The 56381-nt window shown below is 63.4% G+C and carries 48 protein-coding genes, 8 pseudogenes and 1 riboswitch (2 of these 57 running past the window's edge); of the genes and pseudogenes, 26 read left to right on the forward strand and 30 right to left on the reverse strand.

Annotation, left to right across the window (positions count from 1 at the left end; translation table 11 throughout):
* Window positions 1–1168, forward strand: the 3' end of a protein-coding gene (locus XANALMUS060_RS03860) for a TonB-dependent receptor (RefSeq protein WP_045737228.1). 1718 nt of this gene lie to the left of the window's left edge; the window shows 1168 of its 2886 coding nt (coding positions 1719–2886); its start codon lies beyond the left edge, outside the window; its stop codon occupies window positions 1166–1168.
* Window positions 1169–1244: 76 nt separating this feature from the next.
* Here the strand turns inward: XANALMUS060_RS03860 and XANALMUS060_RS03865 are convergent, their stop codons facing one another.
* The 4 genes from XANALMUS060_RS03865 to XANALMUS060_RS03880 form a co-directional block, all read right to left on the reverse strand.
* Window positions 1245–2012, reverse strand: coding sequence for an endonuclease/exonuclease/phosphatase family protein (locus XANALMUS060_RS03865; protein ID WP_045737229.1), 768 nt, complete (start codon window positions 2010–2012; stop codon window positions 1245–1247).
* Window positions 2013–2037: 25 nt separating this feature from the next.
* Window positions 2038–2871 (reverse strand): thiol:disulfide interchange protein DsbA/DsbL, encoded by an 834-nt coding sequence (locus tag XANALMUS060_RS03870; protein ID WP_045737364.1) that lies wholly within the window; start codon window positions 2869–2871, stop codon window positions 2038–2040.
* A gap of 104 nt (window positions 2872–2975) precedes the next feature.
* Entirely contained in the window at window positions 2976–3617 is a 642-nt protein-coding gene (locus XANALMUS060_RS03875; RefSeq protein WP_045737230.1) for a thiol:disulfide interchange protein DsbA/DsbL, read from the reverse strand.
* An 86-nt stretch (window positions 3618–3703) separates the two neighbouring features.
* A complete protein-coding gene (locus tag XANALMUS060_RS03880; RefSeq protein WP_045727069.1) occupies window positions 3704–4525 on the reverse strand; it encodes a c-type cytochrome in 822 nt (273 codons plus the stop codon).
* 129 nt (window positions 4526–4654) lie between these two features.
* Between XANALMUS060_RS03880 and yihA the strand changes: the two genes are divergently transcribed.
* Window positions 4655–5278, forward strand: coding sequence for a ribosome biogenesis GTP-binding protein YihA/YsxC (gene yihA, locus XANALMUS060_RS03885; protein WP_045737231.1), 624 nt, complete (start codon window positions 4655–4657; stop codon window positions 5276–5278).
* Between the two features lie 190 nt (window positions 5279–5468).
* On the opposite strand, the gene XANALMUS060_RS03890 is transcribed toward yihA, so the two are convergent.
* The gene (locus XANALMUS060_RS03890) at window positions 5469–6164 is read right to left on the reverse strand and encodes a VIT family protein (RefSeq protein WP_045737232.1); all 696 of its coding nucleotides are present in this window, start codon (window positions 6162–6164) and stop codon (window positions 5469–5471) included.
* A gap of 222 nt (window positions 6165–6386) precedes the next feature.
* Between XANALMUS060_RS03890 and XANALMUS060_RS03895 the strand changes: the two genes are divergently transcribed.
* Window positions 6387–7751, forward strand: a complete 1365-nt coding sequence (locus tag XANALMUS060_RS03895; protein ID WP_045737365.1) for a glutamate--cysteine ligase — start codon at window positions 6387–6389, stop codon at window positions 7749–7751.
* Window positions 7752–7769: 18 nt separating this feature from the next.
* Window positions 7770–8014, forward strand: a pseudogene (locus XANALMUS060_RS18230) (hypothetical protein); the annotation flags it as partial.
* Between the two features lie 43 nt (window positions 8015–8057).
* Here the strand turns inward: XANALMUS060_RS18230 and XANALMUS060_RS03900 are convergent.
* Window positions 8058–9539: an ATP-binding protein gene (locus XANALMUS060_RS03900; RefSeq protein WP_045737233.1), complete on the reverse strand. Its 1482-nt coding sequence runs from the start codon at window positions 9537–9539 to the stop codon at window positions 8058–8060.
* Window positions 9536–10252, reverse strand: a complete 717-nt coding sequence (locus tag XANALMUS060_RS03905; RefSeq protein WP_045737234.1) for a response regulator — start codon at window positions 10250–10252, stop codon at window positions 9536–9538. Before XANALMUS060_RS03905 ends, XANALMUS060_RS03900 begins: the two co-directional genes overlap by 4 nt.
* Here XANALMUS060_RS03905 and XANALMUS060_RS18235 point away from each other — a divergent pair.
* From XANALMUS060_RS18235 to fghA, 4 genes and pseudogenes are all read left to right on the forward strand, one after another.
* Window positions 10245–10817, forward strand: a complete 573-nt coding sequence (locus tag XANALMUS060_RS18235) for a metal-sensing transcriptional repressor (protein WP_082064897.1) — start codon at window positions 10245–10247, stop codon at window positions 10815–10817. The two genes, XANALMUS060_RS03905 and XANALMUS060_RS18235, sit on opposite strands and share 8 nt — an antisense overlap.
* A pseudogene (locus XANALMUS060_RS03910) lies at window positions 10814–11104 on the forward strand (alcohol dehydrogenase catalytic domain-containing protein); the annotation flags it as partial. The gene XANALMUS060_RS18235 and the pseudogene XANALMUS060_RS03910, both read left to right, overlap by 4 nt.
* Before the next feature lie 17 nt (window positions 11105–11121).
* Window positions 11122–12145 (forward strand): annotated as a pseudogene (locus XANALMUS060_RS03915) (S-(hydroxymethyl)glutathione dehydrogenase/class III alcohol dehydrogenase).
* 81 nt (window positions 12146–12226) lie between these two features.
* On the forward strand, window positions 12227–13057 hold the full coding sequence (fghA, locus tag XANALMUS060_RS03920; protein WP_045737236.1) for an S-formylglutathione hydrolase: 831 nt from the start codon (window positions 12227–12229) through the stop codon (window positions 13055–13057).
* A gap of 131 nt (window positions 13058–13188) precedes the next feature.
* Here fghA and XANALMUS060_RS03925 read toward each other — a convergent pair whose 3' ends face one another.
* Complete coding sequence (locus XANALMUS060_RS03925; protein WP_045737237.1) at window positions 13189–13527, reverse strand: hypothetical protein; 339 nt, start codon at window positions 13525–13527, stop codon at window positions 13189–13191.
* 426 nt (window positions 13528–13953) lie between these two features.
* Between XANALMUS060_RS03925 and XANALMUS060_RS22980 the strand changes: the two are divergent.
* Window positions 13954–14661, forward strand: a pseudogene (locus tag XANALMUS060_RS22980) (cellulase); the annotation flags it as partial.
* 294 nt (window positions 14662–14955) lie between these two features.
* Complete coding sequence (locus tag XANALMUS060_RS22985; protein ID WP_200894006.1) at window positions 14956–15186, forward strand: cellulose binding domain-containing protein; 231 nt, start codon at window positions 14956–14958, stop codon at window positions 15184–15186.
* A gap of 174 nt (window positions 15187–15360) precedes the next feature.
* On the opposite strand, the gene XANALMUS060_RS03935 is transcribed toward XANALMUS060_RS22985, so the two are convergent.
* Window positions 15361–16980, reverse strand: coding sequence for a rhamnogalacturonan lyase B N-terminal domain-containing protein (locus XANALMUS060_RS03935; protein WP_045737238.1), 1620 nt, complete (start codon window positions 16978–16980; stop codon window positions 15361–15363).
* 198 nt (window positions 16981–17178) lie between these two features.
* On the opposite strand from XANALMUS060_RS03935, the gene XANALMUS060_RS03940 reads away from it, so the two are divergent.
* The gene (locus tag XANALMUS060_RS03940; protein ID WP_045737239.1) at window positions 17179–17724 is read left to right on the forward strand and encodes a DUF924 family protein; all 546 of its coding nucleotides are present in this window, start codon (window positions 17179–17181) and stop codon (window positions 17722–17724) included.
* A 180-nt stretch (window positions 17725–17904) separates the two neighbouring features.
* Here XANALMUS060_RS03940 and grxD read toward each other — a convergent pair whose 3' ends face one another.
* A complete protein-coding gene (gene grxD / locus XANALMUS060_RS03945) occupies window positions 17905–18831 on the reverse strand; it encodes a Grx4 family monothiol glutaredoxin (protein ID WP_045737240.1) in 927 nt (308 codons plus the stop codon).
* A gap of 44 nt (window positions 18832–18875) precedes the next feature.
* On the opposite strand from grxD, the pseudogene XANALMUS060_RS03950 reads away from it, so the two are divergent.
* Window positions 18876–19646, forward strand: a pseudogene (locus XANALMUS060_RS03950) (polysaccharide deacetylase family protein); the annotation flags it as partial.
* A 171-nt stretch (window positions 19647–19817) separates the two neighbouring features.
* Here XANALMUS060_RS03950 and XANALMUS060_RS03955 read toward each other — a convergent pair.
* Window positions 19818–20462, reverse strand: coding sequence for an SGNH/GDSL hydrolase family protein (locus XANALMUS060_RS03955; RefSeq protein ID WP_045737241.1), 645 nt, complete (start codon window positions 20460–20462; stop codon window positions 19818–19820).
* Entirely contained in the window at window positions 20462–21736 is a 1275-nt protein-coding gene (locus XANALMUS060_RS03960) for a pyridoxal phosphate-dependent aminotransferase (protein WP_045737242.1), read from the reverse strand. Before XANALMUS060_RS03960 ends, XANALMUS060_RS03955 begins: the two co-directional genes overlap by 1 nt.
* 89 nt (window positions 21737–21825) lie before the next feature.
* Here XANALMUS060_RS03960 and rsgA point away from each other — a divergent pair, with 89 nt between their 5' ends.
* Both rsgA and XANALMUS060_RS03970 read left to right on the forward strand, forming a co-directional pair.
* Window positions 21826–22938, forward strand: a complete 1113-nt coding sequence (gene rsgA / locus XANALMUS060_RS03965) for a ribosome small subunit-dependent GTPase A (protein WP_045737243.1) — start codon at window positions 21826–21828, stop codon at window positions 22936–22938.
* Window positions 22939–22956: 18 nt separating this feature from the next.
* Window positions 22957–24195: a flavohemoglobin expression-modulating QEGLA motif protein gene (locus XANALMUS060_RS03970; RefSeq protein WP_045737244.1), complete on the forward strand. Its 1239-nt coding sequence runs from the start codon at window positions 22957–22959 to the stop codon at window positions 24193–24195.
* 139 nt (window positions 24196–24334) lie between these two features.
* Here XANALMUS060_RS03970 and XANALMUS060_RS21145 read toward each other — a convergent pair whose 3' ends face one another.
* The 5 genes and pseudogenes from XANALMUS060_RS21145 to XANALMUS060_RS03990 form a co-directional block, all read right to left on the reverse strand.
* Window positions 24335–24865 (reverse strand): cellulose binding domain-containing protein, encoded by a 531-nt coding sequence (locus tag XANALMUS060_RS21145; protein WP_235430353.1) that lies wholly within the window; start codon window positions 24863–24865, stop codon window positions 24335–24337.
* Window positions 24857–26441: pseudogene (locus XANALMUS060_RS21790) on the reverse strand (choice-of-anchor Q domain-containing protein); the annotation flags it as partial. The gene XANALMUS060_RS21145 and the pseudogene XANALMUS060_RS21790, both read right to left, overlap by 9 nt.
* A gap of 366 nt (window positions 26442–26807) precedes the next feature.
* Window positions 26808–27338, reverse strand: coding sequence for a GNAT family N-acetyltransferase (locus XANALMUS060_RS03980; protein ID WP_045737245.1), 531 nt, complete (start codon window positions 27336–27338; stop codon window positions 26808–26810).
* A 4-nt stretch (window positions 27339–27342) separates the two neighbouring features.
* The gene (locus XANALMUS060_RS03985) at window positions 27343–27759 is read right to left on the reverse strand and encodes a hypothetical protein (protein WP_045727086.1); all 417 of its coding nucleotides are present in this window, start codon (window positions 27757–27759) and stop codon (window positions 27343–27345) included.
* 53 nt (window positions 27760–27812) lie between these two features.
* Window positions 27813–29060 carry a multidrug effflux MFS transporter gene (locus XANALMUS060_RS03990; RefSeq protein WP_045737246.1) on the reverse strand — a complete coding sequence of 416 codons (1248 nt, stop codon included), beginning with the start codon at window positions 29058–29060 and terminating at the stop codon, window positions 27813–27815.
* 264 nt (window positions 29061–29324) lie between these two features.
* Window positions 29325–29432, forward strand: a riboswitch (glycine riboswitch).
* Window positions 29433–29530: 98 nt separating this feature from the next.
* On the opposite strand from XANALMUS060_RS03990, the gene gcvP reads away from it, so the two are divergent.
* The 3 genes from gcvP (at window position 29531) to XANALMUS060_RS04005 (ending at window position 34050) form a co-directional block, all read left to right on the forward strand.
* Window positions 29531–32434 carry an aminomethyl-transferring glycine dehydrogenase gene (gcvP, locus tag XANALMUS060_RS03995; protein WP_045737247.1) on the forward strand — a complete coding sequence of 968 codons (2904 nt, stop codon included), beginning with the start codon at window positions 29531–29533 and terminating at the stop codon, window positions 32432–32434.
* Window positions 32435–33230: 796 nt separating this feature from the next.
* Complete coding sequence (locus XANALMUS060_RS04000; protein ID WP_045727089.1) at window positions 33231–33581, forward strand: nucleotide pyrophosphohydrolase; 351 nt, start codon at window positions 33231–33233, stop codon at window positions 33579–33581.
* Between the two features lie 220 nt (window positions 33582–33801).
* Window positions 33802–34050 carry a hypothetical protein gene (locus XANALMUS060_RS04005; RefSeq protein WP_045737248.1) on the forward strand — a complete coding sequence of 83 codons (249 nt, stop codon included), beginning with the start codon at window positions 33802–33804 and terminating at the stop codon, window positions 34048–34050.
* 127 nt (window positions 34051–34177) lie between these two features.
* Here the strand turns inward: XANALMUS060_RS04005 and XANALMUS060_RS04010 are convergent, their stop codons facing one another.
* From XANALMUS060_RS04010 to XANALMUS060_RS04020, 3 genes and pseudogenes are all read right to left on the reverse strand, one after another.
* Complete coding sequence (locus XANALMUS060_RS04010) at window positions 34178–36142, reverse strand: M2 family metallopeptidase (RefSeq protein WP_045737368.1); 1965 nt, start codon at window positions 36140–36142, stop codon at window positions 34178–34180.
* A 146-nt stretch (window positions 36143–36288) separates the two neighbouring features.
* Window positions 36289–37948: pseudogene (locus tag XANALMUS060_RS04015) on the reverse strand (phosphoethanolamine--lipid A transferase).
* A complete protein-coding gene (locus tag XANALMUS060_RS04020; RefSeq protein WP_235430343.1) occupies window positions 37945–38634 on the reverse strand; it encodes a phosphatase PAP2 family protein in 690 nt (229 codons plus the stop codon). The pseudogene XANALMUS060_RS04015 and the gene XANALMUS060_RS04020 overlap by 4 nt, the downstream one beginning before the upstream one ends.
* 389 nt (window positions 38635–39023) lie before the next feature.
* Here XANALMUS060_RS04020 and XANALMUS060_RS04025 point away from each other — a divergent pair, with 389 nt between their 5' ends.
* From XANALMUS060_RS04025 to XANALMUS060_RS04035, 3 genes are all read left to right on the forward strand, one after another.
* Complete coding sequence (locus tag XANALMUS060_RS04025; RefSeq protein ID WP_045737250.1) at window positions 39024–39725, forward strand: response regulator transcription factor; 702 nt, start codon at window positions 39024–39026, stop codon at window positions 39723–39725.
* Complete coding sequence (locus tag XANALMUS060_RS04030; protein WP_045737251.1) at window positions 39715–41025, forward strand: HAMP domain-containing sensor histidine kinase; 1311 nt, start codon at window positions 39715–39717, stop codon at window positions 41023–41025. Before XANALMUS060_RS04025 ends, XANALMUS060_RS04030 begins: the two co-directional genes overlap by 11 nt.
* A 403-nt stretch (window positions 41026–41428) precedes the next feature.
* The gene (locus XANALMUS060_RS04035; protein WP_235430344.1) at window positions 41429–42844 is read left to right on the forward strand and encodes a neprosin family prolyl endopeptidase; all 1416 of its coding nucleotides are present in this window, start codon (window positions 41429–41431) and stop codon (window positions 42842–42844) included.
* A gap of 130 nt (window positions 42845–42974) precedes the next feature.
* Here XANALMUS060_RS04035 and XANALMUS060_RS04040 read toward each other — a convergent pair whose 3' ends face one another.
* Together XANALMUS060_RS04040 and minE (XANALMUS060_RS04045) are read right to left on the reverse strand one after the other, a co-directional pair.
* The gene (locus XANALMUS060_RS04040; RefSeq protein WP_045737252.1) at window positions 42975–43466 is read right to left on the reverse strand and encodes a hypothetical protein; all 492 of its coding nucleotides are present in this window, start codon (window positions 43464–43466) and stop codon (window positions 42975–42977) included.
* A 106-nt stretch (window positions 43467–43572) separates the two neighbouring features.
* Complete coding sequence (minE, locus tag XANALMUS060_RS04045; protein ID WP_045737370.1) at window positions 43573–43830, reverse strand: cell division topological specificity factor MinE; 258 nt, start codon at window positions 43828–43830, stop codon at window positions 43573–43575.
* A 57-nt stretch (window positions 43831–43887) separates the two neighbouring features.
* Between minE (XANALMUS060_RS04045) and XANALMUS060_RS04050 the strand changes: the two genes are divergently transcribed.
* Window positions 43888–44583, forward strand: coding sequence for a neprosin family prolyl endopeptidase (locus XANALMUS060_RS04050; protein WP_235430345.1), 696 nt, complete (start codon window positions 43888–43890; stop codon window positions 44581–44583).
* Between the two features lie 130 nt (window positions 44584–44713).
* Here the strand turns inward: XANALMUS060_RS04050 and XANALMUS060_RS04055 are convergent, their stop codons facing one another.
* The 5 genes from XANALMUS060_RS04055 to XANALMUS060_RS04075 all read right to left on the reverse strand — a co-directional run bounded on the left by XANALMUS060_RS04055 (window position 44714) and on the right by XANALMUS060_RS04075 (window position 47766).
* The gene (locus XANALMUS060_RS04055) at window positions 44714–45205 is read right to left on the reverse strand and encodes a hypothetical protein (protein WP_045737252.1); all 492 of its coding nucleotides are present in this window, start codon (window positions 45203–45205) and stop codon (window positions 44714–44716) included.
* A 106-nt stretch (window positions 45206–45311) separates the two neighbouring features.
* Window positions 45312–45569, reverse strand: a complete 258-nt coding sequence (minE, locus tag XANALMUS060_RS04060; RefSeq protein WP_045727096.1) for a cell division topological specificity factor MinE — start codon at window positions 45567–45569, stop codon at window positions 45312–45314.
* A gap of 2 nt (window positions 45570–45571) precedes the next feature.
* Window positions 45572–46381 (reverse strand): septum site-determining protein MinD, encoded by an 810-nt coding sequence (gene minD / locus XANALMUS060_RS04065; protein ID WP_045737253.1) that lies wholly within the window; start codon window positions 46379–46381, stop codon window positions 45572–45574.
* A 36-nt stretch (window positions 46382–46417) separates the two neighbouring features.
* The gene (gene minC, locus XANALMUS060_RS04070) at window positions 46418–47170 is read right to left on the reverse strand and encodes a septum site-determining protein MinC (protein WP_045737254.1); all 753 of its coding nucleotides are present in this window, start codon (window positions 47168–47170) and stop codon (window positions 46418–46420) included.
* A 2-nt stretch (window positions 47171–47172) separates the two neighbouring features.
* A complete protein-coding gene (locus tag XANALMUS060_RS04075) occupies window positions 47173–47766 on the reverse strand; it encodes a GNAT family N-acetyltransferase (protein ID WP_045727099.1) in 594 nt (197 codons plus the stop codon).
* Window positions 47767–47907: 141 nt separating this feature from the next.
* Between XANALMUS060_RS04075 and XANALMUS060_RS04080 the strand changes: the two genes are divergently transcribed.
* The 4 genes from XANALMUS060_RS04080 to XANALMUS060_RS04095 all read left to right on the forward strand — a co-directional run bounded on the left by XANALMUS060_RS04080 (window position 47908) and on the right by XANALMUS060_RS04095 (window position 51787).
* Window positions 47908–49107, forward strand: coding sequence for a sensor histidine kinase (locus tag XANALMUS060_RS04080; protein WP_045737255.1), 1200 nt, complete (start codon window positions 47908–47910; stop codon window positions 49105–49107).
* Window positions 49107–49748, forward strand: a complete 642-nt coding sequence (locus XANALMUS060_RS04085) for a response regulator transcription factor (RefSeq protein ID WP_045737256.1) — start codon at window positions 49107–49109, stop codon at window positions 49746–49748. Before XANALMUS060_RS04080 ends, XANALMUS060_RS04085 begins: the two co-directional genes overlap by 1 nt.
* 392 nt (window positions 49749–50140) lie before the next feature.
* The gene (locus XANALMUS060_RS04090) at window positions 50141–51310 is read left to right on the forward strand and encodes a polyketide cyclase (RefSeq protein WP_045737257.1); all 1170 of its coding nucleotides are present in this window, start codon (window positions 50141–50143) and stop codon (window positions 51308–51310) included.
* 105 nt (window positions 51311–51415) lie between these two features.
* Window positions 51416–51787 carry a DUF423 domain-containing protein gene (locus XANALMUS060_RS04095; RefSeq protein WP_045737258.1) on the forward strand — a complete coding sequence of 124 codons (372 nt, stop codon included), beginning with the start codon at window positions 51416–51418 and terminating at the stop codon, window positions 51785–51787.
* A 397-nt stretch (window positions 51788–52184) separates the two neighbouring features.
* Here XANALMUS060_RS04095 and XANALMUS060_RS04100 read toward each other — a convergent pair whose 3' ends face one another.
* A complete protein-coding gene (locus tag XANALMUS060_RS04100) occupies window positions 52185–52997 on the reverse strand; it encodes a M15 family metallopeptidase (RefSeq protein ID WP_045737259.1) in 813 nt (270 codons plus the stop codon).
* Between the two features lie 333 nt (window positions 52998–53330).
* On the opposite strand from XANALMUS060_RS04100, the pseudogene XANALMUS060_RS18250 reads away from it, so the two are divergent.
* A pseudogene (locus XANALMUS060_RS18250) lies at window positions 53331–54037 on the forward strand (IS3 family transposase); the annotation flags it as partial.
* 403 nt (window positions 54038–54440) lie between these two features.
* On the opposite strand, the gene XANALMUS060_RS04115 reads toward XANALMUS060_RS18250, so the two are convergent.
* Both XANALMUS060_RS04115 and recQ read right to left on the reverse strand, forming a co-directional pair.
* Window positions 54441–54944, reverse strand: a complete 504-nt coding sequence (locus tag XANALMUS060_RS04115) for a hypothetical protein (protein WP_045737260.1) — start codon at window positions 54942–54944, stop codon at window positions 54441–54443.
* A gap of 180 nt (window positions 54945–55124) precedes the next feature.
* Window positions 55125–56381, reverse strand: partial view of a DNA helicase RecQ gene (gene recQ / locus XANALMUS060_RS04120; RefSeq protein WP_045737261.1) — the 3' portion only. 552 nt of this gene lie beyond the right edge of the window; the window shows 1257 of its 1809 coding nt (coding positions 553–1809); its start codon lies beyond the right edge, outside the window — the gene reads right to left on this strand; its stop codon occupies window positions 55125–55127.

Genomic DNA, 56381 nt, shown 5'->3' on the forward strand with positions numbered 1-56381 from the left:
AGAGGCTTACCTCGAACTGAGCGTGCCGATCTTCGCCGACTCGCCGCTGGGCGATAAACTGGATCTCAGCCTGGCAGGGCGTTATTCGGATTATTCCACCTTCGGTAGCGAATTCACGCCGAAGTACGGCCTGCGCTGGCAGGTGTCGCCGGATTTCGTGCTGCGTACCGGCTATGCCGAAGGCTTCCGTGCCCCTAGCATTGGCGAGTTGTATGGCTCGGCCGCGCGTGCGGACCTGACGCTCTCCGACCCGTGTTCGGTTGGCCTGGGCGGTACCGCGCCGCGCGGCAGTGCGTCCCACTGCGCCGCGCTCGGTGCGCCGGCCGGTTATCAGCAGGCCAATGCGCAGATCTCGGTGACCACCGGCGGCAACCGGGCGCTGAAGCCGGAGAAGGCGCGCAGCTTCAGTGCGGGCTTCGTGTGGAGCCCATGGTTCGCCAGCAGCGTGCCGTGGTCGGACCACTTCGATGTCGATGTCACCTTCTACCGTCATGACATCGATGGCGCGATCCAGGCGATCAATGCGCAATCCCAGCTCGATGCGTGCGTGCAGACGCTCTCGCCAATCTACTGTCAAGGTATCACCCGCGCCGCCACGGGCGTCATCAACGGCTTCAATAACCGTTTGACCAATCTTGGGGCGATCAAGACCGACGGCTGGGATGTGGGCATGTTCTGGAGCTCGCCGGAAACGGCGCGCGGACGCTTCAAGCTGCGCTGGCGGAATACGTTCGTCACCCGCTACGTTGCCACGGGGGCGGCTGGCCAAGTGCAACCGCAACGCCCCGGCGTGGAGGTGGTGGACAGCGCCATCCCGGAGTGGACCAGCACCATGACGCTGGATTGGACGCGTGGACGCTGGAATGCGTCATGGACGCTGCGGCATCTGTCCGCACTGACCGAGCAGTGCGGCGACGCGGTCGCATTTGCAGTGTGCAGTAATCAAGTTGCCGGGACCAACACGCTGGCGGCGATGACCTATCACGACGCGCAGGTGGGCTACCGCTTCGATTGGCTCAAGGGGATGACTGTCAGCGGCGGCGTCAACAATGTGTTCGACAAGAATCCGCCGATCTGTTTGTCGTGTTCGCTCAATGGCTACGACGCCTCGACCTATGCGATTCCCGGCGGTCGTTATCTGTATGCGCGCGTGGATGTGAAGTTTTAGGGCCGTGTCGTGTGCGCAGGCCAGTGCATGATGCAATGGCCTCGATGACGGCACGACGTGCGTGCTGCGTGAGCGGTCAACGCAGCAGCGCTTGCGGCACTTCGACTTCGGTGGTCAGTGCCAGGTGGTCTGAGAAGGCGGCGGGTACGGCGCGATGGGCATTGCAGCGCAGGCCGTCGCTGACCAGGATGTGGTCGATGGCCCGCTGCGGGCGCCAACTGGGGAAGGTGGGCACCACGCAAGTCGGTGGTTGCAGCCGGGTGCGCTGGTACAACAACTGCATTTCCGGGCGGTCGGCGAGGCAGTTGAAATCGCCCATCAAGATGGCGTTGGGATGATCGGCGAGCAGGTCCGCAATGAATGCCAATTGCACCGTGCGCGAGGTTGCGCCCAGCGACAGGTGTGCCACCGCGATCGCCAGGCCCTCGTTGCCGTCGCCGAACTTGGCCAGCAGCACGCCGCGGCCACCGAGGCGGCCTGGCAGGGCATGGCTCTGCACCTCCAGCGGCTCCAGCCGGCTAAGCAGGCCGTTGGCGCTGGACGCCACGCCGCCCACGCGCCGGTTCGGTTGGTGGCTCCAGTAATGGAAACCGGCGCGCTCGGCCAGGTAGTGGGTCTGGTTGGTGAAGCCCGAGCGCAGACTGCCAGGATCGCTTTCCTGCAAGCCGACGATGTCGTGGGCGCTGGCCAATTGCGCGATCGTATCCAGACTGCTGCGCTTGCTCCCGGCCGGCAGCGCATGCGACCAACTGCGAGTCACATAGTCGCTGTAGCGGCGCGTGCTGGAACCGGCCTGGATATTGGCGGTCAGCACGCGCAGGGTGCGAGTGGCGGGAGCGGTCACGTCGCTGTGGCTCGACGCAGTGTGTCTACTTGGACAGCGCCGCACGTTCGCGCGCGATCAATTGATCGGCGATGTGCAGCATGTCGTTGTAGTTTTTGCCTTTGATCAAATATTTGCCATCCACGATCAGCGACGGCGTGCCGGTGATGCCGCTGCGGGTCGCGAATTGCTTGGCGCGATTGGTCTTTGTTGCCACCGCGAAGCTGCTCATGGTGTCGGCGAATTGCTTCGGATCCACGCCGTACTTGGCGTAGAAATTGGCGATGTCCTGCACCGAGTCGCGGCCGCGCTCGCCCTTGAGCGTCGCGTCGACGTGGATGGCCTTGTACAAGGCGTCGTGGGTCTTTTCCTGCACGCCCAACGCTTCGGCGGCGTAGAACGCACGCGCGTAGTCGTCCCAGGTGCCGCCGAACATCGCCGGGACGTAGATGAAGTGCACGTCCGACGGCAGGCCGGCTTTCCATGGGTCGATCAACGGCTGGAAGCCTGCGCAGGCAGGGCACACATAGCCGAAGACTTCGGCGACTTCGACCTTGCCGTTGGTCGGCTGGAACGGTTGGCCGCCCGGGATGTCGATGTAGTCGGTGCCGGCGACCGGCTCCGGACCGTTGGGCTTCTTCGCCGCCGCGGTTGGCGCGGCGGAGGGGGAGGGGGCGCTTTCGGCCGCTGGCGGCGCGCTCGCCTCGGCCGTTGCTGGCGTTGGCGCGGTTTCGGTGGGCGCGGCGGTGGCGGTGCTGTTGTCGCTGGCCGCTGCCGTTGCGGTAGTGGGGGCGACGGTGTCGGTGGTGCCGTCCTTGGCCTTGCAGGCCACCAGAATCGGCAGCAGGGCCATCAGGATCAGGGCGAAGCGGGTCTTCATCGGCGACATCTCCAGCAGGATAGGGGGCATGCGCCGGACCCGCAGCAAACGCGGGCCGGCAGTGCCGCCATGATGCCATGCCGGGGATCGAGGACTGTGGCTGGTTACTTGCCGGCGCGCGCGCCCGCGACAAGGGCGTCGGTGATACGCAGCATGTCTTCGAAGTTCTTGCCCTTGACCAGATACTTGCCGTTGACCACCAGTGCGGGGGTGCCGGCGATGTCGCTGTGGATGGCGAAGTCGCGCGCGGCCTTTACTTGCGCGGCCACTTGCGGGCTTTCGTAGGCGGCGATGAAGTCGTGCGGCTTCACGCCGTAGGCGGCATAGAACGTGGCCAGTTCCTGCGGTGCGACGTTCTGCGTCGGCACGCTGTGCTTGTCGTGGATCGCCTCGAACATGGCGTGGTGGCTGCGGCTCTGCACGCCCAATTGCTGCGCGGCATAGAAGGCGCTGGCGAAGTTGTCCCAGAAACCGCCGAACGCGGCCGGGACCAGGGTCACACGCACATCCTTGCCCTGCTTGGCGCTCCACTCCTCGAACATTGGTTCGAAATGCGCGCAATGCGGGCAGGTGTAGCCGAACAGTTCCACGACTTCGATTTTGCCAGCCAGTGGTGCGAACGGCTTGGGGTCGGCGATCACGGTGTAGTCCTGGCCTTCCACCAGCGCTGCCGGCTTGGGTTGCGCGAAGGCGCTAAGCGGCAGCAGGGCGAGCAGGCACAACAGCAGGTGGAACAGTCGTTTCATGCGATCTCCAATGGGCAAAAACGAACGCCGGTCATCGGGACCGGCGCGAGGCTGGGACGGGGTGGGTGCCGCCAATGGCGGCGCGGTCAGGATTGTTGCGCAGGTGCTCCCTGTTGGGGCATGGACGGTGCAGGTTTGGCCGGCGTGGCGGCGGCATCGTCGGCATGGTCGTGCAGGCCCTGCAGATAGCTGCCGAGCGCTTTGATCTCCTGGTCGGTCAGCGGTTTGGCGACCTGCGCCATGATCTTGAACAGCGTTGGGTCGCGTTCCTGGGTGGTACCGGCCTGGTATTCCTGCAGACGTCGCGCCACGTAGTCGGCGCGTTGACCGGCCAGATGCGGATACGCCGGGCCGGGATTGCCGGCGCCGGTCGGGCCATGGCAAGCCATGCACGCGGGAATGCCGCGTGTGGGGTCGCCACCACGGTACAACTGCTGGCCGACCTCGTAGAACTTCATGCCCGCGTAAGGCCCTTCGGCGATCACCGCATCGTCGGCGATGCCGGCACCGGCCTTTTGCGTGGCGAAGTAGGCACCGATGTCGCGCATATCCTGCGGGCTGAGTGCCTGCACGAACGGCACCATCGCCGCGACTGCGCCACTGGTGCGTTCGCCGTGGGCGATCAGCGCCATTTGCCGCGCGCTGTAGCGTTCCATCTGGCCGGCGATGCGTGGATACATGGCCAGCGAGGGGTTGCCGTCGGGCCCGTGGCAGGCGGCACAGTTGGCGGCCTTGGCCTGGCCAGCCTTGGCATCGCCCCAGGCGACCTTGCCGACGTCGCTTTCCAGCGGCATGGTGCGCACCGGCGCGTTGTCGGGGATAGGCACCACGGCGGTCTGCGCGAACGCGACAGCGGCGGCGATGGAAACGGCTAGACCGGCAAAGGCAAGAACGCGAGCGTGGCGCATTGCTGAAGCTCCGTATGACCCGACCTCGCGGCTGCCGAAGCGGCGACCGCATTCGCGCGATTATCCTCGCGCCCCTGCCCAGTGGTCAACGCAGCCCGCCTTGGCGGGCAGACGTGCGATCCTAGCGGCATGTCGCTGATCCTCGAACGTGCTCACTATCTGCTTTCCGCCCACAACGCCCGCCAGTTGCCCGACGATGATGGCTGGGAAGTGGCATTCGCCGGTCGTTCCAACGCTGGGAAATCCAGCGCGTTGAACGCGCTCACCCGGCAGAACGCGTTGGCCCGTGTCTCCAAGACGCCTGGACGCACCCAGCAACTGGTGTTCTTCCAGGTGCAGCCGGAGCGTTATCTGGTCGATCTTCCTGGCTACGGCTATGCCAAGGTGCCGCAGGAACTGCAGGCGCACTGGCAGTCGTTCATCGATGCGTATTTCCGCACGCGTCAGGCTTTGCGTGGATTGGTGGTGGTGATGGACATCCGGCATCCGCTCAAGGATTACGACCGGCAAATGCTGCGCTATGCCGTGCAACGCGGGTTGCCGGCGCATGCGCTGCTGACCAAGGCCGACAAGCTCGGCCGTGGTCAGCAGGCGCAAGCGTTGCAGCAGGTGCGCAAGGAGCTGCTCATGGCGTTCGGCGATACGGTCGGTGTGCAGACTTTTTCCGGCGCGAGCCGTCAGGGCGTGGACGAGGCGCGTGCCATCGTCGGCGATTGGTTGGGGCTGGAGGCTGCGCCGTCCGTCGCGCCTTGAGCTGCGCGCTCGACCTGCGCGGGCGCTCTGCCCATTGCCGTCTTCAGGTGGTGGATGGCGGGCGAGGTGTCAGGCGATCACCGATAACCTTGCGTATGCCACCGCTGTGCGAGTCGCTGCCCATGCAGTGTGATCGTTGTCGGGCATGGTCAGCGGTGCGGGCATGGCCGAGTGCGCGCGCTAGCCGCGTTCAGACATGTACGCCGAACAGGTGCCCGATCGCGCCAGTGGTCAGCATTGCCAGTGTTCCCCAGAACAGCACGCGTGCCGCGCCGCGCGCGCCTGACGCGCCACCGGCACGAGCGGCCAGCGCGCCGGTCAGCGACAGCCCGGCCAGGGTTGCCGCGCCGGTGACCCAGAGTTGCTGCCCGGTCGGTGCCAGCCAGGCCGCGACGACCGGCAGCGCCGCGCCAGCGCAAAATGCCGCCGCCGAGGCGGCCGAGGCCTGCAATGGGCGGGCGCGCAGGCTTTCGGTGATGCCGAGTTCGTCGCGCGCATGCGCGCCCAGCGCATCGTGTGCGGTCAATTGTTCGGCAACCTGGCGCGCCAGCGCCGGGTCCAGTCCGCGCTGGCGGTAGATCGCGGTGAGCTCTTCCAGTTCGCTTTGCGGATCTTCGTGCAGTTCGCGGCGTTCCTGCGCCAGGTCCGCGTGTTCGGTATCCGCCTGCGACTGCACTGAGACGTACTCGCCAGCGGCCATCGACATCGCGCCAGCGACCAGACCGGCGATGCCGGTGGTCAGCACGGTGGTGGTGGTGGCGCCGCTGCTGGCGACGCCAACCACCAGGCCGGCCACGGAGAGAATGCCGTCGTTGGCACCGAGCACGGCTGCGCGCAGCCAGCCGGCGCGGTCGGAGCGGTGTCGTTCTGAGTGGGCGGGGCGCATTGCGACACCTGTTGCGAAATAGGCAAAGATGGCAGCTTAGCCGAGTCGGTGGCGGGGCTTGTGGCTGCGTCTCACTCTCGACGTCGCCAGCGTGGCGGCCATGGAATACTGCGTTACCGCCCGTCGTGATGTGCGCGATGTCGTCGGCGGTCTACAGTGCCGGCCTTGCGATGGCGGCGGATGACCCCCACATTGCTCCTTCTTTTCGTGCGAGTGCTGCCCTTGTCGAGCCCCAGTCACGTTGCCGAGACACCGATCACCGACCGCGCCGAACTGGTTCAGGTGTTGGCCTCCGGAGAAAAGCACCAGGCGCAGTGGCGCATCGGCACCGAGCATGAGAAATTCGGTTTCCGCCTGGACGATCTACGGCCGCCGACGTTCGACGGCGAGCGCGGGATCGAAGCCTTGCTGCTCGGTCTCACCCGATTCGGCTGGGAGCCGGTGCGCGAAGCCGGACGTACCATCGCCCTGTTGCGCGATGGGGCTTCGGTGACGCTGGAGCCGGCCGGGCAGTTGGAACTGTCCGGCGCGCCGCTGCAGACCATCCACGAGACCTGCGTGGAAGTGGGCAGCCACCTCAACGAGGTCAAGCAGGTGGCCGATCAATTGGGCCTGGGCTTTCTCGGCATGGGCTTCCAGCCGAAATGGCGCCGCGACGACATGCCATGGATGCCCAAGGGCCGCTACAAGATCATGCAGGCGTACATGCCCAAGGTCGGCGGGCTCGGTTTGGACATGATGACCCGCACCTGCACCGTCCAGGTCAACCTGGACTATGCCAGCGAAGCGGACATGATCAAGAAATTCCGTGTTTCGCTCGCGCTGCAGCCGATTGCCACCGCGCTGTTCGCCGATTCGCCATTTACCGAAGGCAAGCCCAACGGCTACCTCAGCTACCGCTCGCACATCTGGACCGATACCGACGCCGGCCGCACCGGCATGCTCGATTTCGTCTTCGAGGATGGCTTCGGTTACGAGCGCTATGTCGATTACCTGCTGGACGTGCCGATGTATTTCTCTTATCGCGACGGCACCTATATCGATGCCAGCGGGCAGAGCTTTCGCGATTTCATGCGCGGCGCGTTGCCGGCGCTACCCGGTGCGTTGCCGACCCTGCGCGATTGGTCCGATCACATGACCACGGCGTTTCCGGAAGTGCGATTGAAGAAATATCTGGAAATGCGCGGCGCCGACGCCGGGCCATGGGGGCGGCTGTGCGCACTGTCGGCGTTCTGGGTCGGACTGCTGTACGACGACGCGGCGCTGGATGCGGCCTGGGACTTGGTCAAGGATTTCAGCCTGAGCGAACGCCACGCCCTGCGCGACGGCGTGCCGCGCCACGCCCTGAAGTTGCCGTTCCGTCATGGCAGCGTGCAGGACCTCGCCACCGAAGCGGTGAAAATCGCCCTGGCTGGATTGCGTCGCCGTGCATGCTTGAATCGCGATGGCCAGGACGAATCACGTTTCCTCGAACCGCTGGTGGAGATCCTGCACGATGGCGAGACCGCCGCCGAGCGCAAGCTGGCGCTGTACCACGGTGCCTGGCAGGGCGATATCGATAGGGTATTCGACGAGTTCGCTTACTGAGGTGGACGCGTCGCCGAGCCAGGCCCTAGCCCTTCCATCGACGGCATCGCGCAATGGAATCGCCACCAGCCCATGCTGCCGATGCACCTGATGTATCGGCGCAGCGACTGGGCCTTCCTGCACAGCATCGCTACGCCGACGTTCTATCTGGTGCGTGGCAGCACCATCCTCGAGACGTTCGCGGGCTGGCCCATCCCGATGGACTGGCCAGGATGAAGGCGGCGTTGCAGCGGGAAAGCGCGGTAGAACACGGCAGTCGGCAAAACGACGTTAGGCGGGTCAGCCGCGTCCGTCTTGTTTGCGGATTCATGTGCTCGCTTGGCAAGGCAGTGTCACGCACACCCGCAAGCCGCCTTCGGGACGATTGTTCAGCTCGATTACACCACCGTGCGCGAGCACCGTGCTGTGCGCCACCGATAGGCCAAGGCCGATGCCGCCGGTGTCGCGGTTGCGCGAGTTTTCACCACGGAAGAACGGCAGAAACAGTTTTTCGCGTTGCGTTGGATCGATGCCGGGACCATCGTCGTCGATCCACAGCACGCACTCGTTGGCTTCGCGCCGCAGGTGCACGCGTGCGCGCTTGCCGTACTTCAAGGCGTTTTGCACCAGGTTCATCACCATGCGCCGCAGTGATAGCGGGTCGCCGTCGAGGGTGATGGCCTGGCCGGCGTGCAGGCTGACGTCGGCGCCGGTGTCGCTGGCATCGTCCACCACGCTTTCTACGAGAAGGCGGAAATCCAGCGGAGAGCGGGGAGTGCGATGGTTATCGTTGTGGATGAAGTTCAGTGCGGCGGAAATCATTGCTTTCATCTCGTCGATGTCGGCCATGGTTTTGTCGCGCAACGGTGGCTGCAGGCTCTCCAGACGGAACGCCAGGCGCGCCAGTGGTGTGCGCAGGTCGTGAGCGATCGCGGCGACCATGTGCGTGCGTTCGTTGATCAGGCGGTTCAGGCGGGCTTGCATCGCGTTGAACGAGTCGGCGGCTTGCACGATCTCGCTGGGACCGCTGCGCTGTAGTGGCTGTGCGTTGGGATTGCGGCCCAGACGGTCGGCGGCTTCGGCAAAGCGTCGGATCGGCGCCGACAGCGCCCGCGAGAACCACCAGGCCAGCGGGAGCATCGCCAACATGCCGGCCAAGAGCAGCATCACCACCTTGGTCTTGAATTCGCTGGAAAAGCGCTGCGGCGGTGACATCACGCTGCGCCAACTGCCATCGGGTTGGTGTAGCGCGGCGGTGAAGCCATCCAGCAGCGGCACCTCTGGGGCGAAGCCATGTTCGCGCCAGCCCACACCACCGCGCATCGTTGCGTCGAAGGCGTTGTTGCGGGTCGTATCCCTGAGCACGGTGCGCGGTGGTGTGGGATCGACCACAACGTGCGAGGAGGGCGTGTCTGCGCTTTGGGCCGATGCTGCAGAGGCGAGTTGCGGTGGTGGCTCCCCCAGCCGGAAGCGCAGGCGGTCGAGGCGACCGTCGCTATTGCGGTAGAACCGTACTTCTTCCTGCTCCACTGCCAGCCAATGCGCTATCAGGCGTTCGGCCATGCGATCGCGGACTTGATCCGGGGCCGGCAATGGCGCGCGCGCAGAGTCCTGGACTTTCAGCGTCTGCGTGCGTGCGGGCATCCGGGTGCTGAGCAGCGCGATCACTTCCGGTGGATGCACCGGCATCTCGTAGACCGGTGTGCGCAAAACCAGGGCGATGCCGATCAGTTGTGCCGCCAGCAACGCCACGATGAGCAACAGAAAGGTGCGTGCGAAAATCGGCAAGCCGCGCTTGGACGCGCTCACAGGCGGGCGACGCTCGGCAACAGCATGTAGCCTTCGTTGCGCACGGTGCGGATCAATTCGGTCTGCACGCGCTCGTTGATCTTGCGGCGTAGACGGCTGATCTGGCTGTCGATGGCGCGATCGTAGACCTCGGTGTCGCGCCCGCGCGCGTAGTCGAGCAATTGATCGCGGCTGAGGACACGTTGCGGGTGTTCGACGAAGGTGCGCAGCAGGGCGAACTCGCCGTCGGAGAGATTGATGAAGATGCCAGTGGGGTCACGCAGATCGCGACGGATCACGTCCAGCCGCCAGCCAGCGAATTCGTAGACGTTGCCGCGCGCTTCCGGCGCCAGCATCGTCGCTTGACTGCGGCGCAGTAGGGCGCGCACGCGCGCCAGCAGTTCGCGTGGATTGCAGGGTTTGGCCAGGTAATCGTCGGCGCCCACTTCCAGGCCGATGATGCGGTCGGTGTCGCTACCCAGTGCGCTGAGCATGATGACGGCGGGTGCGCCGCGCTCGCTGGCGAGTTGGCGCGCTGCGCTGAGCCCGTCTTCGCCGGGCATCATCACGTCCAGAACGATCAGGTCGGGTTGCCGTTCGGCCATCAATTGGCGCATTTGCGCCACTGTCTCGGCGGCCTCTACCTGATAGCCGTGTTCGCTCAGGAACTCGCTGATGAGTCGGCGCAGGTCCGGGTCGTCGTCGACGACCAGGATGAAGGATTTCATGTCCACGATCTTGAGGGAGGGTCATAAGGTATTCGGTCAGTCTAGACGTGGTGACGGCTGTCTGGAACTGGTGCGGCCAGCGTCTGTTCACCGATCTCCGGCCAGGGTATGGTCGTCGGATCATCATAGGTTGCGGCTTCATGGCGGTTTTTGTCTGCTGCCCGCGCGATGCAGGGCAGGCCGGTCGGCACGGTGTGGACAGGGTTCGCCGTTCCTTTTTGCCGATCGTACAGATACTATCTTTAGTATATGTTTCAACGTCCAATCGCATGCCACACACCTGCACGAAAGGACGTGTGTTCTGTTTCCCATCCGCCGTGCGCGCGGGCAGAGCGAGGCAGTGGAGCGGGCGCTGCAAGGTAGTTCGGATTGCGCGCCCTTGCCTCAGCAGATCGCGGCGCTATGCGCTGCGGTTGGCAGTCTGATGGCATCGGTGATGCAGGCGCATGTGCGTGAAGCATTGGGCCATTGGCGTTTACGCAAGCTGTGTCTGTTGGTCCGCTCGTATCTTGCGTCATCCCGTGTCACCGGTCGCATTGCCTCGGTTTTTCAGTCAGGAGAACGCCCATGAAATCCCGTGCCGCCGTTGCCTTCGCAGCAGGTCAGCCGCTGCAGGTCGTGGAGATCGATGTCGCGCCGCCGCGTCAGGGCGAAGTGCTGGTCAGGATCACCCACACCGGCGTTTGTCATACCGATGCGTTCACCCTGTCCGGCGACGATCCGGAAGGGATCTTTCCGGCGGTGCTCGGCCACGAAGGCGGGGGCATCGTCGAAGCGGTGGGCGAGGGAGTGACCAGCGTGAAGGTGGGCGATCACGTGATTCCGCTGTACACGGCCGAGTGTCGCGCGTGCAAGTTTCAGTCAGGAGAACGCCCATGAAATCCCGTGCCGCCGTTGCCTTCGCAGCAGGTCAGCCGCTGCAGGTCGTGGAGATCGATGTCGCGCCGCCGCGTCAGGGCGAAGTGCTGGTCAGGATCACCCACACCGGCGTTTGTCATACCGATGCGTTCACCCTGTCCGGCGACGATCCGGAAGGGATCTTTCCGGCGGTGCTCGGCCACGAAGGCGGGGGCATCGTCGAAGCGGTGGGCGAGGGAGTGACCAGCGTGAAGGTGGGCGATCACGTGANAAAGGCCTGATGCCCGACGGCACCACGCGCTTTTCCTATAACGGCCAGCCGATCCACCACTACATGGGCTGCAGCACTTTTAGCGAATACACGGTGGTGCCGGAGATTTCCCTGGCCGTGGTCGATCCGCAGGCACCGTTGGAGAAGGTGTGTCTGCTCGGATGCGGCGTCACCACCGGGATCGGCGCGGTACACAATACCGCCAAGGTCAAGCCGGGTGATTCGGTGGCGGTGTTCGGACTGGGCGGTATCGGTCTGGCGGTGATCCAGGGCGCGTTGCAGGCAAAGGCGGGGGGCGCATTCTCGCGATCGACACCAATCCGGACAAGTTCGTATTGGCACGGCGCATGGGTGCCACCGACTGCCTCAATCCCAAAGACCATGCCAGTCCGATCCAAGAAGTGATTGTCGCGATGACCGATGGCGGTGTGGATTTCAGTTTCGAGTGCATCGGTAATGTGCAGGTGATGCGCGCGGCCTTGGAGTGCTGTCACAAGGGATGGGGTGAGAGCGTCATCATTGGCGTGGCCGGTGCTGGTCAGGAAATCAGCACGCGTCCGTTTCAGTTGGTGACTGGCCGGGTGTGGCGCGGCAGCGCGTTCGGTGGAGTCAAGGGCCGCACGCAGTTGCCGGGCATGGTCGAGCAGGCAATGCGAGGCGAAATCGACCTGGATCCGTTCATTACCCACACCTTGCCGCTGGATGAGATCAACCAAGCGTTTCATCTGATGCATGCAGGCAAGTCGATCCGTACCGTCATCCATTTCTGATCGACGGTTCGTTGCGTTGCGCGGCGGTGTCGTGCACGCGCCATGTGGCACGCAGGTAGTTTCCAAACACAGGAGTCACTCATGGAGCGCATCGAACACCATGCCTGTCACGGTGGTTGGCAGGACGTCTATCGTCACAATTCCACGGCCCTCGGCTGCACGATGCACATCGCGGTGTATCTGCCGCCGCAGGCAGAGCACGCAGCGTTGCCGGTGTTGTACTGGCTCAGTGGATTGACCTGCACCGAGCAGAATTTCATCATCAAGTGCGGTGCGCAGCGTTATGCCGCCGAGCATGGGGTGATCCTGGTCGCACCCGATACCAGTCCGCGCGGCGATGACGTCGCCGATGCCGATGGCTATGACTTGGGCATCGGTGCAGGCTTCTATGTCAACGCCACGCGCGCGCCGTGGGCCACGCATTACCGCATGTACGACTACGTGGTGGAGGAATTGCCGGCGTTGGTCGAAGCGCAGTTTCCGCACAATGGTCGCCGTGCGATCAGCGGCCATTCGATGGGAGGGCATGGCGCACTGGTGGTCGCGCTGAAGAATCCAGGTCGCTTCCGCAGCGTGTCGGCGTTCGCGCCGATCGTTGCGCCGACGCAAGTGCCGTGGGGTGAGAAAGCCTTTACCGCATATTTGGGCGAGGATCGCACGCAGTGGTCGGCGTATGACGCCAGCGCACTGATCCGCACGGCCCGCGAGCATCTGCCGATGCTGATCGACCAGGGCGGTGACGATGCGTTCCTGGAGGCGCAACTGCGGCCGCAGTTACTGCAGGATGCGGCCGATGCCGCTGGCTATCCGTTGACCTTGCGCTTGCAGCCCGGTTACGACCACAGTTACTACTTCGTCGCCAGCTTCATCGGCGAGCACATCGCCTTCCACGCGCGCGCGCTGCGCGACTGAGCGCAGCGAGGGGTACGTCGGCTGGTTTTTGGTGTGTGGTCAGCCTTGGGTGGGTGCAGGCAAATCGCCATGCTCGGACATCGACTGTGCGGCTGCGTCACGCGCGTCGTGCGTGAGAGTGACGTGCTCTTTCAGCGCACGTCGTGCAGTTCCCAGAAGCTGCCGGCAAGCAAGCGCATGCGCTGCCTCAGGATGTCGCCGGGGATGCTGGTCGTGACGGACAGGTCGATGCGCAGGTCATTCTGCCTGCCGGTGACGCGTGCATTGGGATCGGTGATGGCCTGGGCTGGATCCACCTCGTCCGGATCTGGCTGCAATGCGTGCCAGCGCTCACACCAGCCTGGGTCGCGCAGCGCGGTTTGCAACTGTTCGGCGAAGGCATCGGCGCCATGTGCGTTGAAACTCAGCGACGGCTGGCTGCCGCGCGCACGGGAGGGATCGGGCAGGCTGATCGAATAGGTGACGGTCATAAATGTTTTTCCGTGATGCAAGGCGATGCAGCCTAGCAGAGCAAGACTACCATCCGGCACGCAGTGCGGCCGCCTCGTCGCTAGCGCAACCGTCGCGCTACAGCCCATCGACGATCTTATATCGACGCTGGATAGGCACATGGCAGTGGTCAGCCCGGTAGACAATGCGCGTTGTCGGATGTTGCTAATGGCCTGGAAGTGAGTGTTCGCGCACGCTTTATACTGTGCCGACCTAACACTATTGCCGTTCGTGCATGAGATCAGATGTTCTTTTCATAGCTCAATCTGCGGACATCTTGTTAGCGTCGTGTAAGACAGCGAATGGCTGTTTCCATAAGGAAAATTCCGATGCACAACATCAAGATGGTCGCGGGTGTCCCGCGGAAGACACGCCGTCCCTTGCAGACACTGCTCGCACTGGCGTGTATGGCCGCCGTGCCACTGGTTATGGCTGGACCGAACAAGGTCTATGGGAGCCATTACGCCTGGGTCAACGATTTCGGCGATCCGAACCACGGCATGCAAGGCACGTTTGGTAGCGGCACCACGCCGGAATTGAATGTGTCCTTCAACTACTCTAACAATAATCTGTACGGTTATCCGGCGATCCTGCGTGGCTACCACTACGGCTGGAATCCGGCCGGCGATAACTTGTTCCCGGCCCAGGTGTCCTCGTTGACATCGATCCCGGTCCAGTTTTCTTACACTGCTGGTGGCACTGACCTGCACGGCGACTTCGCCTACGACATGTTCTTCCGCCACGACGCAAACAAGGACGTGCCACAGCTGGAATTGATGATCTGGGCGGGGAATAACTCTTATCCGATAGGCCAGCCCACCGCCACCAACGTGATTACTGCTGGTGGCTATACCTTCGACTTGTGGGAAGGAGATAACAGCGCCGCCGGCTATTACGTGTACACCTTCATCCCGCACGGCACTGCCGGCCAAGCCAATCTGCCGACCAGCGGTAGCCTCAATGTTGACGTGAAGCAATTCCTAAATTGGTTGCAGGCTAATCGTAGTCAGGATGGTCGCTACAGCGATTCGCTGTATCTGCATGTGGTTGAAACTGGCTTCGAAGTGGTGCGCGGCAAAGGTTGGATCGATATCACGGCGAACATCGATGCGAAGACTGGCGGTTCCACTGGCGGCGGTGGCTCCACGGGTGGTGGCGGCTCGACTGGCGGTGGTGGCTCCACGGGTGGCGGCGGTTCCACTGGCGGCGGTGGCTCCACAGGTGGCGGCGGTTCCACTGGCGGTGGTGGCTCCACAGGTGGCGGCGGTTCCACTGGCGGTGGCGGTTCCACGGGTGGCGGCGGCTCGACTGGCGGTGGTGGCTCCACGGGTGGCGGCGGTTCCACTGGCGGTGGTGGCTCCACGGGTGGCGGTGGTTCCACCGGCGGCCCGAGCTTCAGCACGCGTACCATTGTCGACAGCGACTGGCATGTCGGCTATTGCGAGCGCGTGCAGGTGACCAATACCGGTACTAGCGCAGGCAACTGGGCAATCAGCCAGCCGATCAGCGGCAGGATCAACAACCTATGGAATGCGATTTGGACGCAGTCCGGCAGCACGCTCAACGCTGCGGGTATGGATTGGAACAAGACTCTGGCGCCTGGTGCCATGGCCGAGTTCGGCTTCTGCGCCAGCCGTTGAGATCAAGAGGTCTGAATAACCCAGCAAAGCACTATCGGGCTGGGTTGTTCAAACGATGAGGGTATGCCTGGATGACCGTTCTCGGTCGTCCAGGCATATTTCTTTGCAATCCGCTGCATCACCCAGGTTGCAAGGGCGTTCCCGCATCCGTGCAACCTTCAAGGCACGATCAGCTTATGGCACGATCAGTTGCACGCTGTCGAAGACGACAGCCGGGCCGAGAAAGCCATTGTCCGGCGAGCCGGAAACTGTATCGATGTCCAGCCAATTGAGGCCGGCCTGCAAGGCCGTGGCCGGGATGTCGACAAGGTACACGGTGTTGTTACCGCGATAGGTGCCGCGGGTAATGCCGCGGCTGTCTGGTTGATTGGGGCGCGCTGGCACCGGGCCAGTCCATTGGCTGTTCACGCTCACTTGCGGGCGCGCACCGGCTTGTGTCAGTGGGACGAACATCCGCAAGCGATAGTCGCGGACTTGGTCGGCGCCGAGGACGAACTCAATGCGCGTGGGCGTGTTGACGCCGTGCCATTGCACCGCCGGAAAATCCTCAAGCGCGCTGGTTCCCACGCGGTAGGTCAGCGGCCCCCAAGGCGCCATGGCCTGGTCGGAGGGATGCATCGTGGGCAACAGGCTGGCATTGCGGAAACCGCCGGGAGTGCCGTCGGGCACGCCGATCTGCCACTGTACCTGGCCCTGCAGCGGCACCGCTTGCAATGCGGTCTGCGTGGTGGTGCCGGCATCGACTTCGAGCGTGTCCTGCGCAACCTCGAGTTCGTTTTGGTAGAGCGTGATGCGATAGTGTCCAGGAAGCACGCTGGCGATCTGGAATTGTCCTGTCGAGTCCGCGCTTGCCCAGTACTGCGCCTGGTCGTTGCTCAGGCCGACGACGGCCGGTTGCCCGTTCGCTACGCCCGAGACCTGACCGGATACCGCGCCGCGGCCGGTGTTGTCCACGAAGCCTTTTAGTTTCAGCCTCGCATCGACGAAGCTGAGATCGGTCGCCGCGTCCGGCGCTGGGCCACCGTCGGTGAACAGCAGGGCATACACGCCATGCAGACCGCCGCGATAGGACTCGGTCTGGGTGTGATTGGAAAACATGTAGTTGTACAACTCGTGGGTGACCACGGTCTTTTGCGTGGCGATGTCTTTGAAGAATGGGCCGCCGGAGCTGTATTCGCGGTTCCCCATCCACATGCGAACGGCCACGTTCGTGCCGCTCACGCCATGGATGCTGTCGTCGATTGCACGCCGCGCAGAATAGAACTTGGAGCTGGTGCGGCCGTCGGGAAGCAAAAACACGTCCTTGGCTTCAATCGCGGTACCGACGTTGGAGTCCGGTTCGCGGTCGGCGTTCGGCAGCAGGTCGACATTGAGCCGTGTGACGAAGCGCAATTCGCCGATGGGCAGCAAGGTGGGCGCATAGGTAGCCATGTAAATCGCATTGCGGCCTTTGTGCGCCATGTAGTAATGGGTCAGATCGCCGGCCTGAGCCGAGATGACGATGGTGTCGCCCACGGTGCGCGCCACCACGGTCGCTGTGCCGAGTCCTGAGGCCATCTGCGAGCCTTTGGGCTCGGTACTCTGCAACTCGGTGCCGCGATAGCGCATCGACACCAAGTCGCCATTGCTGTCATCCACGCTGAACACCAGATTGGCGCCGCTATCGACGATGAAGCGCCCGCCGCTGTGGCTGAGGCCGAAGGTTCCATTCTGGGCCACAGCAGGCAGTGCGCCGCCCACTGCGAGACAAAACAAGATCAGGGAAAAAACGGTGCGCACGCAGGCATTTCTCATGGGATGTGGGTCTTTAATTAATCTACAAAATCAGGTGTGGATATCACCTTGACATCGATATGTTTCGCTTCAGGTACAAGTCGCCACGCGGTCCATGCTCTGTTTCCTGCCGTGTCGACGCTGACGCTGGCCGGCTCTGCACTGCATCGCGACGCGGGATCTGTTATGCAACTGTATTGAAGCCAGAGAGACGCCGCGATGAGCGAAATCACCCCGCAGGCTGTCGTGGATTTCTGGCGTAGTGCTGGCCGTGAGCGCTGGTTCGCCGTCAACGAATCCTTCGACGCCAATGTCCGCCAACACTTGCTGGACACCCACCATGCCGCCGCGCGCGGCGAATATGCGGGGTGGATGGGCGATGCCGAAGGTGCACTGGCGCTGTTGCTGTTGCTCGATCAAGTGCCGCGCAACGTGTTCCGTGGCAGTGCGCATGCTTACGCCACCGACGGACTGGCCTGCTATTACGCGCATCAGGCGTTGGTGGACGGGTTCGATCGGCAGACGGATGCGACGTTGCGGATGTTTTTTTATCTGCCTTACACGCATGCCGAGGATGTCGCGTTGCAACGCCAGGCGGTGGAATTGTTCAGCGCGCTTGCCGATGCCCAGGCGTTGCAATGGGCGGTGATGCACGAGGATGTGATCCAGCGTTTCGGTCGTTTTCCGCATCGCAATGCGGCGTTGGGACGGCAAGCCACGCAGGAGGAGAACGATTTTCTGCAGGTCGACGCGGGCATTGGCTGAGCGGCCAAATGCGTCTGCGCACCGAAGGCAATCATCGTGCGCCATCCCATCCACTGCGCCGTGGCGATGCACACGGTGCATCGGCGCGGCGCAGTGGATGGATCGGTGTATGCGTGGCTGCACGAGCGCATGATCTTGCGCCTGCCCGTTGCGCTGATGGTGGCCGTGGGCGTGAACGGCTCAATACTTCGGGACGCTGCCGTCCACTTGGTCTGTCCAGGCGTCGATGCCGCCGATCACGTTGTGTACCCGAGTGAAACCGAGCGCGCGGAAGTGTTCGGCTGCCTGTGCACTGCGCCCGCCGCGATGGCACAAGAACGCCAGCGCGGTGTCCTTCGGCAGGGCTTCCAATTGCGCGCGCTGCTCGCCGTCCAGTGAGCGGAATGCCACATTCACCGCGGCGACGGCGCGCTCCTCCGGTGGGCGCACGTCCACCAGGATCAGGTTGCCGGCGCGGACCTGGTCGTCGGCGTCGCGCGGGCTGATGTCCTGTACCGGCTTGGGTGCGTTGGGGTTGTCGATGGCCAGGCCGCGCCCGCGCAGGTCGTCCACCCAGTCGATGGTGATGCCGTCGGCGCGGCGTGCGCTGCCCGGGTCGAACTGCACCCGCAGGCCGTTGGATTCGGCGGCAATGGCGTTGGGGTCGGTCGGCGCAAGCTGGAAGTTCGGCTGGAACTGCGCATCGATCGCCAATGCCAGGCTGGCGCCTGGGGCGTCGGCCAGCGCGCCGCGCAGCATGTCGGCGGCGGCGTCGGTGATGGTGATCGTCGGCGGCGTGCGATCCGGGGCTGGCACGCCCAGCAACTCGCTCAGTTCGCCATTGCCGGCCATTTGCAGAATGATGTCGCTGCCGCCGATCAACTCCCCGTCCACGTACAACTGCGGGATCGTCGGCCAGTCGCCGTAGACCTTGATGCCCTCGCGGATGTCCTGGTCGGCCAGCACGTTGACGTGGGCGAAGTCGACGCCGAGGTCGTTCAGCGCGCCCACCGCTTTGGCGGAAAACCCGCACTGCGGCATGCCCGGCTGACCTTTCATGAACAGCACGACGCGGTTGGAGCTAAGCAGCGTTTCGATGCGCGAGCGCAGGGCGGGATCCAGGGACATGGCAGGTGTTCGGTGGCGAAGTCGGGCTGGTCATTCTACGCCGCATGGCATCATGGGGCATGACAGTTCCGGAAACGCTGCATCGTATCCCGCCTCATCCGCACCGCTGGCTGCTCTGGGCGCTGGCCTCGCAGGCACTGGTCGCGGCGCTCTGGTGGGCCTGCGGCTGGCGCATCGGCCTGCCGGTGTTGCTGCTGTCGCATGCGGCGTTTTTGCTGCCGGTCTTCCTGCCACGGGCGTGGCTGTACGCGCCGGTGCTCGACCGTCTGCCCGGCGGCGCCTCCCGGGTATGGCTGACGATCGACGATGGTCCGTCCGAGGACACCGTGGCGATCCTGGAGCTGCTCGACCGCTATCAGGCCAAGGCCACCTTCTTTTTGGTCGGCGCGCGCGCTGCCGCGCGCCCACAGCTGGTGCGCGAGATCGTGCGCCGTGGCCATGGCATCGGCAACCACAGTCATACTCATCCACATGCCTGGTTCTGGGCGTTGGGGCCGCAGCGCATGGCGCGCGAGATCGATCAGGCCCAGCAAACCTTGACCACCATCGCCGGTGTCGCGCCGTGCTGGTACCGCTCGGTGGTGGGCATGACCAACCCCTTTGTCGCCGCACCGCTGCGCCGTCATGGCCTGACCCGAGTGGCCTGGAACGTGCGCGGCTTCGACGGCGTGCGCTGCGACCCTGCGGCGACCGTGGCGCGCATCGTCCGCAAGCTGACTCCAGGGGCGATTGTGTTACTGCATGAAGGTGCGGCGCACGGGCACAACCCGGTGATCGTGGAGGGCGTGCTACAGGCGCTGCACGCACGCGGGCTTCGCGCCGAGGTGCCTGATGCCGGCACCGCGCAGGTGACAGCCCACCGCAGCGAAGAACCGCCTGCGGATCAGCCGTCATGCGCGATGCCGAACCATCGGAACCAGGAGTGACGTGGTGTTGCGCGGCTGTTGTTTGCCAGCAGGCGTCGCGTGCGGATCAGGGCGTGCCGGTCAGGCCAGGGCAGCGTATGCAGCAGGTAACACGCGCTCGGTCCAACGCGCATACATCGCCGCCGACGGATGCAGTCGGTCGGTGGCCAGCATCGGTGCGTCGCCGCCGCCATCGCGGCTGATCGGGGTGATATCGACGAAACCAATCGCATGCGCGGCGCAACAGTCTTGGGCGGTCGCGTTGAAGGCGTCGATCTGGATGCTGATCTGTACCGGGTCGTACTTGGGCGGTTGTGCGAGTGGGCTCAAGCCCCAGTCCGGGATCGAGACCATCAGCACTCGCCGCGATTGGTTGCCGGCAAAATCGATCGCACGTTGCAGCAGTGAGTTGAGCTGCGCACGGTACTCCTGCAGTGGGTGGCCGTGGTACTGATCGTTGACGCCGATCAGCAGCGTCACCAGCGCGAACGGCCCCTGTGGCGCGGCCTCGTCGATGGCGGTGGCGAGTTGGTTGGTGCTCCAGCCGGTGGTGGCGATGATCTGCGGATCGCTCAAGGCCACCCCGCGCGTGCGCAGCGCGGCGGCCAGTTGCATTGGCCAACTTTCTTCCACGGTCAGGCTCTGGCCGATGCTGTAGCAGTCGCCAAGCGCCAGGTAGCGTCGTGGGTCCGGCACCGGCGTGTTGGTCTTTGCTTTGCGTGGCATCAGCGCACCGCGCTGCGCGGTTTCAGCGGCACCACCTTGGTGGCGGCTTCGGCGCGCCGCGTCAGCACCCGGTCGATGCGTGCGAACACCTCGCGCATCGTCGCCGCTTCCGGCAACAGGGTGACGCGGAAGTGGTTGTGGTAGGGCACGTTGAAGCTGGAGCCCGGGACCACCAAGACGCCCTCTTCGTTCATCAATTCCAGTGCGAAGGCGTGGTCGTCGAATCCGCGTGCGGCTGTGCCGACCACGGCTGGAAACGCGTACAGCGCGCCGGCCGGTTGTACCAGCGACAAGTGTTCGCTGGCCGCGCAGGCGTCGATCACCGCGCGACGGGTTTCGTACAGGCGGCCGCCGGGTGTGCAGAGCGGGGAGATGGTATCCGGGCCGTTGACCGCGGCGTCGATGGCGAATTGGCCGGGCACGTTCGCGCACAGGCGCAGTGCGCCGAGCAGGTCCATGGCATTGCGGAACTCGCCGATGCGCTCGGCGGCACCGGAGAGCAGCGCCCAACCGACCCGCCAGCCGCAGGCGCGGTGCACCTTGCTCAGGCCGCCGAAACTAACGCAGGGATGCTCCCCGGCCAGGGGCGCGACGGGGACGAAATCGGTGCCGTCGTACAACACTTGGTCGTAGATTTCGTCGACCATCAACAGCAGGTTGTGCTTGACCGCGATGGCGACGATCTTCTCCAGCAGGGCGCGCGAATAACTGGCGCCACTGGGATTGTTCGGGTTGATCAGCACGATGGCGCGGGTGCGCGAGGACACCAGTGTTTCGATCTCCACCGGATCGGGCTGGAAGCCATTGTCAGGCGCGCAGCGGTAGTACACCGGGCGACCGTCGTTGAGGATGGTGGCCGCCGACCAGAGTGGATAGTCAGGCGATGGCACCAGCACTTCGTCGCCTGGGTTGAGCAAGGCGCGCAGGGAGAGGTCGATCAGTTCGCTGACCCCGTTGCCGATGAAAATGCGCTCCGGATGGGCGTCCGGATGTTGGCGTCGCGCGTAGGCCGCGGCGATCGCCTCGCGTGCCTCCGGCATGCCTTGTTGGTGAGTGTAGGGGTCGGTGCGGCCCATGTCGTCGGCGATCGCGCGCTGCAGATGATCCGGTGCGCGGAAACCGAATGCGCCGGGATTGCCGATATTGAGCTTGATCAGCTTGCGCCCCTGCGCCTCCAGATCACGGGCGCGCCGGGCCAGTTCTCCGCGGATTTCATAGCGGACTTCAGACAGACGTTCGCGAATCGCGAGCGGCTTGATCGGCGGTGTGGGCATCGCATTAGCCGGTGGAGCGTGGAACTGGCATGGTAGCGGAAATGCGATAGAACCACCGGGACCGCATCGGCAGCGTCTAGAATCCGCACATGAGCCTGCCCCAGATCGATTTCGCTGCGTTGCGCCCCATCGGCTGGCCCTGGCCTGGATCGCCTGAGGAGCCGGCCTGGCAGGCGCAGTTCGATGCCTATCCGCAAGCGCGGCCGGCGCGGGTGGTGGAGCAGCATCGCACCGGCTATGTGGTCGCCGATGCGGTGGACACCGCCTTCAAGGTGGAGTCGCTGCCGGATTGGCAACGGCCACGCTTCCCCAGCCACGAGCGCGCCGCGGTCGGCGACTGGGTTCTGCTGGATGGCACGCGCATCGTCGCGCTGCTGCCACGGCGCACCGCGATCAAGCGCGGCGCCGCTGGTGAGCATTACCATCAGCAGGTCATTGCGGCCAATATCGATACGGTGTTCATCGTCTGCGGCCTGGATGCGGATTTCAATCCGCGCCGCATCGAGCGCTATCTGCTGCTGGTCGGCGGTGGCGGTGCCGCGCCGGTGGTGGTGCTGACCAAGGCCGATCTCACCGAATACGCTGACGACGCCCTGGCGGTGCTGGAGGAGCTGGCCGCGCAGTCGATCCCGCTGCTGACGGTCAATGCGAAGCAAACTGAAAGCGTCGCCGCGCTGCGGCCCTGGTTGCGGCCGGGACAGACCGTGGTGCTGGTGGGGTCGTCTGGCGCTGGCAAGTCCACCTTGACCAATACCTTGCTCGGTGTGCAGAAGATGCGTACCGCTGCGGTGCGCGAGCGCGATTCGCGTGGCCGCCACACCACCACGCACCGCGCGTTGTTGCCACTGCCCTCTGGCGCCTGCCTGATCGATACGCCGGGCATGCGCGAGCTCAAGCCCACTGGCGAGGAAGACCTGGCCGAAGGCGCTTTCGCCGATATCGAGGCATTGGCGGCGCAATGCCGGTTCAACGATTGCGCACACCAGGCCGAGCCGGGCTGCGCGGTGCAGGCCGCGATCGAGCGCGGTGAGATCGACGCCGCGCGTCTGGCCAATTACCTCAAGCTGCGCGAGGAAGTCGCCGGTGCCGCAGGCAAGCTGGCGCAGCGGCAGGCGCAGAACGCGACGACCGGCCGCGCCGGCCAGTCGCCCTCCGGCAAGCCGGGCGGCAAGCGCCAGCCGCCACGCAGCCTGCGTCGCTGAGCGAGATCGGATTCTGCGATGGCGGTGGTACCTGCCGAGATCCGCCATCACACCAAGCTGGACGCGCGCATGGTCAAGGCGGTGCGCGGCATTCGTCTACTGGCACTGACGAGCTGGCCGTTGGCGCTGCAGGCGTCGTTTCTGCAAAGTGTGGCGCGCGGTCAGCCGCAACTGCCGCAGGTGCAGTATCCGCGCCTGGACTTGACCGACACACGTCGTGAGTTGGCCGCCATCGCACAGGCGTGCGATCCAACGCATCCGCTTGGTGTCTATCTGCAGGCATCGGTGCACAGTTGGGATCTGGCCGCGGCGTTGCTGGAGTCGCTGGGGACATCGGCGGTGGGGACGTATTCGGCTCAGTTGTTCGGTGTCCCGGAAGATCCGATGCCCGGACAAGGGTCGACCATGCGCGAGGCGGCCAGTCATTTCATTCATATCGCTCAGGAACTGGACTGTGAGCTGCTTTCGGCCGAGGAGCAGGTGCCGGTGTCGGCCACCGCGTTGCATTTGTTGTTGCAGCGCGACCTGGATGCCTTTTTCGGTACGCGGGTGATCTCGGTCGAATTGGATCCGGACCTGCCATCCAAGGCCGCAGCGGGAGCCCGCCGCATCCGCCTGCGCGCCGGTGCGACATTTAGCAATTACGACCGGGCGCAGTTGTTCCACCACGAGGCATTGGTGCATTCGCTGACCGCGCTCAATGGCCGCGCGCAGGTGCATCTGCGAAGTCTTGCGCTGTCCTCGCCACGAGTGACGGCGACCCAGGAAGGTCTGGCGACTTTCGCCGAGCAGATCACTGGCAGTATCGACATCGTGCGCATGAAGCGGATCAGTCTGCGTATCGAGGCGATCGCACTGGCGCGCGCCGGTGCGGACTTTATCGAGGTGTTTCGTTACTTCGATGCGGCCGGACAGTCGCCGATGGAGAGTTTTTCATCGACCCAGCGCGTGTTTCGTGGAGTGCCGACCAGCGGTGGCGTTGCGTTTACCAAGGACACGGTGTATCTGCGTGGGTTGGCGTCGGTGCACACGTTTTTCCGCCAAGCTTTGCAGCGTGACCGCCTGTCGCTTTGCCGTGGGTTGTTCGCTGGCAAGATGACGCTGGAAGATGCGGTCGGATTCGCACCGCTGTTCGAGTCCGGCATTGTGTTGCCGCCGCGTTGGTTGCCGCCGTGGATGGCGCGGGTCAGAGGACTGACTGGGATGTTGGCGTTTTCGCTGTTCGCCAACCGTATCCGCATGGATGGGCTGGATTGAGTGGCACCGCCCCGCGTTTGCCGATCGCCAATGGTTGGCGTGTGGTGATGCCTTGAAGCACGAACGGCAGCGTCAAGCGACACTGCCGTTCCTGGTCACCGCGCAGGGCGTGGTGACGGTGTTACATAACCCGACGAGATTAACGGCTGGCGCAGAAACCGAACTCGGCCATGGCGCCGGGTGCCAGGGTCTTGTTCCAATCCATGCCCGTGGCGCTGAGCGTGCCGCCGGACTGCGTCCAAACTGCATTCCACAGGTTATTGATCGTGCCGCTGATCGTCTGTGTGACTGCCCAATTGCCGGAGGTGGTTCCGGTATTGGTGACTTGCACGCGGTCGCAATGACCGGTTTGCCAACTGCTGTCGACGATGACATGGGTGCTGAAGCTGGGGCTGCCGGTGGAGCTACCACCACCGGTCGAGCCGCCACCACCCGTGGAGCCACCGCCACCCGTGGAGCCACCACCACCCGAGGAACCGCCACCACCCGTGGAGCCACCGCCACCCGTGGAGCCACCGCCACCCGTGGAGCCACCGCCACCCGTGGAGCCGCCACCACCCGAGGAGCCGCCACCACCCGTGGAGCCACCGCCACCCGTGGAGCCACCGCCACCCGTGGAGCCACCGCCACCCGTGGAGCCACCGCCGCTAGATTTTGCATCGATCTCCACTGCGCCGAGATCGCATAGCGAGGTATGTCGAGCGTAGCCGCGCTGATCGATTTCGCGGCAGTTAGTGCCGGAGGCGTATGCAGGGCTGTTTGCAGCAGGAAGCATGGTCAGGGTCGGACCACCATTGTTGTCAGGAGCAGACAGCAATGGGTCTGCTGATTTGACCGAGCCAGATTTCAGGCAACTGAAGGGCCAGACTGCACCTTTGTCTGAGTGTTCAATGATGTTGTCGCCGCTATTGTTCTGGCTGCTGCAGAACGAGCGTTCGGTTTTCGAGGTGAAGATGCTGTTGTAGATAGCGAACCTGTCGCCGAAAAGTGCCGGTCCCTGCGAATTTTCCGCGAAGGTGACGTTGTTGAAACGCACCGTGACATTGCCTTGATCGCCGACCGATGACGGCCACCCGGTATGCTGGATGACAGCACCGACGTTCGAGGCGTAATTGCCATAAAAGGTGCTGTTGCTGATGTCGCACGCGCCGTAGCAGTCCATATACAGTGCGCCGGCATTGCCATTGGCTGCCTTATTGGAAATAAAACTCGATTCGGCGACATTGATGATGCCCGGTGTCGTCATGGTCGAGCCCGAATGCGAAGCATCGGTGAACCCAAGGCTGATGCGGCCAGCGCCGCCAAGGCCGCTGGTCGCGACGTTATTGGCGAATGTTGAATATTTCACGTCAATCGTGTCTGGTGCGTATGCCCAGAGTGTCATTCCTCCGGAGCCATTAGCAGCAACATTGTTATTGATCACAGTGCCGCAGAGCGACAAGGTGCCGCCGCTCCCCACTCCCCCATGGATATACCCGTTAAGCGATGCGCCATCGGTGTCGATTGCACCGCTACCGCCAAACTCACCGGCATCGGGAAAGCCCTGCGGAGGGTTGATCGCCTGATTTCCCACGAAATCCGAATTGACGATCGTCAGGCGGCTGAGTTGGGTGTACAGCGCGCCGCCAAGCCATGAGGAGTTCTTGTAGAAGGAGCTTCCCACGATGGTGACATCCGCGTCGCTACCGGCAAAGAGGGCGCCGCCGCCGATGCTGCTGCGATTGGAGAGAAACTGGCTGTTGATGATTTCCAGCTTGCTCTGGTAGCCGATCTTGATCGCGCCGCCACCCCAGGTGCCTGGGTCATACGAGGTGTTTGACGGTGGTTGCACGGAACTGCCGTTTTGAAGCTGTAGGTTGCGCACCGAGAGTGCGCTCCATGAATTCACCAGAAAAATGCGTGTGGATTGCTGACCATCCAGGATGATTTGACCTTGTCCATCGATCACGGTGGGATTTCTTGAGCCGATCGTGATCGACTGGCTGGGTGACTGGAATGGTGACGGGTTGTGTGCCGCAATTGAAGGTGACGTAGCCGCCTTGTGCGACAGCATTGGAAAGCGCAGTCGCGGTGCAACTGGTTGGTGTGCCATTACCAACGACTTTTGTCGCGCTTGGGGTCGGCCATTGTTGCGGAATGGCGCATTGTGGCACCGAGGGCGCGGCGGCAATTGCAGTTGCTGTGGTCATAATGGCAAAAATGCCAACTGCATTTGCTTTCGCTTTAAGTCTTGGAGTCGTGATCATGATGATGTTCCGTGATGGCGGAGTGCAATTTGAAGAATTGCACCATTCGAATTCGTTTGATTTTTAAAGTACTTCCCATTTCAACAGGGAGTACACGTTTGCTGATAAGAGATATTAGGTTGACTTAATCCATGGCGACTTGAACGGAAGTCCCAAATCATGGATGTGAGCTAGTGGTTGGTATGCAGTGTCTACCGCTAACGATAGGCTTTCCGGCCTGAGGTGGCTGCTCCAGCAGGATCAAGAGTCCTTTCTGCCGCGTCCACTGGCCTTGCTGCAGATGCTCGGCCTTATCGAGTGTTAGCTTTTTCGGTTTCTTTGCGGTGGAGTTACGCTCGTCTCGTTAACCGGAAAATCTGCATGCGTTCAGTCGTCGGCCAATCGTGCCCAGCGCTCGTGGTCGCGCCAGATTCCGCCGATGCGCATGTAACGTGGCGAATAGCCTTCGCAACGAAAACCGGCTCGCTTTACCAGCGCCAGCGAGCGAGTGTTATCCGGCTGGATATTGGCCTCTACCCGGTGCAATCCCAGTTCGGTGAACGCATATGCCACGCACAGGCGCAGTGCATGGGTCATCAGCCCACGGCCTTCGCAACCGGTCATCGCGTGATAGCCCAGATAGGCACTCTGGAAACAGCCGCCGACGACCTGGCTGAAAGTGAAGAGCCCTGCCAGCGCGTCGCTACTGCGCTCGCGCGCGAGTAGCGCGATGTTGCTGCCGTCAAGGGTTTGGGCATACCAGGCCTCGAAACCAGGCACGTCGGTGAACGGATACGTCCAAGGATGATGCAGGGCGGTGCTGGTGCGATGCGCTTGGATCAGCGCGATGCTGTCGCGCCTGCGTACCCGTTTCAGCGACACGGTCTCATGCGCAGCCTGGCTCGCGCTCTGGCCCATGGAGTTAGGCCGGCGGGACCGCTGCGCCGCTATCGTCGCGACGCATGATCTGAGTGTGACGTGCTTTGAATTCCTCGAAGCTCAGACCCTGTGCCAGCGCATCGGCGTGCGCGGCGTCCTTCAGTGCATCCGAGTACATCAAGCGTACCGGTGTGCCGGTGCGCTCGTGCATTTCCGCCGCCTGCATGATCAGTGACAGCACCTGCGCCGCACTCTCGCTCTGTCCGGCGATGCGTCCGTCCATGCCCAGAACCCATTCGCCGTCGCGGCGCACGATTCCGGCCAGGAGCGTGCGTTGCTGATCGCGCAGTTCCGCGTGTGCCTCGATCTGCGGGCTCAGGGTGGCAACCTCGGCGCGGTGGCGCAGGCGTTCGGCCAATTTTTTGCGTAGGTCGCGGCGCTGCTTGGACTGGATGGACATGCGATTCCCTCAACGGTGACCCGAGGACGATAGCCGAACCACGCCTTCGTTGCTCATAGAGGGTCTGTCGGTTCCAGTGGAGGCATCTGCGCCTCTGGCTTCGGCAGGGGGGCGCTGCGCCGATCCCAATACCAGAATGCACAGCCGAGCAGGAAAAACCCGCCCGAGCCCAGCGCCAGATGCAGTGGGTGGCCACTGAGCAACGGTGCCAATACCCCCGCCACTGCCACACTCACCATGAGTTGCATGAATGCTTGTAGCGACGAGGCCAGTCCGCGCTGGCGTGGATACATGTCCAGCACGGCGAGCGCCAGGATTGGGAAGATCAACGCCATGCCCAAGCCACCGCCGAAAATTGGCAACACCGCCCATGGCAGTGTGATCTGTGGTGCCAGCGCGGTATAGGCGATGTTGCCAACCACCGAGACACCACAACAGATGAAACCGATGCGGACCTGGCGTAATGGCCCGAGTTGGCCGGCCATGCGTCCGGAGAGAAATGCACCCAGGGTCATGCCGCCGATGGTGGGCATGAACAGCCAGGCAAAATCCTGCGCGCTCATGCCGAGCAGGTCGATGACGAACGCTGGCGCCGAGGCGATGTACAGGAACACCCCGGCGGAGTTGAACGCACCGGCGGCGGCCAGGCGTTGGAAACGTGGGTTGAACCCGATGCTGAGGTAATCGCGCAGGAGTGTGCGCGGTGCCAATGGCGTGCGTATCTGCGGTGGATGGGTTTCCGGTAGCCAGCGCAGCGTGGCGAGCAACAACAGCGAAGAAAACCCGACCAGCCACCAGAAGATCATCGGCCAGTCGTGGCCACTGCTCAGAATCCAGCCGCCGATAATCGGTGCGATGGCCGGGGCGATGCCGAACAGCATCGACACGTGGCTCATGAGCCGTTGGGCATCGTCGCCCTGGAACAGATCGCGGATCACGGCACGGCCGACGATCATGCCGACGCCGGCGGAGATGCCCTGTAGCGCCCGGAATGTCAGCAGGGTCGGCAAGTCGCGCGACAGCGCACAACCGACCGAGGCCAGAATGAAGACCGCCAACCCACCGACGATGACCCGCCGGCGTCCCCAGGCATCGGACAGCGGTCCGTGCGCCAGGCCCATCAGCGCATAGGCCAGCAGGTACACGCTGACCGTCTGCTGGATCGCCACGGGATCCTCGTGCAGGCGCTGCGCCAATTGCGGGAACGCCGGGAAAATGGTGTCGATCGAGAACGGGCCGAACATCGTCAGCCCAGCCAGCAGCCAGGTCATGCGGCGGGTGGACACGTTCGTGAGGGACATTCGGACATCCTGATAAATCGGTCGCACACACGACCATCCAGTCCGGCAATGGACAGGCGTGGGGGAATAGGGTGTGGCTATGATACGCGCCAGCAGCGTCGCTGCACACTGACTGCGTTGCCTATTCAGCCTGATATCGCTCGATTCCAGCGGCCGTGGACGGTGCTGGCTGCGCTATAATCAATCAGCAATATGGTGGGAGAAGCGGGGCAACCCGCTGCCGAAGGCGCAACGCCCGTAATCGCTCAGGCCCGATACCACCCGCACCAAGACTCTGGAGAGACCGGTCAAACCCGGCGCCGAAGGGGCACGAAGCGCAGCGCGATCCACAGCGGCTTCCAAACTCTCAGGCAAAAGGACAGAGGGGCACATTTGGGAGGCGCGCGCTTCTCGTCGGCCAACCGTCTCTGCGGTCGGACCGCAGCATACGCGCGCCTGCTTCTCGTGCCTTCCTCTGCCGGACCATCTCCATGTCTCACACCTCTTCGCTGCGTGATCTCGAACACCACTCGGCCTTCATCGAGCGCCATATCGGCCCGAACGATGCCGAGATCGCGCAGATGCTGCGCACTGTCGGCCACGACTCGCTGGATGCGCTCACCGATGCCATCGTGCCTGGCAGCATCAAATCGCCGGCTGCGTTGGCGTTGCCCGAGGCGATCACCGAAGAGGAGGCACTGGCCAAGATCCGCGCCATTGCCGATAAAAACAGTGTGTTCCGCACCTTTATCGGCCAGGGCTATTACGGCACCCACACGCCGAAGGTGATTCTACGCAACATTCTCGAAAACCCGGCTTGGTACACCGCCTACACTCCGTATCAGGCGGAGATTTCGCAGGGCCGCATGGAAGCGCTGATCAACTTCCAGACCATGTGCGCCGACCTCACTGGCATGGAGATTGCCAATGCCTCGCTGCTGGACGAGGCTACCGCCGCCGCCGAGGCGATGACCCTGGCCAAGCGTTCGGCCAAGGCCAAGTCGGATATCTTCTTCGTCCACGATGCGGTGCATCCGCAGACCCTGGAACTGCTGCGCACCCGCGCCGAGCCGCTGGGGATCGTGCTGCGCGTGGGGACACCTGAGGAAGCCCTGCAGGCCGAATGCTTCGGCGTGCTGTTGCAGTATCCGGATAGCTTCGGTCGGCTCCATTTCGACTCGGTCGACGCGCATGCCGCACTGACCGCCGCCTTGCATGCGCGCGGCGGTCTGGTCGCCGTGGCCACCGACCTGCTCGCGCTGACGCTGATTGCCGCACCTGGCGAATGGGGCGCGGACATCGTGGTCGGCAATTCGCAGCGTTTCGGCGTGCCGTTCGGCTTCGGCGGTCCGCACGCGGCGTTCATGGCCTGCCGCGACGCATACAAGCGCTCGATGCCGGGGCGTTTGATCGGCGTGTCGATCGACGCGGCGGGCAACCCCGCCTATCGCCTCACCTTGCAGACCCGCGAACAGCACATCCGTCGCGAGAAGGCCACCTCCAACATCTGCACCGCGCAGGTGCTGCTGGCGGTGATGGCGTCGATGTACGCGGTTTACCATGGCCCCGAGGGTCTGGTCCGCATCGCGCGGCGCACCCACCGCCTGGCTGCGATCCTGGCTGCTGCGCTGCGCGGCGCCGGCGTTGCCGTTGGCGCGCGCTTCTTCGATACCCTGCACGTCACTGGCGTGGATGCGCAGACGCTGCATGCCAAGGCGTATGCGGCCGGGATCAACCTGCGTGCGATCGATCATGCCTCGTTGAGCATCAGCCTGGACGAGACCACGACGCGCGCCGATGTGGTCGCGCTGGCGCAGTTGTTCGGTGTGCAGGCCGACGTCGATGCGCTCGACGCGATCACTGCCGACGCGCTGCCGGCGCAATTGCAGCGTCGTAGCGCGTTTCTGCAGCATCCGGTGTTCAATACCCATCACAGCGAGCACGAGTTGCTGCGCTACATGCGCGCGCTGGCCGACAAGGATCTAGCGATGGATCGCACGATGATCCCGCTGGGCAGTTGCACGATGAAGCTCAACGCCACTGCCGAGATGATCCCGGTGACTTGGCCGCAGTTCGGCGCGATCCATCCGCTGGCACCAGCCGCACAGAGCGCCGGTTACGCACAGTTGATCGACGAACTGGAAGCGATGCTGGTCGAGTGTACGGGCTATGACGCGGTCAGTCTGCAGCCCAATTCCGGCGCGCAGGGCGAGTACGCCGGCCTGCTGGCGATCCGCGCCTATCACCGCGCACGCGGCGAAGGCCATCGCGATATCTGCCTGATTCCCGAATCGGCGCACGGCACCAACCCGGCGTCGGCGCAGATGTGCGGCATGAGCGTGGTGGTGACCAAGTGCGACGGTAACGGCAATGTCGATGTCGAAGACATCCGCGCCAAGGCGGCGACGTATTCCCAGCGACTGGCCGCGCTGATGATTACTTATCCCTCCACCCATGGCGTGTTCGAAGAAGACGTGGTGGCGATCTGCGACGCCGTGCATGCCCATGGCGGACAGGTCTACACCGATGGCGCCAACATGAACGCGCTGGTCGGCGTGGCCAAGCCAGGGAAGTGGGGCTCGGACGTGTCGCATCTGAACCTGCACAAGACCTTCTGCATTCCGCATGGCGGCGGTGGCCCGGGTGTCGGTCCCTGCGCGGTGAAAGCGCATCTGGCGCCTTACTTGCCCAAGACGTTGCCCAATGCCGGCGAAGAGCAAAACGTTGCCGAGGAGGGTGGCGTCGGCATGGTCAGCGCCGCCAGTTTCGGTAGCGCTTCGATTCTGCCGATCAGCTGGATGTACATCACCATGATGGGCCGCACCGGCTTGCGCAAGGCCACTCAGGTCGCGCTGCTCAACGCCAACTACATCGCCAGGCGTCTGGCGCCGTACTACAAGACGCTGTACACCGGCCGCAACGGGTTGGTCGCACATGAGTGCATTCTCGACGTGCGCCCGCTGGAGAAAACCAGCGGCATTGGCGCCGAGGACATCGCCAAGCGTTTGATCGATTTTGGCTTCCATGCCCCGACGCTGAGCTTTCCGGTTGCCGGCACGTTGATGGTGGAGCCGACCGAGAGCGAATCGCTGCACGAGTTGGACCGCTTCATCGAGGCGATGATCCAGATCCGCGAGGAGATCGCCGCGATCGAAGACGGCCGCCTGGACCGCGAAGACAACCCGCTCAAGCACGCCCCGCACACCGCCGCGCAGGTCACCGCCAGCGAATGGACCTATGCCTATCCGCGCGAGCTGGCAGCGTTCCCGCTGCCGAGCCTGAAGCAACAGAAGTATTGGCCGCCGGTGGCACGCGTGGACAACGTCTACGGCGATAAGAACGTGATGTGTGCCTGCATTCCGGTGGAGGCATACAAGGAAGACGTGTTGGTCTGAACCGCGAGCATCCTCCCACGCTCGCATCTCCCGGCCTCTTCTGCGAGGCCGGTGGGGAACCCGGGTGAAGTCGGCTTTCCAGCGCCTGCCCAGATGTGCCTGGATCCCCCATGCCGCCCAAAGGGCGGATGGGCTCGGGGCGGCCCCATGGAAATGAATTCTGGTGAAATTTTCATCACACCGTTTGACACTCTTGTTTCACAGGGCGGTATCGACCTTATCCACAACGTTATGCAAAAGTCATCCACATCCCCTGTGGACAACGTCTAATCGACCGAGTGGCATCGGAAACAACATCAAGTAATTGATATAAAAGGCAATTTTATGTTAACGACTTGGCAAGAGTGATGGCGTTTCCACGCCGTCGGTAGGCGGCGGCGGCAGCCGAGGAAAAACTTATCCCGTGCTGAGTTGGCACTCCCTACATCGGATGGGGGTGAAGGATGCGTGAATTCTTGACGTGTTCGTCACCTCTACTGGCATAAGGTCACTGGCTTGCATTGCGCTCTCGGGGTACAGCGACCATCGCGAGCGATGCTTTCCGCTTTCATGCTGCGCAGCTGCGTATCTGTCTCGGTCCAATGCGTCGCCTGGCCTGCGCAAGGCGACCGCGTGTGCCCGTTCGCAGTTGCGCCGGTCGCATGTGCTCCCGTGGGTAGATCCGAAGCGTAAGTGGCCATGGCGAGCCCTGCAGACGCGCGCGTCCAGTCGTGCGGTAAGCGCACAGTGTCATCCCCCATGTGCTGCCGCGGGCGCTGCTGCATTACCATGCCGCGTGACCACAGCGAGCCATGCCATGCCCGACAGCCTTCGCGATCTGCAGACCGCCCAGCGTGCTTTCGCCGACGCCCGCGATTGGGGCCAGTTCCACAGTCCGCGTAATCTGGCTGCGGCTCTGTCTGTGGAAGCGGCGGAGTTGCTCGAACATTTCCAGTGGCTGGACGACACGCAGAGCCGACATTTGTCCGACGACAAGAAAGCGCAGGTGGGCAGCGAGATCGCCGACGTGCTGCTTTATCTGCTGCAATTGTGCGACAAACTCGGCATCGATCCGATCGATGCGGCGCAGCGCAAGATGCAGGTGAACGCGGCTAAATATCCGGTGGAGCGGGCCAAGGGCCGCATCACCAAGTACACCGAGCTGTGAATATGGTGATGCCGTCATGCTGCAAAGAGATGTCCGCGTTGTCGAGGAGTCCGTCAATGGCCGTTGGGTCATGCGCTGACCATGCAGGTAGCGTGCAGGTACAAGATGACGTTTCGCCCGCATCGGGTTAACGTTGCGCTTGGCACAATGATGGCGTGACTCCACGCTTACCACAGCATCGACCCGACGCATGAACGCAACGCCCAAGACGACGCCTGACATGAACAAAATCCTCCGTCCCGTCCACGATGTCGATCGCACACCCACCAGCGCCAAGCCGACGACCCGCAGTCAGTCGGCAACGTCTCACGCGGTGTTTCAATCACCGCTTTCCGCAGGCGATACGGACAACGCGCACGTGCAGTTGAGCGCGCAGCGTGCGCGACGGATGGCACAACTGACCGCGATCGGCAGCGTTGCCGCGTTGGCGACGGTTGCTTTGATCGCATGGCGTCGTATGCGGCGCTAGCAGCGCGCGGGAAGGTTTGCAGGCAGGGGCGCGCGCGAGGGATCGGAATCGTCACGGTTTCCGAGCAATCTTGGGTGTTGGATGAAACGTTGTCTACGCGATGAATGGGGGAAGTAGCCGCTGTGTTTCAGCGAGCTGCCGCTGTCGATGTATCCCAGCCGCACAGATGTCCCTGGTTCTGCTGCTTGAGCCACTCCTGCATCGGCGCGAAGTATTCCAGTAGCGGGCCGGCATCGAGGCGTTCGTTGCCGGTGAGTTCCTTGAGCGTGGTCTGCCAGGGTTGGCTCGCGCCACGTTGCAGCATCGACCAGAATTTCTGTCCGGCTTCCTTGTTGCCGTAAAAGGTGCAGGCGTAAAGCGGGCCTTTGTAGCCGGCCGCATCGCACAGACTCTTGTAGAACTGGAATTGCAAAATGTGTGAGAGGAAGTAGCGTGTGTACGGCGTATTCGCTGCAACGTGGTATTTGGCGCCTGGGTCGAAGAACGCCTCGTCGCGCGGCGCAACCGGGGCCACGCCCTGGTATTTGGCCTTCAGTTCCCACCATGCCTGGTTGTAGCGCTCCGGTCTGATCGAACCGTCGAACACGCCCCAGCGCCAGCGGTCGATCATCAGACCGAACGGCAGGAACGCCACTTTGTTCAACGCCATACGCATCTGTGTATTGATCAGCGCCTCGCGGCTGACTTGCGGCGTCTCGGCCATGCCGATGGAATGCAGGTACTGCGGCGTCAGCGCCAGCACGATGGTGTCGCCGATGGCCTCGTGGAAGCCATCGTTGGCGCCGCTCTGGAACAGTGGCGGCAGCGTGTCGTAGGCCAGGTTGTAATAGATATGCCCCAGTTCGTGGTAGATGGTGGCGAAGTTTTCTTCGTCCGGTTTGACGCACATTTTGGCGCGCACGTCGCCGGCCATGTCCATGTTCCATGCACTGGCATGGCAGTCCACATCGCGATCCAGTGGCTTGATGAACTGGCTGCGGCTCCAGTAGCTATCGGGTAGCTTGGGCATCGCCAGAGAGGTGTAAAAGTCCTGTGCGCGCTCGGTCATCTGCTTGGCGCTGAGCAACTGCGCTTCACGTTGTGCCATGAACCGTGCTTCGGGCGAGGTGTCGCCGTTACGCCGTGCCAGTGCCGCGCTCAGGTCGCTCTGGTATTGCCGCTCCAGCGCATCGGTAATGTCGAGATTGCTCGCATCGGGGTAGGGCTGCAACAGATCCCAGCGATTGCTCCAGTCCTGCTGCCACATGTTGCCAAGCAGGTGGGCCGGCAGCAGTCCGCCTGCGACTTCGCCCTTGTCCTTGCCGTATTCGGCGTCGAGCTTGCTGCGCGCGTAGCAGTGCAATTGTTCGTACAGCGGTTTGACTTGAGCCCATAGCCTGTCTGTCTCGGCGATGAGTTGCGCTGGCGGCATGTCGTAGCCGCTGCGCCACATCGCGCCAGTGTCGGCATAGCCCATCTCGCGTGCGCCTTCGTTGACCAATTCGACCAAGCGCGGGTAGTCCTTGCGCAGCGGTTGTGCGGTGGCGTGCCAGCTTTGCCAGGCGTCCAGTTGCTGGTCGTAGTCGCGACTGCGACGCAGCACGTCCTCCAATTCGTCCAGGCGTCGGCAGTGGCGCGCATCGCCTTCGCCGCTGCAGGATGTGGCCACCGCATAGGCGCCTTCCATCTTTGCGGCCAGCGCGGTGAGTTCCGTCAGCTTGGCCGGGTCGCGCGGCGCTGGCATCGTGGTCATCTGCTTGAGCAGTCGCAGCGCACGTGCGCTATCGGCCGACATCGGTTGGCCTTGGTAGCGTTTGGCCTGAGCGATCCAGCCGTTGAGCGTGGTCAACCAGCGTGCGTTGGCTTCGGATGCCAGTCGCTGTGTATCGGCGTTGATGTAGGTGGCAGACAGCCATTGTGCCGTGGTCAGTTCCGGGAGCAGTTTGCTGCGGTACTCCTCGTTGATGCGGGCCACGAATTGGTCTGCACTTTCGCCGATGGCGTGTGGCGTGGCGGGCGCGACGCTCTCGGGTGCGGCATCCTTGTGGCACGCGGACAAGGACAGCAGGCTCGCGCCGATGCACAGCGCGAGCAGCGGGAGGCGGTGGTTCACGGCGAATCCTTGGGCGGTGTACAAGGAAGGCTAGTGGGCCGTCAGGTAGGCTGCAAGCGCGGCGTTGCGGTGGGCCGCGCGCGGTGCGCACGATGGCGACGTCGGGAATCGCGCGGTCGCGTGGTTGGTCACGATCGCGCTGGCGATTAGTGCGGTTTGGTGCAGGATGCGAATAGGTCGCGCGAGCGGTCGTAGACCGAGGTCTTGACTTGCATCAGGCCCAGCACCGAAGAGAACAGGTTGTCTTGATCGGCGTATTGACGCGACCGGGCTTGCAGGCAGGCCAGATCCAGGCCGCGCGCATTGGCGAAACCCGGCGAAAACCACATCACCATCGGCACATGGGTCTGCTCCTGCGGCGCGATCGCATAGGGTACCCCGTGCAGATACAGGCCTTTTTCGCCCAGCGACTCGCCGTGGTCGGAGAGATAGATCATCGCGGTGTCGTAGTCGGGCATCGCTTGTAGCGTATCCACGGTGCGTGCCAGTAGATGGTCGGTGTACAGCAGCGAGTTGTCGTAGGCGTTGGCGATCAGGTCGCGGCTGCAGTTGCCCAGATCGGCGGTGTCGCAGGTCGGGGTGAAGTGACGGAACGTTGCCGGGTAACGCTCGAAATAGCTGGGGCCGTGGCTGCCGAGCTGATGCAGTACCACCACGCGGTCGCCTGGTTTGGCACGCACCTGGGCGGCCAGGTCTTTCAGCATGATCTCGTCCATGCAGCGTCCGTCCTTGCAGAGCTGCGGATCCTTGGCGTCGTCCATGCTCTGTAATGCCAGGCCGTCGCACACGCCTTTGCAGCCGGATTGGTTGTCGCGCCACAAGGTGCCGATGCCGGCGTGTTCGAGCACGTGCAGCAACGATTGGTGCTTGCGAATCATGCTCTCGTTGTAGTCGTGGCGGCCGAACGGGGAGAACATGCACGGCACCGAGACTTCCGTACTCGTGCCGCACGAGTGCATGTCGGGGAAGTTGATCACTCCCAGCTTGGCTTGTTCGGGCGTGGTCTGGGCGGGCGTAGCTGTTGAGCCCCCAGTTTTGTGCACGCGCGGTTTCACCCAGCACCACCACCAGTAGCCGCGGCTTGCTGCCGGGTGCACGCGTGGTGGCCTTTGCATCGTGCTCCAGCGGCAGTTTGGCGGCCTTGTGAGTGGGGCCGTCGGATTTGAAGTTCTGCCGCAGTGCGACCAGGTAGTTGATCGGAGTGGCGAGGTAGCGGATTTCGCGATGGTTGCGCATCATCGCCGACAGGTCCTGAAACGACAGCATCGCGCCAATGCCGCCCAGCGCCAGCATGCCCAGCAGGAAGCCGGCGCGGATCGCCACTGCTTTGAGCGGTGAGCGCCGGATCAGGCGTACCCGCCACAGCACCAGGATCGGCAGCGCAGAGTAGAACAGCAGCGGCGCGATCAACGTCGGCGTCATCAGTTCGCGCGACTCTTTGTGGTCGGTGGCCAGGACGTTGCGCAGCATGTCCGCGTCCAGATAGACGCTGTAGCTGTTCATGTAATGCGCGGCGAATGCGGTACTGATCAGCAGGACGGTCAGTATCGGCTTGGCAATACCGCGCCATAGCAGCAAGCCCAGGAGCAGCCCATGCACCGACAGCAGCAGCAGGAACAGTGACACTGCCAGCTTCAGGTCGCCGGAGTGGCCATTCATCGCGCTGCGCCAGAACATGCCATTGCAGGCCAAGGCGAAGAACGCGCTGGCCGCCAGTGCCAGGACTTCGTTACTCAGTTGCGGGCGCCAGGCCCATCCGCGCTTGGAGCCGAGAGGAGGGTGTTGCCGGGGAAAGGACAGGCTCATGCAGTGGGCTTTTCCGCATCGTTTGAAGAGGTGGGGCAGGCTTGTTGCGGCGGCGATATACGCGGCCACAGCAACGCACGGTACAGCACCAGCGCCACGCCCCAGCACAGTGCCAGCGTCCACAGGTCATGCGACATGAAGTGCGCCCCGCGCAGTTGCTGGCCGATGCCAAACAGCAGCCCGGCGCCGAGTCCCAGGGCCAGCGCTGGCCAGCGCCAGGAGGGCTTCAGGGCCAACGCGGCGAAGTACAGTGCCACCCAGGCATAACCGGCGCTGGCGTGTCCTGCAGGAAAGCATACCCCGCGCGGCATGCCGGCAGGACGTGCTTCGAACAGGCCGATGAACATGTGTTCACCGCCGTAGCGGGTCAGGTCCCAGGGGCAATCCATGTCGGTCAGCGACTTCAGCAGGGAGACCACGCCGGTACCTAGCCCCACCGCCATTAGCAGGTACAGCAGCGGCCAGCGGTAACGTCGGCGGTCAGGATGGCGCCAGGCCCACAGCGTCAGCACGGCGGTCATCGCCCAGGCCACGCAACTGAGCAACTTGCCATCGTGATGGATCACGCTGCGGGTCAGCACCACATCGCGCAGCGCCCATTGGCCACCTTCCCTGCGGTAGATCAGGTCGGCGATCCAGAAATCGCCGCCCAACCCCATCAGCACGATGCTCATCAGTAGCACCATGGTCAGAGGTATCAGCGCATGCCACAGATAGAAGTGCCGAAGTGCACCGCAGCCGGTTACCGTTGCGGCGGACGAGTGCGGTGACGGGCTGGACATGAGCGGCAACCATGGCCGGTGATGGTGGAATGAAGGCATGTTCGTGTTGCAAATGTCGGATACATGTCGGAATGGTGTCGAAGAGGGCTTATCTTCGGTTGCACCAGTCCGGGCGTGCGAGCGTCGGGCCGAATCTTGCTGGGGCTTCGGGTCGATGGTGCGCTGACGTGGCGTAGTCCGGATATCGTGCCATGATGCTAGGGGTTTTCCATCGATACAGCGCCCTTTCTGACGGGATTCCGACATGGATCCGTTAGCATGGAGCGCTCTGTCCTCCGTAATGCGAGCGTCCCATGCGGCTGTTAGTGATAGAAGACAACCGAAATCTGGTTGCGAACCTGTTCGACTACTTCGAAGCGCGCGGCCATACCCTGGATGCGGCACCGGACGGCGTGACCGGGCTGCATCTGGCGACGACGCAACAGTATGACGCGCTAATTTTGGACTGGATGCTGCCGCGCCTGGATGGACAGCAAGTGTTGCGCGCGCTGCGCGAGGAGCACCAGACCAACTTGCCGGTGATCATGCTGACCGCACGCGACGAATTGCCGGACAAGATCGCCGGGTTCCGTGCTGGCGCCGACGACTACCTGACCAAGCCGTTCGCGTTGCCGGAACTAGAGGTTCGGCTTGAGGCGTTGCTGGTACGAGCCAGTGGCCGCGGTCGCAGCAAGGTGTTGCGTGTGGGCGACCTGCAACTGGATCTGGCGACGCTGGAGGTCACGCGTGGCGGGCGCATCCTGCATCTGTATCCGGCCTGCCGCAAGCTGCTGGAAGTGCTGATGCAGGCCAGTCCGGCGGCGGTTACCCGCGATCGCCTGGAGCATGCACTGTGGGGCGATGAGCCGCCGGACGGCGACATGCTGCGCTCGCATATCTACGACCTGCGCCGTAGCATCGACGGCCCGTTCGCAGTCAAGCTGATCCATACCCTGCCGCGCATCGGCTACCGCTTGGCGGTGGTGGAATCCAACGAAGACGAGCATGCCGCTTAGGGCGGGATTACGACAGCGCCTGACGTTGTGGTTGATCGGGTATGCGGCGCTGCTCTCGTTGACGGTGTTCGTGCATGGCTACATCGTCAACGCGCAGGCAGAGAAACTGACCTGGCGCTCGCTGCTGACGTTGGAGCTGGAATATTTCCTGGAGCGCAGTGCCAGCGATCCGCATTACCGCTGGATCGATACCCGTACCGTGAGCCTGTACGGCAATCCAGGCGGCGCGCCGTTGCCGCCGGCGGTGGCGGCGCTAGGACCGGGCTTGCACGACGAAGTGCCACTCGCTGGCAGCGAAAAGGTGGTGCTGGTGCGTGACGTGCGCGGTCGCCGCTTGGCACTGGTGCTGGATATCACCGAATTGCACGACCACGAGGACGATTTGGCGCTGTGGATGCTGGTGTCCAATGCGTTGGCGATCCTGCTGCTTGGTGGACTGGTGCTTTGGGGCATCGGCCGGGTGGTGCAGCCGCTGACCGACATGGCGCAACGCATCGGCCGTCTGCGTCCGGATCGTCCTGGTCAGCGCATCGCCGTGCATCCGCGCGCCAGCGCCGAGCAGGTGGTGATTGCCGATGCGTTGAACGACTATCTTGCGCGCAACGACCTGTTCGTCGGGCGCGAGCGCGCTTTCATCGACAGCACCAGCCACGAGTTACGCACGCCGATAGCCGTGATCGGAGGCGCCGCCGAACTGGCGCTGGAACAGCACGACGTCCCTCCAGGCGTGCGCAACCAGTTGCTGCGCATTCGCCGCACCGCCAGCGGCGTCGGTCAGTTGATCTCGCTGCTGCTGATGCTGGCCAAGGATCCGGCGCGGCTGGCAAGCGGCAACGATCTGGTGCGTTTGGATCAGTTGCTGCCGGACATTGTCGACGACCACCGTCACCTCTGCGCCGATAAGCGTCTGGAACTGGTGCTGGCGCCATTGCCGCCGTGCGAGGTGCTGATTCCGCTGGCCATCGTGCAGGTGGCGATCGGCAACCTGTTACGCAACGCAATCGAGAACAGCGATCAAGGCCAAATCCAGATCGGGATGCTGTCGCCCGGTGTTGTCTGTATCGACGACCCAGGCCATGGGATGAGCCCGGAAGAGATCAGCGCGATCTACACCCGCATGGCCCGTGGCGGTAGCCGCGATGGCAGCGGCATCGGCTTGGACTTGATCGCGCGCCTGTGCGAACACCTTGGCTGGGCGTTGCACTTGGATTCGCTGGCCGGTACCGGTACTCGCGCTACCCTGGATCTGAGCAGCGTGTTGAAATCCACTCGCCAGGGCGTGCCCCCCGTGTCCAAGTAGGTAGCGTTGGCCTTGTCGGACAGCAGGGCCGATACGACCATGCTGCATCGCGCATTCGTCAGCGCCGTGTTGAATGTGTCCGCGCACGCAACGGCGCGAGATTTGCTTGAATGATGCGCTGTGGTCGCAGGTGTAGCGCCTGTGTCATGCAGGTGAAAGCGCCCAGTGATATCACAGAATTTTTCTACATAATCGAGACGGATGCCGAGGGTGTGATTTTTCGCGTGAAATCCACGCGGTAAACGCCAATCGCCTGTTGCGTGCAACGTCGTATGCTATTTTCACATTGATCACTACAAGGCTATCGGGCATGAAAACAAATGCTTGTGCGCAAGTGCATGGGTGGGGAGTGCGTGTCGGCATGCAGGCCGTTGCTTTGCTTCTGATCGGAGCTGGTACTGCCGTGGCATCGCCGGCGGATGCGGCAGTGTCGACGCTGACCGATGCTGCCGCGCGCGAAGTCGATCAAGTGATGCCGCCGCTGCTGGCGACACCGGCACACGTGCAGGTGCGCCAAGCGCTCTCGGCCACGGCAACACAGGTGGACGGATTCGTCAGCCCAGCGTTTCCCCGAGTGACCAGTGAATTCGCGCGCTTTCGCGAACGCGACGCGGCGTTGACCCCTGAACAGGTTCCGGCGTCGCTCAGACGCGCCGATCCGGCTGCGTTCGCACAGATGCAGCGTTATCTCTACAACCGTTACAACGGCGTCACCGTGGTGCGCACCTTGTTCGTGGACGGGCATCTGTTCGATTGCATCGTGTTGTCGCAGCAACCGGGATTGCGCGGCGTCGCGCGGGTGGCGTCGCCGCCGTCGCGCGTTGGAGGGCTCGATGGCGCCTTGCGCAAGCTCCCGCCGACCGACGCGGCGACCCGCTGCAATGCTGGTACGGTGCCGCTGGAGCGCCTGGGCATTGAGGATCTGGCGAAGGCCAATAGTCTGCGCGAGTTCCTTGGTAAGCCGCCGACCCGTGGTGATCGCGCAGGCACGATCACCGCAGCGGCACCTTCCAACGGCCACCATTACGCCTCCATGTTTGCCGATACCGCAGGTAGCCCGATCAATGGCGCGGGGGCGGATCTCAATATCTGGACGCCGGTTTTCAGGTCGAGCAACGACTACATGTCGATCAGCCAAATATGGATCTATGGCCAAAGCGATGCGCAACAGCAGCAGACGTTGGAAGTGGGTTGGCAGTTGCGACCGTCGTATCGGGATTGGGGCAACAAGTCGATCACTTTCATTTATTCCACGCAGGACGGCTACGCCACGACCGGTTGCCACAATCTGGAGTGCGGCGATTTCGTGCAGGTGGTCTCGGACAATGTGCTGGGCACGCCATATGCGGAGGACCGGTACAGCATCAGTGGCGGCAAACAGGGGCTGATGAGCGTGCAGTACCAGCGCGATTCCGGCGGCAATTGGTGGCTGATGTTGGACGGGACCTGGATCGGCTACTACAAGGCCAGCCTATATTCCGGCGATCTGGCGCAGGGTAGTGCGGCGGTGGGTTTCTCGGCAGGTGGCGAAATCTACGCGAACGATCTGACTCCCAGCACTCCGATGGGCAGCGGCGCGTTCGCTGCTGCCGGCTATCGCAAAGCCGCTTTCCAGGCCAATCATTTTTACCTCGACGACAACTTGGACGCACATGCGGTCACCAATTTGTCCGCCTATTCGTTGGATTCTCCCACCTGCTATACGTTGGCGTTGGCGGGTATGAGCGGGCCGGTGATGAGGGGTGTGAGCAGCATCGGCCTGGCGCCGGAAATGCGCAGCGGCGGTTTCTATTTCGGCGGGCCAGGTTGCACGCGCTGATGCGTGTCCGGCCGAGTTGGAGTTGGCGCGTCGATGTAGACCCGCCGACTCAGCATGGGCGAAGTGTGTGGCCGATGCCGACAGCGGTGCCATCCTGGCATTCGCAAGCGTCGCAGTTTGTTGCAGGCACTTATTCCGGCAGTAGCCCGCGCTGCGCCAGCCAGATGCGTGCGTCCCCAGCATCGTGCTCGAACCAGGCTTCGGTGGAACCGAGCCGGTAGGTGTAGCCCCAGGCATCCATGTCGGCCATCAGCCGCGCACGGCCGACGCCCGGGAGTGTGTCGGCCAGCAGGATCTGCAGATAGCAGGTGGCGTCCTCTTCCTCCACCGAGTCGGTGGCGTCGGTATGCACTTGCGCGCGGCGTTGCGGTGGCAGCACGATCAGGTGGCAGGCCTCGTGCAGCAATGAATGCACCGGTGTGTCGTCGCGCACATACACGTTGCTGGCGATCACGCCGGCTTCCGGTTCGCCCCAGTAACTGCCGGGAATGCTGGCGCCGTCGGCGACATGGTGCAGTTCCAATGCGTAGCGGGCCAGCAGCGCGCGTGGCGCTTCCAAACCGATTGCGCCGACTGTCAGAATCGCGCTGATGGATGCGGTCATGGCGGTATCGGTCTGCATTGGCGGTGAAAGTGCAGAAAAGGGCGGATGCAGAGCAAGCGACTCTCGTCAGACGCGGACCGCAGACGGTGCCGCGCCCGTGCTCATGGCTGCGCCGCAGTGCCGATCAGGGCGCCGGCCCCTCCGGCAGAGCGACGGAAATATCCAGGACGTCGTGTTCGCCGTCCTTGACCAGATCCACCTTGACCGCGTCGGCGTCGATGTTCACGTATTTCTTGATCACTTCCAGCAACTCGCGTTGCAACAGCGGCAGATAGTCCGGGCCGCCGCGCTGGTTGCGTTCCTGGGCGATGATGATCTGCAGGCGGTTCTTCGCGGTCTCGGCGGTGTTCTTTTTGCCGATACCGCAGGTAGCCCGATCAATGGCGCGGGGGCGGATCTCAATATCTGGACGCCGGTTTTCAGGTCGAGCAACGACTACATGTCGATCAGCCAAATATGGATCTATGGCCAAAGCGATGCGCAACAGCAGCAGACGTTGGAAGTGGGTTGGCAGTTGCGACCGTCGTATCGGGATTGGGGCAACAAGTCGATCACTTTCATTTATTCCACGCAGGACGGCTACGCCACGACCGGTTGCCACAATCTGGAGTGCGGCGATTTCGTGCAGGTGGTCTCGGACAATGTGCTGGGCACGCCATATGCGGAGGACCGGTACAGCATCAGTGGCGGCAAACAGGGGCTGATGAGCGTGCAGTACCAGCGCGATTCCGGCGGCAATTGGTGGCTGATGTTGGACGGGACCTGGATCGGCTACTACAAGGCCAGCCTATATTCCGGCGATCTGGCGCAGGGTAGTGCGGCGGTGGGTTTCTCGGCAGGTGGCGAAATCTACGCGAACGATCTGACTCCCAGCACTCCGATGGGCAGCGGCGCGTTCGCTGCTGCCGGCTATCGCAAAGCCGCTTTCCAGGCCAATCATTTTTACCTCGACGACAACTTGGACGCACATGCGGTCACCAATTTGTCCGCCTATTCGTTGGATTCTCCCACCTGCTATACGTTGGCGTTGGCGGGTATGAGCGGGCCGGTGATGAGGGGTGTGAGCAGCATCGGCCTGGCGCCGGAAATGCGCAGCGGCGGTTTCTATTTCGGCGGGCCAGGTTGCACGCGCTGATGCGTGTCCGGCCGAGTTGGAGTTGGCGCGTCGATGTAGACCCGCCGACTCAGCATGGGCGAAGTGTGTGGCCGATGCCGACAGCGGTGCCATCCTGGCATTCGCAAGCGTCGCAGTTTGTTGCAGGCACTTATTCCGGCAGTAGCCCGCGCTGCGCCAGCCAGATGCGTGCGTCCCCAGCATCGTGCTCGAACCAGGCTTCGGTGGAACCGAGCCGGTAGGTGTAGCCCCAGGCATCCATGTCGGCCATCAGCCGCGCACGGCCGACGCCCGGGAGTGTGTCGGCCAGCAGGATCTGCAGATAGCAGGTGGCGTCCTCTTCCTCCACCGAGTCGGTGGCGTCGGTATGCACTTGCGCGCGGCGTTGCGGTGGCAGCACGATCAGGTGGCAGGCCTCGTGCAGCAATGAATGCACCGGTGTGTCGTCGCGCACATACACGTTGCTGGCGATCACGCCGGCTTCCGGTTCGCCCCAGTAACTGCCGGGAATGCTGGCGCCGTCGGCGACATGGTGCAGTTCCAATGCGTAGCGGGCCAGCAGCGCGCGTGGCGCTTCCAAACCGATTGCGCCGACTGTCAGAATCGCGCTGATGGATGCGGTCATGGCGGTATCGGTCTGCATTGGCGGTGAAAGTGCAGAAAAGGGCGGATGCAGAGCAAGCGACTCTCGTCAGACGCGGACCGCAGACGGTGCCGCGCCCGTGCTCATGGCTGCGCCGCAGTGCCGATCAGGGCGCCGGCCCCTCCGGCAGAGCGACGGAAATATCCAGGACGTCGTGTTCGCCGTCCTTGACCAGATCCACCTTGACCGCGTCGGCGTCGATGTTCACGTATTTCTTGATCACTTCCAGCAACTCGCGTTGCAACAGCGGCAGATAGTCCGGGCCGCCGCGCTGGTTGCGTTCCTGGGCGATGATGATCTGCAGGCGGTTCTTCGCGGTCTCGGCGGTGTTCTTTTTGGCCTTGAGGAAATCGAGTAGTCCCATGCTCACCCTCCGAACAGCTTGTTGAAGAAGCCCTTCTTCTCCACGGAGATGAAACGCATCGGACGTTCTTCGCCGAGAATCCGCGCGACCGCGTCGTCGTAGGCCTGTCCGGCCGGGGACTCGCCATCCAGGATCACCGGCTCGCCCTTGTTGGAGGCGTTGAGCACGTCGCCCGATTCGGGGATCACGCCGATCGCTTTCAACCCGAGAACCTCCTGCACATCGGTGATGCTGAGCATTTCCCCACCTTCCACCCGTGCCGGGCTGTAGCGGGTCAACAGCAGGAACGCAGGCAGGCTCTTGCCGCTCTCGGCCTTGTGGGTCTTGGAGTCGAGCAGGCCGAGGATACGGTCCGAGTCGCGCACCGACGACACTTCCGGATTGACCACCACCACCGCGCGGTCGGCGAAATACATCGCCAGGAACGCGCCTTTCTCGATCCCGGCGGGCGAGTCGCAGACGATGTAGTCGAAGCCGTCGGCGGCCAGATCCTTGAGCACCTTCTCCACGCCGTCCTGGGTCAGTGCGTCCTTGTCGCGGGTCTGCGAGGCGGCCAGCACGAACAAGTTGTCGAAGCGCTTGTCCTTGATCAGCGCCTGCTTCAACGTGGCCTCGTTGTGCACCACGTTGACGAAGTCGTACACCACGCGACGCTCGCAGCCCATGATCAGGTCGAGGTTGCGCAAGCCCACGTCGAAGTCGATCACGGCGACTTTCTTGCCGCGCCGCGCCAGGCCGCACGCCAGGCTCGCGCTGGTGGTGGTCTTGCCGACGCCGCCCTTGCCGGAGGTGACTACGATAATTTCAGCCAAAGGAATGTCTCCTGATATGTGCGTTGTAGGGCCGCGTCAATCTTGCGCGGCAATTTTGATTTCGTCCTGCTCCAGCCAGACCTGTACGGCTTTGCCGCGCAGTTCCTTGGGAACATCGTCCAGTACCTTGTAATTGCCCGCAATGGCGACCAGTTCGGCGCGGAAATCGCGGCAGAAGATCCGCGCCTCGGTGTTGCCTTGCGCGCCCGCAAGCGCGCGGCCGCGCAGGCTGCCATAGATGTGGATGCTGCCATCGGAGATCACCTCGGCGCCCGCACCGACCGTCGCCATCACGGTCAGGTCGCAATTCTCCGCATAGAGCTGCTGGCCCGAACGCACGGCTGTCTTCTGCATGCGCCCTGGTTGTGGTCGCGCCACCGGTGCGGGTGGTGGAGGCGGCGGTGAGACCGGCGCTGCGGCGACGGCAGGCGGGCCGCCGTCGATGCGCTCGTATTGCGCCCGGAATTTGGCCAGCAGCGGCAGGCTTAACGCCTCCGATAGCGCTTCGATCTCGCGGGTGCCGTAGGCGAGCGCTACCGGCAACACGCCGGCCTCGCGCAGCCCGTCCAGCAGCGCTTGCGCGGTGGCCACGTCTGGCGCTTGGGCCAGCCCGCCGAAATCGATGATGACGGCGGCGCGGCCGAACAGTTTGGGTGCGCGCTGCACCCGTTCGCGCATTTCCTGGCTCAGGCGCATCACGTCCAACGTGCGCACGCGCAGGTTGGCGATACCGACCTGGCCGATTTTGAGTTCGCCGGCCTGCTCGAAATCCGGATTCACCGACGACACGCTCAGCTTCCCGTCGGGCGTTGTGCCCGCTGCAGGCGGTGAGCGTGGCCGGCCCAGGGGAGTTCGGGCAGCGTTTCGCCATAGGTCTCGCGGACCCAGGTGTAGCTGCACAGGTCCTTCAATAGCATGCTTGTACGCACCTCCACTTCGTTCATGGTGTTTTGGCCGACTTCGCGAAAACCGAAGCTGCCATGGAATAGCAGCGCCGCATCGGCGCCGTGGTCGAGGAAAACCTCGCATGCCAATTGCGGGTAGCGCAATTCGGCGTAGCTCTGTACGTCGGCATAGAACGCCCGGCCGACGCCGCCGCCGCGGCGGCGGCTGGCCACCACGATGCGGTCGATATAGAAAAAGCGCTGGTGGCGTTCGCGGAACCAGGCGAAATTGCTGCTGTCGTGGTCGCTATCGCTGCCGAAGCCGACCAGAAAACCGGCCAGGTTGCCGTCGTGCTCGGCGATGCGGAAGTATTCGGCAGTATCGTAGAAGTGACGCAGTTTGGTCGAATCCAGGGGCAGAATCGCCAGTCCGGCGTTGTTGTTCAGGGCCAGGACGGAATCGAGCTCGTGCTCGCGCACGTCGCGGATGACGATCGACATTGGGACTCCGTTGCGGATACGCGGGCGGCCCGTGCAGGTCGCCAGCGCGTGAGTATCGCACGCGCGAACCGATGCGGCGAGCCGCGAGGGCATGACTTCCGTGGGAGTGCAATGCGTGCCGTTCATTCCTAAGATGCGTAGATGTTGGGAAACCTCAGTCATACCCGCGTCCTGCGCTATGCCGGCCTGTTCACCTGGGCCATCATCGCCATGCCGCTGGTCTATAGCTATCTGGTGCCGATCAAAGATGGGGTCCAGCCGGCCGTTCACGAGGCGCGCTGGGTGTTCGCGGCTTACCTCGGGTTCGGGGTCAGCTATTTCTGGCTCACCCGCGGGCTGAGCAGCGGCGGGTACAGTCGCTGGTACGACCGGTTGATCCTGCTGCTGTTGACCGGTTTCGCGCTCGCCGTCAGCTACTTCAACGGCTCCGGCCTGGGCAGCATCCTGATGATGGTCACCGCCGGGGTGATCCCGTGGATGTTGCCGGCGCGGATCGGTGTGGTCTGGCTGCTGTTGAGTCAGTTGGCGGTGTTGCCGGTGTACCACTTGATCATGCAGTTCCCGCTGTTCGACTCGCTGATGCAGTCGCTGTTGTACGGCGGTTTTTGTATGTTCATTTTTGTCACTGGCTTGGTCGCCCGGCAGCAGACCCAGGCGCGTGAGGAGCAGCGTCAGCTCAACGCCGAACTGCGTGCGACCCGCGCGCTGCTGGCCGAAAGCGCCCGTGTCAACGAGCGCACCCGCATCTCCCGCGAGCTGCACGACCTGCTCGGTCACCACTTGACCGCGCTGAGCCTGAACCTGGAGGTGGCCGGCCACATCACCGAGGGGCGTGCCCAGGAGCATGTGCAACAGGCGCACACCCTGGCCAAGCTGCTGTTGACCGACGTGCGCGAGGCGGTCAGTCAACTGCGCGACAGTGGTGCGATCGATCTGGCTGCAGCGTTGCGGCCTTTGGCGGAGCGGTTGCCGGCGCTACAGATTCAGCTGCAGGTGGAAGAGCCGTTAACGGTGGAGGATCCCGAGCGTGCGCACGTTCTGTTGCGTTGTACTCAGGAGATCATCACCAATGCGGTGCGCCACGCGCAGGCCCATAACCTGTGGATTCAGGTGCGTCGCGATGGCCCGCATGTGGTCATTCAGGCCCATGACGATGGACGTGGTTGCCCGACGTTGTTGCCCGGCAATGGCTTGCGCGGCATGCGCGAACGCTTGAGCCAGTACGGCGGTGACCTGGAGATCGAGGCCTCCTCGGGCGTGGGTTTCCGCTTGCGTGCCGTGGTTCCGGTGGGTGTCACGCTCGCGCTGCTGTTGCCCGTCGTTCTGCCAGGAGTGTTGTGATGATTCGTGTGTGTCTGGTCGATGACCAAACCCTCGTGCGGCAGGGGATCCGCTCGCTGCTCGCGCTCGATGGCGGCATTGAGGTTGTGGCCGAGGCCGGGGACGGTCGCCAGGCGGTGGATCTGATTCCGCAGGTCAGTCCCGATGTGGTGCTGATGGATATGCGGATGCCGGCGATGTCCGGGCTGGAGGCGCTGCAGTTGCTGTCGCGCGCCGCGGCGCTGCCGCCGACCATCATTTTGACCACCTTCGACGACGATCAGTTGGTGCTGGCCGGGCTGAAGGCCGGTGCCAAGGGCTATTTGCTCAAGGATGTCTCGCTGGAGCAACTGGTCGGCGCGATCCGCACCGTGGCCGCTGGCGGATCGTTGGTGCAGCCGGTGGTGACCCAGCGCCTGCTGTCTGGCTTGGAGCACATGCGCAATGACTTCGTGAGCCTGGATCGTCCGGACCCACTGACCGACCGTGAGACCGAGATCCTGCGGTTGATGGCCAGCGGATTCTCCAACAAGGAGATCGCCAATTCGTTGGGCGTGGCCGAAGGCACGATCAAAAACCATGTCTCCAACATTCTCTCCAAGCTCGGCGTGCGCGATCGCACCCGGGCCGTGCTGAAAGCGTTCGAGTTGCAGTTGGTCTGAGCGCTGCTAAGGCGGACAGGTGCCGATATGTCGGGTTCAGGTGTTCGGCGGGGCGTCCTCACGCTGCCGCTTTCAGTCCTTGCCCAGTGGATTGGTCTGTCGCGAGAGCGTTGATCTTGTCGCCACTTGGTCAGTCGGCCACATTGTCAGTGGCTGGCTTTACGTGCCGCTGCGCGGCACTGTCCGGTTCCGCGTCGGTTGCAATGGTCTGGTCGCGCGTGCCAGTGCCATGCGCGGCGCTGTGTGCGAGCGCCGGGGGCGACCGCGGCAGTGGATGGCGTGTCATTCCGTGATGGGCTGACCACGGGGAGAGCGAAGCCTGCTAGGATAAGAGCTTCGTTTCATCAACCCGCATCAACCTGGCCGTGGGATCGGCCCCGGAGACCTGCTGAATGACCCGTATTATCGAATTCTTGATCGCCCTGGGGATCGTGGCTGGCCTGTTCGTTATCCTTGGCTTGGTGCTGCCTTCGGAGCGTCACATGTCCGAAAGCGTCGAGACCAATCGGCGTATGACCATTGTCTATGACACCTTGAACAGTCTGCGTCGGTTCAAGGACTGGAATCCTCTGTTGCTGCGTGACCCGCACGTCGATCTGAAGCTGTCCGGCCCGGAATCGGGCGTCGGTGCGCGTCTGGATTACACCTCCAAGGAGGGATACATCGGCAAGGGAAGCTGGGTGATCACCTCGACCGAGAAGGATAAGGACGTCGTCATCGCGATCGATGACGAGAGCAAGGGCAAGGACAAGACCACGACCTTCAAGCTGGAATCGACCGGTAAGAACGGTCGTAACGTGAAGATTACCCAGGACTACTCGGTGCGGTACGGCTGGGACCTGCTGGGCCGTTACGCCGGTCTGTATGTGAGTCGTCACGTTGGCGACGATATCAAGCTGGGTCTGTCGCGCCTGACCAACGTGCTGGCCAGCGTGCCGAACGTGGACTATCGCTCTGAAGACACCCCGCTGACGGATCTGAAGGTCGTTGACGTTCCCGCCGAGGATCTGCTGGTGGTCAACGCCGGCAACATCGACCGCGACAACGACTCCATCAAGAAGTCCATCAAGGACAACCAGGAGTGGATCAAGCGCGTGATCGAGGCCAATGGCCTGGAAGCGGTGGGTCCGTTGCGCATCGTCACCACCGACTTCGGTTCCGAAAAGTACGCTTTCGACGTCGCCCAGCCGGTGCGCAAGCGTGCTGGCGGCGCGTCCAAGTCCGACAAGTCCGAAGACAAAAAGAAGGACGAGGCGAAGAAAGACGATGCGCCCGCCGCGCCGGTCGATGCGACCCCGGTCGCGGCCGTCGGCGACCCGCTGAAGGTGACCATCCCGCAGGGGGCTCCGGTGACCTATACGCGCACCCAAGGGCACCGTTCCGCGTTCGCCAGCTATGTCGGCCACATGGCCGGCCTGGATACGGCACGTAATGCGGTCCGTGCCTGGGCCGCGACCAGCGGTTACGAGGTGACCGACCGTCCATACGAAGCCTGGAAGGGTGGTGTGGATAAGGCGTTCACGCCGGATGGCAGTTACGACATCTACTGGGCAATCAAGTAAGTCCCGTACGGATGCAATGAGTGAACCCGGAACGCGCCGCATTTTGCGGCGCGTTCTGTTTATGGGCTGCTGCAAATGGTTGTTCCACCCTGGAGGCAAATGTCCATGCTGACTTTCGATCACCGCTCGCGCGGCCCATATTGGCTATCCAGCGTCGGCGCACTGTTGGCAACTGTTGCCATCGGCCTGTCCGCTTACGCCGCACATGCGGTCCTCGCGCCGCTGGCGCAATCGCATCTGCAAACGGCGGCGTTGTATGCCTTTGGTCACGGGTTGGCGTTGGCGGCGCTTGGCCGCCGCAGTGGGCGGATGCTCGCGCGTGTCGCGCTCTGCCTGTTACTGCTGGGAACTGTGTTGTTCTCGGGAAGCTTGGTCGGCAATGCGCTGGCCCAATGGTCGACGCGGTTGGCGCCGATCGGTGGCGTCACCCTGATGCTGGGCTGGCTGCTGTGGGCGATGGATGCGCTGCGCCGCTGAGGCGTCTCGGTCTTGGACCGTCACATGGCGTCTGTCTTGCCTGATCAGCGCGCTGCGATTGCCGCTGAGTGGGAGAGCGTTCGGCGTAGCGGCTCGTTGCTTAGCCGTGACTGTTGCGAGAATGGGAAGCGTCGCTCTTGCTGCAAGTCGCGGTGGTGCTGGGAGGTATCGCTGACTGTGCTGAGAGTGCCGTAGTGGTGTTGTGCTTATTGCTCGGCGAGACTTGCCAGCCACGCCGGTGTCCTCGCCGATCTGCTGTGGGCGGTGAAACGCACTTTCGCCTTTTTCTGGCAGCTTGCGGCCCTGGCGGTCGTGCCCTTGGTGTAGCGAAGTGGCGGTCAGTCTGGATGTAACTGCGGTCGGTGTCCGTTGCGTCGCATGGGCGTTGTGCTCTCGCTCAGGCCGATGCCGTGTCCTGCCAGCACCAATGCCAGGGTTCGTAGACGATGCCGTGCGGATTATCGCGCGGATAGCTCATTCGGTAGCCGAAGGCGCTGGCATGCGCGCGTAGCCAGGCGAAGGCGTGGGTATGTTCGAAGCTTTCCTCTGCTGGTGGTTCGCCCACTGTACCGATGTCCAGCGCATGGCCGCTGTGGTGTTCGCTGAAACCGGGAGCGGCGTTGACCGCGAGAATCTGCGTCAGGCTCAGTCCGCGTGCGGCCTTGCGCGCGAAGATGCCGAGTTGGTAGTCGTGACTGCGATAGCCGGAAATCGCCTCCAGCACCACGCCATCGCGTGCGGCGGCATGGCGCAGCGCCTGCCACGCGCGTGCCGCACCCGCGCTCAGCCAGAGTGGTCGCGCATAGCGGTCGCGGCCAGCGGCGTGCAGGCTGCTTGGTTCCGGTTGCAGTGCCAGCCCGCTGCGCTGCGCATAGTCCTCGGCCGCTAGACCAAGCTCGGCCAGGCGTTGTTGCAGCGCGGTCAGCGGCAGCCACGCTGTCTCCGCGTTGATCGGCCTGCGGGGTGCGGGGAGCGCATCGAGACGATCCAGCGCCGCTTCGATGCCGGGCTCGTGCATCAATCGTGGTACCAGCGCCCGTAGCTCATGTGCGCTTGCCGTTGCTAGATAGCGGCCGTCGCGCTTGCGTCGCAGCAACCAGATCGCCTGTGCGAGCTGGCGTGCATCGGCGTTGCCGCGCGCACGCAGCAGCGCGGCCGGCAGCAGTTCGATGGTGTCGGTGTTGAGCAATAAGGTCGGGGTCGCGCGCATTGGCACAGAGTAGAGCCAAGCCGTGCGCAGGGCCAGTTGGCGCTGTCGATGGTTCGGTGTTGCCTGTTGTCGGTTGTCGTGGCGTGTTCAGCGGCACGCGTAGCGACCGTTGCTTGCCTCATTGACGTTGGCCTGCGCTGTCGCAGCCGCTTGCAGTTGCCGTGGTGATTCGATGCTGAGCGGCAGCCAGCGTCCATCCTGCATGGGGTGGAGAGTGCCTGGTTGGCGGTAATCAGGCAGAACGCTATGTCTGTTGCCATTCCGGTAGTAGCTGTGCGATCTCCGGTGTTTAGGCAAGGTGGCTGATGTATGCCTCGATCACGTCCACGTCCGGCCCGGCAAGCCGATCCGGAGTTGCAGCCGAGCCGCTGGTGGCGCGACCGCGCCGTGGAGACGGAAGTCCGCCGGGTCTGGGATGAGAACAAGCAGGTCTATGGCGTACGCAAGGTGTGGAAGCAACTGTGCCGCGAAGGCTACCGGGTGGCGTGTTGCACGGTGGCCCGGCAGATGAATCGGCTGGGCCTGCGCGGGGTCGTTCGCGGCAATGTCGTGAAGACCACACACAGCGACAGGCGGTGCCATTCCCACGCGATCAGGTGAACCGGCAGTTCCGCGCCGACCGGCCCAATGCGCTGTGGGTAAGCGACTTCACCTACGTCTCGACCTGGACGCGCTGGAGCAGGCCCTGCACGAGCGCCGACCGACGCAGGGCGGGCTGATCCACCACAGCGACCGCGGCGTGCAGTACGTGTCGATCCGCTACGCCGAGCGCCTGGCCGAGGCCGGCATCGAGCCCTCGGTGGGCAGCGTCGGCAGACAGCTACGACAATGCGCTGGCCGAGACGATCAACGGCCTGTAGAAGGCCGAGGTCATCCATCGGCGGCCTTGGAGGAACCTGCAGGACGTCGAACTGGCGACGTTGGAGTGGGTGGACTGGTTCAACCACAAGCGCCTGCTTGGCCCGATCGGCGATATCCTACCGGCCGAAGCCGAAGCAAATTACTATCAGCAGACCCGTGAGATCGCCATGGCGGCGTGACTCACACCTATGCGTCTGCGGAAATCCCGGGGCGGTTCAATTCCAACCGCTCCGCAATCATCGAGTCGGCGTGGTCTTCGCGCCCTTGCGATTGCTTGCATAACGCTCTGTTGTGGTCACCGACGACGGATCGCTCAGTGCGTACCACTGCTATGGCAAGTCAATTCGTAGCATCGCGGCCAAACTTATGTCAGGCCGGTGAATACTGCCGACGATCAGCATTGGCTAAATACCGTAAGCTGCCGTCAGCCTGACCTCGAATTCGTGCGCCTGTACATCGCCATCGGCTGCGCCCAATGCTCAAAATGCAGACCCCGCAGTGCGCGGCCTACGCAGCTGGATGATTAACCGCATCGCCTGAGTAGGAATTCGGTAGGCCATTTACAAACCGCCAGAGCTGCGGTTACCAGCCAAATGGTGGTGGGCCGTAGCCGCCTCCTGGATAATAACCACGACCGAATAGCGAGCCTGCACCGCGCTCGACGCTGATGCTGATGCCCATGTGCCGTGGCTTGCCGTCGTCGTTGTAGGAGGTCTTGCACATGTTCAGGTTGGCGGCCTGGTAGTTGCTGTTGCCGCCTTGTTTTGAATAACCGATGCCAGTGGCGACACCGCCGTGGAGGTCGCCGTTGCAGCGCTCGGCCTGCGCCTGTTCCGCTTCGGCCCGTGCTCTGGCCGCCGCTGCCTTCTGGGCAGAGGCCGAGGTGCCGCTGGTATCGCCGTAGTAGGCGCCCGGCGGGTCGGCTTTGTAGCCGGGTTGGGAGCCGTAGGTGATCGGCGGCGGCTGCGGTACGCTCAGGTCGAGCTTGCGCTTGGCCGCTTCGCTGGCATTGTCGGAAGCGGCGGTCTGGGCCAGTGCCGGGCCGGCGAGCAGGGCGCTGACAAAGAGAAGAAGGCTGCGTTTCATCGGGCGTCTGCCAGGGCAAGGAAAGCCGGATGCAGCCGTCATGGACGCACTCCATCCTGTGCCGACGCTACCAAGATCACGTTGAACCCGGCCTGTCGGTGGTGGTGCGGCCTGGTTCGTCTGCACTGCCGCAGGGGAGGTTGCATGAGCCGCCGTGCTCGCAAGTCTGGCGGGGTGAACTCAGCCTTGCGCACGTACTACCTCGATCAATTGCTGGCCGTAGCGGGCCAGTTTGCTGCCACCGATTCCGCCGACACGCGCCAGTGCATCCAGGCTGGTCGGGCGTTGCTCGGCGATGTTGCGCAGGGTGCTGTCGTGGAAGATGACGAAGGCGGGTACGTTCTGTTCTTTGGCCAAGCCGGCGCGCAGGTCGCGCAGTGCGTTGAACAAGCCCAGGTCCTGTGGCTGCACCGGCAGGCCGGTGCGCGGGCTGCCGCTGCGGTCGCCGCGCTCGCGGCTGCGGCTGGGCAGTTCGCGGCGCATCATGATCTGGCGCTCGCCCTTGAGCACCTGGCGGCTGGCGTCGGTGAGGCGTAAGCCACCGTATGCGTCGCTGTCCACTTCCAGTAGGCCGGTGGCGACCAGTTGACGGAACACGCCACGCCAGGCGCGCACGTCCAGGTCCTTGCCGATCCCATAGGTGCTGAGGCGTTCGTGGCCGAATTGCTTGATCTTGTCGCTGGCGTTGCCGCGTAGGATGTCGATCAAGTGGCCCACGCCGAAGCGCTGGCCGCTGCGGTACACACAACTGAGCGCCTTCTGCACGGCCACGGTGGCATCCCAGGCGTCGGCCGGTTGCAGGCAGTTGTCGCAATTGCCGCAGGGTTGCGGGTAGGTCTCGCCGAAGCTGGCCAGTAGCACCTGGCGGCGGCACTGTAGCGATTCGCAGTAGCCCAGCAGTTGGTCGAGCTTGCGTCGCTCCACGCGTTTGCGCTCCTCGCCGGCTTCGCCCTGTTCGATCATTTGCTTGAGCAGCACCACGTCGCCCAGGCCATAGCACAACCAGGCTTCGGCGGCGTCGCCGTCGCGCCCGGCGCGGCCGGTCTCCTGGTAGTAGCCTTCCAGCGATTTGGGTAGATCGGTGTGGGCGACGAAGCGCACGTCGGGTTTGTCGATGCCCATGCCGAAGGCGATGGTGGCGCACATCACGATGCCGTCTTCGCGCAGGAAGCGGCGCTGGTGTTCGGCGCGCATCTCGGCAGGTAGTCCGGCGTGATAGGGCAGAGCATTGAGTCCTTCGCGGACCAGAAAATCGGCGGTTTCCTCGACCTTGCGCCGCGACAGGCAGTAGACGATGCCGGCACTGCCGCGGTGTCCGCGCAGGAAGTCCAGCAATTGCCGGCGGGCGTTGTCCTTCTGCACGACGGTGTAGCGGATGTTGGGGCGGTCGAAGGAACTGACGAAGTGGCGCGCCTGGGCCAGGTCCAAACGTTCGGC

The sequence above is a fragment of the Xanthomonas sp. MUS 060 genome (assembly GCF_000963215.1).
Lineage (GTDB): Bacteria > Pseudomonadota > Gammaproteobacteria > Xanthomonadales > Xanthomonadaceae > Xanthomonas_A.

Excerpts from the sequence above, each read along its gene's own strand:
- XANALMUS060_RS03870 (WP_045737364.1), bottom strand. The coding sequence starts at position 2,871 with ATGAAGACCCGCTTCGCCCTGATCCTGATGGCCCTGCTGCCGATTCTG.
- XANALMUS060_RS04085 (WP_045737256.1), top strand. The coding sequence starts at position 49,107 with ATGATTCGTGTGTGTCTGGTCGATGACCAAACCCTCGTGCGGCAGGGG.
- XANALMUS060_RS04115 (WP_045737260.1), bottom strand. The coding sequence starts at position 54,944 with ATGAAACGCAGCCTTCTTCTCTTTGTCAGCGCCCTGCTCGCCGGCCCG.
- XANALMUS060_RS03890 (WP_045737232.1), bottom strand. The coding sequence starts at position 6,164 with ATGCGCCCCGCCCACTCAGAACGACACCGCTCCGACCGCGCCGGCTGG.
- XANALMUS060_RS04025 (WP_045737250.1), top strand. The coding sequence starts at position 39,024 with ATGCGGCTGTTAGTGATAGAAGACAACCGAAATCTGGTTGCGAACCTG.
- fghA (WP_045737236.1), top strand. The coding sequence starts at position 12,227 with ATGGAGCGCATCGAACACCATGCCTGTCACGGTGGTTGGCAGGACGTC.
- XANALMUS060_RS03970 (WP_045737244.1), top strand. The coding sequence starts at position 22,957 with ATGGCGGTGGTACCTGCCGAGATCCGCCATCACACCAAGCTGGACGCG.
- XANALMUS060_RS04055 (WP_045737252.1), bottom strand. The coding sequence starts at position 45,205 with ATGCAGACCGATACCGCCATGACCGCATCCATCAGCGCGATTCTGACA.
- gcvP (WP_045737247.1), top strand. The coding sequence starts at position 29,531 with ATGTCTCACACCTCTTCGCTGCGTGATCTCGAACACCACTCGGCCTTC.
- XANALMUS060_RS04000 (WP_045727089.1), top strand. The coding sequence starts at position 33,231 with ATGCCCGACAGCCTTCGCGATCTGCAGACCGCCCAGCGTGCTTTCGCC.
- XANALMUS060_RS03935 (WP_045737238.1), bottom strand. The coding sequence starts at position 16,980 with ATGAGAAATGCCTGCGTGCGCACCGTTTTTTCCCTGATCTTGTTTTGT.
- XANALMUS060_RS03960 (WP_045737242.1), bottom strand. The coding sequence starts at position 21,736 with ATGCCCACACCGCCGATCAAGCCGCTCGCGATTCGCGAACGTCTGTCT.
- XANALMUS060_RS04050 (WP_235430345.1), top strand. The coding sequence starts at position 43,888 with ATGTCGATCAGCCAAATATGGATCTATGGCCAAAGCGATGCGCAACAG.
- XANALMUS060_RS03990 (WP_045737246.1), bottom strand. The coding sequence starts at position 29,060 with ATGTCCCTCACGAACGTGTCCACCCGCCGCATGACCTGGCTGCTGGCT.
- XANALMUS060_RS03875 (WP_045737230.1), bottom strand. The coding sequence starts at position 3,617 with ATGAAACGACTGTTCCACCTGCTGTTGTGCCTGCTCGCCCTGCTGCCG.
- XANALMUS060_RS03955 (WP_045737241.1), bottom strand. The coding sequence starts at position 20,462 with ATGCCACGCAAAGCAAAGACCAACACGCCGGTGCCGGACCCACGACGC.
- rsgA (WP_045737243.1), top strand. The coding sequence starts at position 21,826 with ATGAGCCTGCCCCAGATCGATTTCGCTGCGTTGCGCCCCATCGGCTGG.
- yihA (WP_045737231.1), top strand. The coding sequence starts at position 4,655 with ATGTCGCTGATCCTCGAACGTGCTCACTATCTGCTTTCCGCCCACAAC.
- grxD (WP_045737240.1), bottom strand. The coding sequence starts at position 18,831 with ATGTCCCTGGATCCCGCCCTGCGCTCGCGCATCGAAACGCTGCTTAGC.
- XANALMUS060_RS04100 (WP_045737259.1), bottom strand. The coding sequence starts at position 52,997 with ATGCGCGCGACCCCGACCTTATTGCTCAACACCGACACCATCGAACTG.
- XANALMUS060_RS04005 (WP_045737248.1), top strand. The coding sequence starts at position 33,802 with ATGAACAAAATCCTCCGTCCCGTCCACGATGTCGATCGCACACCCACC.
- XANALMUS060_RS18235 (WP_082064897.1), top strand. The coding sequence starts at position 10,245 with ATGTCCACGATCTTGAGGGAGGGTCATAAGGTATTCGGTCAGTCTAGA.
- minE (WP_045727096.1), bottom strand. The coding sequence starts at position 45,569 with ATGGGACTACTCGATTTCCTCAAGGCCAAAAAGAACACCGCCGAGACC.
- XANALMUS060_RS03925 (WP_045737237.1), bottom strand. The coding sequence starts at position 13,527 with ATGACCGTCACCTATTCGATCAGCCTGCCCGATCCCTCCCGTGCGCGC.
- XANALMUS060_RS04020 (WP_235430343.1), bottom strand. The coding sequence starts at position 38,634 with ATGGTGCTACTGATGAGCATCGTGCTGATGGGGTTGGGCGGCGATTTC.
- XANALMUS060_RS03880 (WP_045727069.1), bottom strand. The coding sequence starts at position 4,525 with ATGCGCCACGCTCGCGTTCTTGCCTTTGCCGGTCTAGCCGTTTCCATC.
- XANALMUS060_RS03940 (WP_045737239.1), top strand. The coding sequence starts at position 17,179 with ATGAGCGAAATCACCCCGCAGGCTGTCGTGGATTTCTGGCGTAGTGCT.
- XANALMUS060_RS04040 (WP_045737252.1), bottom strand. The coding sequence starts at position 43,466 with ATGCAGACCGATACCGCCATGACCGCATCCATCAGCGCGATTCTGACA.
- XANALMUS060_RS04095 (WP_045737258.1), top strand. The coding sequence starts at position 51,416 with ATGCTGACTTTCGATCACCGCTCGCGCGGCCCATATTGGCTATCCAGC.
- XANALMUS060_RS04030 (WP_045737251.1), top strand. The coding sequence starts at position 39,715 with ATGCCGCTTAGGGCGGGATTACGACAGCGCCTGACGTTGTGGTTGATC.
- XANALMUS060_RS04075 (WP_045727099.1), bottom strand. The coding sequence starts at position 47,766 with ATGTCGATCGTCATCCGCGACGTGCGCGAGCACGAGCTCGATTCCGTC.
- XANALMUS060_RS03980 (WP_045737245.1), bottom strand. The coding sequence starts at position 27,338 with ATGGGCCAGAGCGCGAGCCAGGCTGCGCATGAGACCGTGTCGCTGAAA.
- XANALMUS060_RS04080 (WP_045737255.1), top strand. The coding sequence starts at position 47,908 with ATGTTGGGAAACCTCAGTCATACCCGCGTCCTGCGCTATGCCGGCCTG.
- XANALMUS060_RS04090 (WP_045737257.1), top strand. The coding sequence starts at position 50,141 with ATGACCCGTATTATCGAATTCTTGATCGCCCTGGGGATCGTGGCTGGC.
- XANALMUS060_RS03985 (WP_045727086.1), bottom strand. The coding sequence starts at position 27,759 with ATGTCCATCCAGTCCAAGCAGCGCCGCGACCTACGCAAAAAATTGGCC.